The sequence below is a fragment of the Embleya sp. NPDC059237 genome, assembly GCF_042754105.1.
Classification (GTDB): Bacteria; Actinomycetota; Actinomycetes; order Streptomycetales; family Streptomycetaceae; genus Embleya.
In genome coordinates this window covers 298,505-354,933 of record NZ_JBHZAE010000005.1, presented here as the reverse complement: position 1 = coordinate 354,933, position 56,429 = coordinate 298,505, and the positions used below count along the sequence as shown (strand labels likewise).

At 72.4% G+C, this 56,429-nt stretch carries 50 protein-coding genes (1 of these 50 cut by a window edge); 26 read left to right on the top strand and 24 right to left on the bottom strand.

What is annotated here, in order from left to right; translation table 11 throughout:
- A protein-coding gene (locus ACFXKZ_RS18885) for a PHP domain-containing protein (protein ID WP_380001790.1) crosses the window boundary here: on the top strand, positions 1–383 show its final stretch. The gene continues 661 nt to the left of window position 1, outside the view; the window shows 383 of its 1,044 coding nt (coding positions 662–1,044); its start codon lies beyond the left edge, outside the window; it ends in the stop codon at positions 381–383.
- Between the two features lie 4 nt (positions 384–387).
- Here the strand turns inward: ACFXKZ_RS18885 and ACFXKZ_RS18880 are convergent, their stop codons facing one another.
- Positions 388–969, bottom strand: coding sequence for a DoxX family protein (locus ACFXKZ_RS18880; protein WP_380001788.1), 582 nt, complete (start codon positions 967–969; stop codon positions 388–390).
- Positions 970–1,062: 93 nt separating this feature from the next.
- On the bottom strand, positions 1,063–2,070 hold the full coding sequence (gene ligD / locus ACFXKZ_RS18875; protein WP_380001787.1) for a non-homologous end-joining DNA ligase: 1,008 nt from the start codon (positions 2,068–2,070) through the stop codon (positions 1,063–1,065).
- A gap of 122 nt (positions 2,071–2,192) precedes the next feature.
- Here ligD and ACFXKZ_RS18870 point away from each other — a divergent pair, with 122 nt between their 5' ends.
- Complete coding sequence (locus ACFXKZ_RS18870) at positions 2,193–3,257, top strand: ATP-dependent DNA ligase (RefSeq protein WP_380001785.1); 1,065 nt, start codon at positions 2,193–2,195, stop codon at positions 3,255–3,257.
- 24 nt (positions 3,258–3,281) lie between these two features.
- Here the strand turns inward: ACFXKZ_RS18870 and ACFXKZ_RS18865 are convergent, their stop codons facing one another.
- The gene (locus ACFXKZ_RS18865; RefSeq protein ID WP_380001783.1) at positions 3,282–6,002 is read right to left on the bottom strand and encodes an AAA family ATPase; all 2,721 of its coding nucleotides are present in this window, start codon (positions 6,000–6,002) and stop codon (positions 3,282–3,284) included.
- A 228-nt stretch (positions 6,003–6,230) separates the two neighbouring features.
- On the opposite strand from ACFXKZ_RS18865, the gene ACFXKZ_RS18860 reads away from it, so the two are divergent.
- Positions 6,231–6,827: a hypothetical protein gene (locus ACFXKZ_RS18860; protein WP_380001781.1), complete on the top strand. Its 597-nt coding sequence runs from the start codon at positions 6,231–6,233 to the stop codon at positions 6,825–6,827.
- A 12-nt stretch (positions 6,828–6,839) separates the two neighbouring features.
- Positions 6,840–7,493: a hypothetical protein gene (locus ACFXKZ_RS18855; protein WP_380001779.1), complete on the top strand. Its 654-nt coding sequence runs from the start codon at positions 6,840–6,842 to the stop codon at positions 7,491–7,493.
- A 60-nt stretch (positions 7,494–7,553) separates the two neighbouring features.
- On the opposite strand, the gene ACFXKZ_RS18850 is transcribed toward ACFXKZ_RS18855, so the two are convergent.
- From ACFXKZ_RS18850 to ACFXKZ_RS18810, 9 genes are all read right to left on the bottom strand, one after another.
- Complete coding sequence (locus tag ACFXKZ_RS18850; protein WP_380001777.1) at positions 7,554–9,167, bottom strand: amylo-alpha-1,6-glucosidase; 1,614 nt, start codon at positions 9,165–9,167, stop codon at positions 7,554–7,556.
- A 1-nt stretch (position 9,168) separates the two neighbouring features.
- Complete coding sequence (locus ACFXKZ_RS18845; RefSeq protein ID WP_380001775.1) at positions 9,169–10,008, bottom strand: carbohydrate ABC transporter permease; 840 nt, start codon at positions 10,006–10,008, stop codon at positions 9,169–9,171.
- Positions 10,009–10,023: 15 nt separating this feature from the next.
- Entirely contained in the window at positions 10,024–10,986 is a 963-nt protein-coding gene (locus ACFXKZ_RS18840) for a carbohydrate ABC transporter permease (RefSeq protein ID WP_078973998.1), read from the bottom strand.
- 12 nt (positions 10,987–10,998) lie between these two features.
- Entirely contained in the window at positions 10,999–12,285 is a 1,287-nt protein-coding gene (locus ACFXKZ_RS18835) for an ABC transporter substrate-binding protein (protein WP_380001772.1), read from the bottom strand.
- Between the two features lie 81 nt (positions 12,286–12,366).
- Positions 12,367–13,134, bottom strand: a complete 768-nt coding sequence (locus tag ACFXKZ_RS18830; protein WP_380001770.1) for an SDR family NAD(P)-dependent oxidoreductase — start codon at positions 13,132–13,134, stop codon at positions 12,367–12,369.
- Entirely contained in the window at positions 13,131–14,237 is a 1,107-nt protein-coding gene (locus ACFXKZ_RS18825) for an ATP-NAD kinase family protein (RefSeq protein ID WP_380001768.1), read from the bottom strand. Before ACFXKZ_RS18825 ends, ACFXKZ_RS18830 begins: the two co-directional genes overlap by 4 nt.
- Positions 14,234–15,790, bottom strand: coding sequence for an aminomethyl-transferring glycine dehydrogenase subunit GcvPB (gene gcvPB / locus ACFXKZ_RS18820; protein WP_078974001.1), 1,557 nt, complete (start codon positions 15,788–15,790; stop codon positions 14,234–14,236). Before gcvPB ends, ACFXKZ_RS18825 begins: the two co-directional genes overlap by 4 nt.
- Entirely contained in the window at positions 15,790–17,124 is a 1,335-nt protein-coding gene (gene gcvPA, locus ACFXKZ_RS18815; protein ID WP_380001766.1) for an aminomethyl-transferring glycine dehydrogenase subunit GcvPA, read from the bottom strand. The genes gcvPB and gcvPA overlap by 1 nt, the downstream gene beginning before the upstream one ends.
- On the bottom strand, positions 17,121–19,109 hold the full coding sequence (locus tag ACFXKZ_RS18810; protein ID WP_380001764.1) for a beta-galactosidase: 1,989 nt from the start codon (positions 19,107–19,109) through the stop codon (positions 17,121–17,123). The genes gcvPA and ACFXKZ_RS18810 overlap by 4 nt, the downstream gene beginning before the upstream one ends.
- A 105-nt stretch (positions 19,110–19,214) precedes the next feature.
- Here ACFXKZ_RS18810 and ACFXKZ_RS18805 point away from each other — a divergent pair, with 105 nt between their 5' ends.
- Positions 19,215–19,871 (top strand): GntR family transcriptional regulator, encoded by a 657-nt coding sequence (locus ACFXKZ_RS18805; RefSeq protein ID WP_126639895.1) that lies wholly within the window; start codon positions 19,215–19,217, stop codon positions 19,869–19,871.
- A 267-nt stretch (positions 19,872–20,138) separates the two neighbouring features.
- Here the strand turns inward: ACFXKZ_RS18805 and ACFXKZ_RS18800 are convergent, their stop codons facing one another.
- Positions 20,139–21,071, bottom strand: coding sequence for a hypothetical protein (locus ACFXKZ_RS18800; RefSeq protein WP_380001762.1), 933 nt, complete (start codon positions 21,069–21,071; stop codon positions 20,139–20,141).
- Between the two features lie 290 nt (positions 21,072–21,361).
- On the opposite strand from ACFXKZ_RS18800, the gene ACFXKZ_RS18795 reads away from it, so the two are divergent.
- A complete protein-coding gene (locus ACFXKZ_RS18795; RefSeq protein ID WP_380001760.1) occupies positions 21,362–21,664 on the top strand; it encodes a hypothetical protein in 303 nt (100 codons plus the stop codon).
- On the top strand, positions 21,661–23,613 hold the full coding sequence (locus ACFXKZ_RS18790; RefSeq protein ID WP_380001758.1) for a PQQ-binding-like beta-propeller repeat protein: 1,953 nt from the start codon (positions 21,661–21,663) through the stop codon (positions 23,611–23,613). Before ACFXKZ_RS18795 ends, ACFXKZ_RS18790 begins: the two co-directional genes overlap by 4 nt.
- 229 nt (positions 23,614–23,842) lie before the next feature.
- Here the strand turns inward: ACFXKZ_RS18790 and ACFXKZ_RS18785 are convergent, their stop codons facing one another.
- The 5 genes from ACFXKZ_RS18785 to ACFXKZ_RS18765 form a co-directional block, all read right to left on the bottom strand.
- Positions 23,843–24,760 (bottom strand): hypothetical protein, encoded by a 918-nt coding sequence (locus ACFXKZ_RS18785; protein WP_380001756.1) that lies wholly within the window; start codon positions 24,758–24,760, stop codon positions 23,843–23,845.
- 178 nt (positions 24,761–24,938) lie between these two features.
- Entirely contained in the window at positions 24,939–25,973 is a 1,035-nt protein-coding gene (locus ACFXKZ_RS18780) for an MsnO8 family LLM class oxidoreductase (RefSeq protein WP_380001754.1), read from the bottom strand.
- A gap of 307 nt (positions 25,974–26,280) precedes the next feature.
- Positions 26,281–27,300 (bottom strand): acetamidase/formamidase family protein, encoded by a 1,020-nt coding sequence (locus tag ACFXKZ_RS18775; RefSeq protein WP_380001752.1) that lies wholly within the window; start codon positions 27,298–27,300, stop codon positions 26,281–26,283.
- Entirely contained in the window at positions 27,297–28,751 is a 1,455-nt protein-coding gene (locus ACFXKZ_RS18770; RefSeq protein ID WP_380001750.1) for an APC family permease, read from the bottom strand. Before ACFXKZ_RS18770 ends, ACFXKZ_RS18775 begins: the two co-directional genes overlap by 4 nt.
- Positions 28,752–28,805: 54 nt before the next feature.
- Positions 28,806–29,945: a substrate-binding domain-containing protein gene (locus ACFXKZ_RS18765; RefSeq protein ID WP_380001748.1), complete on the bottom strand. Its 1,140-nt coding sequence runs from the start codon at positions 29,943–29,945 to the stop codon at positions 28,806–28,808.
- Between the two features lie 50 nt (positions 29,946–29,995).
- Between ACFXKZ_RS18765 and ACFXKZ_RS18760 the strand changes: the two genes are divergently transcribed.
- Positions 29,996–30,436, top strand: a complete 441-nt coding sequence (locus ACFXKZ_RS18760; RefSeq protein ID WP_380001746.1) for a MarR family winged helix-turn-helix transcriptional regulator — start codon at positions 29,996–29,998, stop codon at positions 30,434–30,436.
- An 8-nt stretch (positions 30,437–30,444) separates the two neighbouring features.
- On the opposite strand, the gene ACFXKZ_RS18755 is transcribed toward ACFXKZ_RS18760, so the two are convergent.
- Positions 30,445–32,859 carry an ABC transporter gene (locus ACFXKZ_RS18755; RefSeq protein ID WP_380001744.1) on the bottom strand — a complete coding sequence of 805 codons (2,415 nt, stop codon included), beginning with the start codon at positions 32,857–32,859 and terminating at the stop codon, positions 30,445–30,447.
- Positions 32,860–33,165: 306 nt separating this feature from the next.
- Here ACFXKZ_RS18755 and ACFXKZ_RS18750 point away from each other — a divergent pair, with 306 nt between their 5' ends.
- The 3 genes from ACFXKZ_RS18750 (at position 33,166) to ACFXKZ_RS18740 (ending at position 35,583) form a co-directional block, all read left to right on the top strand.
- Positions 33,166–34,620 (top strand): hypothetical protein, encoded by a 1,455-nt coding sequence (locus tag ACFXKZ_RS18750; RefSeq protein ID WP_380001742.1) that lies wholly within the window; start codon positions 33,166–33,168, stop codon positions 34,618–34,620.
- Positions 34,621–35,017: 397 nt separating this feature from the next.
- Complete coding sequence (locus ACFXKZ_RS18745) at positions 35,018–35,338, top strand: DUF6247 family protein (RefSeq protein WP_126639905.1); 321 nt, start codon at positions 35,018–35,020, stop codon at positions 35,336–35,338.
- Positions 35,335–35,583, top strand: coding sequence for a hypothetical protein (locus tag ACFXKZ_RS18740; protein WP_380001740.1), 249 nt, complete (start codon positions 35,335–35,337; stop codon positions 35,581–35,583). The genes ACFXKZ_RS18745 and ACFXKZ_RS18740 overlap by 4 nt, the downstream gene beginning before the upstream one ends.
- A gap of 47 nt (positions 35,584–35,630) precedes the next feature.
- Here the strand turns inward: ACFXKZ_RS18740 and ACFXKZ_RS18735 are convergent, their stop codons facing one another.
- Together ACFXKZ_RS18735 and ACFXKZ_RS18730 are read right to left on the bottom strand one after the other, a co-directional pair.
- Positions 35,631–36,845 (bottom strand): acyl-CoA dehydrogenase family protein, encoded by a 1,215-nt coding sequence (locus ACFXKZ_RS18735; RefSeq protein ID WP_380001738.1) that lies wholly within the window; start codon positions 36,843–36,845, stop codon positions 35,631–35,633.
- 166 nt (positions 36,846–37,011) lie between these two features.
- Positions 37,012–37,407, bottom strand: a complete 396-nt coding sequence (locus ACFXKZ_RS18730) for a VOC family protein (RefSeq protein ID WP_380001736.1) — start codon at positions 37,405–37,407, stop codon at positions 37,012–37,014.
- Between the two features lie 186 nt (positions 37,408–37,593).
- Here ACFXKZ_RS18730 and ACFXKZ_RS18725 point away from each other — a divergent pair, with 186 nt between their 5' ends.
- From ACFXKZ_RS18725 to ACFXKZ_RS18690, 8 genes are all read left to right on the top strand, one after another.
- The gene (locus tag ACFXKZ_RS18725) at positions 37,594–38,613 is read left to right on the top strand and encodes an ADP-ribosylglycohydrolase family protein (protein WP_380001734.1); all 1,020 of its coding nucleotides are present in this window, start codon (positions 37,594–37,596) and stop codon (positions 38,611–38,613) included.
- A 79-nt stretch (positions 38,614–38,692) separates the two neighbouring features.
- Positions 38,693–40,180: a phosphatase PAP2 family protein gene (locus tag ACFXKZ_RS18720; RefSeq protein WP_380001732.1), complete on the top strand. Its 1,488-nt coding sequence runs from the start codon at positions 38,693–38,695 to the stop codon at positions 40,178–40,180.
- Positions 40,181–40,476: 296 nt separating this feature from the next.
- On the top strand, positions 40,477–40,908 hold the full coding sequence (locus ACFXKZ_RS18715) for a hypothetical protein (RefSeq protein WP_380001730.1): 432 nt from the start codon (positions 40,477–40,479) through the stop codon (positions 40,906–40,908).
- 146 nt (positions 40,909–41,054) lie between these two features.
- Positions 41,055–41,429: a VOC family protein gene (locus tag ACFXKZ_RS18710; RefSeq protein ID WP_380001728.1), complete on the top strand. Its 375-nt coding sequence runs from the start codon at positions 41,055–41,057 to the stop codon at positions 41,427–41,429.
- Between the two features lie 124 nt (positions 41,430–41,553).
- Complete coding sequence (locus ACFXKZ_RS18705; RefSeq protein WP_380001726.1) at positions 41,554–42,561, top strand: ArsR/SmtB family transcription factor; 1,008 nt, start codon at positions 41,554–41,556, stop codon at positions 42,559–42,561.
- Between the two features lie 99 nt (positions 42,562–42,660).
- Positions 42,661–43,341, top strand: coding sequence for a uracil-DNA glycosylase (locus ACFXKZ_RS18700; RefSeq protein WP_380001724.1), 681 nt, complete (start codon positions 42,661–42,663; stop codon positions 43,339–43,341).
- A gap of 253 nt (positions 43,342–43,594) precedes the next feature.
- The gene (locus ACFXKZ_RS18695) at positions 43,595–44,884 is read left to right on the top strand and encodes a MurT ligase domain-containing protein (protein WP_380001722.1); all 1,290 of its coding nucleotides are present in this window, start codon (positions 43,595–43,597) and stop codon (positions 44,882–44,884) included.
- Positions 44,884–45,618, top strand: a complete 735-nt coding sequence (locus ACFXKZ_RS18690; RefSeq protein WP_380002067.1) for a type 1 glutamine amidotransferase — start codon at positions 44,884–44,886, stop codon at positions 45,616–45,618. Before ACFXKZ_RS18695 ends, ACFXKZ_RS18690 begins: the two co-directional genes overlap by 1 nt.
- Before the next feature lie 80 nt (positions 45,619–45,698).
- Here ACFXKZ_RS18690 and ACFXKZ_RS18685 read toward each other — a convergent pair whose 3' ends face one another.
- Positions 45,699–46,760 (bottom strand): cation diffusion facilitator family transporter, encoded by a 1,062-nt coding sequence (locus tag ACFXKZ_RS18685; RefSeq protein ID WP_380001720.1) that lies wholly within the window; start codon positions 46,758–46,760, stop codon positions 45,699–45,701.
- Positions 46,757–47,143, bottom strand: a complete 387-nt coding sequence (locus ACFXKZ_RS18680) for a helix-turn-helix transcriptional regulator (RefSeq protein WP_078974031.1) — start codon at positions 47,141–47,143, stop codon at positions 46,757–46,759. The genes ACFXKZ_RS18685 and ACFXKZ_RS18680 overlap by 4 nt, the downstream gene beginning before the upstream one ends.
- Positions 47,144–47,429: 286 nt before the next feature.
- Here ACFXKZ_RS18680 and ACFXKZ_RS18675 point away from each other — a divergent pair, with 286 nt between their 5' ends.
- The 3 genes from ACFXKZ_RS18675 (at position 47,430) to ACFXKZ_RS18665 (ending at position 50,849) form a co-directional block, all read left to right on the top strand.
- A complete protein-coding gene (locus ACFXKZ_RS18675; RefSeq protein ID WP_380001718.1) occupies positions 47,430–48,854 on the top strand; it encodes a S41 family peptidase in 1,425 nt (474 codons plus the stop codon).
- Between the two features lie 162 nt (positions 48,855–49,016).
- Complete coding sequence (locus ACFXKZ_RS18670; protein WP_380001716.1) at positions 49,017–49,745, top strand: VOC family protein; 729 nt, start codon at positions 49,017–49,019, stop codon at positions 49,743–49,745.
- 33 nt (positions 49,746–49,778) lie between these two features.
- The gene (locus ACFXKZ_RS18665; RefSeq protein ID WP_380001714.1) at positions 49,779–50,849 is read left to right on the top strand and encodes a hypothetical protein; all 1,071 of its coding nucleotides are present in this window, start codon (positions 49,779–49,781) and stop codon (positions 50,847–50,849) included.
- Between the two features lie 36 nt (positions 50,850–50,885).
- Here ACFXKZ_RS18665 and ACFXKZ_RS18660 read toward each other — a convergent pair whose 3' ends face one another.
- Complete coding sequence (locus tag ACFXKZ_RS18660) at positions 50,886–51,800, bottom strand: PaaX family transcriptional regulator C-terminal domain-containing protein (protein ID WP_380001712.1); 915 nt, start codon at positions 51,798–51,800, stop codon at positions 50,886–50,888.
- 64 nt (positions 51,801–51,864) lie between these two features.
- Between ACFXKZ_RS18660 and ACFXKZ_RS18655 the strand changes: the two genes are divergently transcribed.
- The 4 genes from ACFXKZ_RS18655 to ACFXKZ_RS18640 all read left to right on the top strand — a co-directional run bounded on the left by ACFXKZ_RS18655 (position 51,865) and on the right by ACFXKZ_RS18640 (position 55,935).
- Positions 51,865–53,031: an LLM class flavin-dependent oxidoreductase gene (locus tag ACFXKZ_RS18655; RefSeq protein ID WP_380001710.1), complete on the top strand. Its 1,167-nt coding sequence runs from the start codon at positions 51,865–51,867 to the stop codon at positions 53,029–53,031.
- Positions 53,032–53,080: 49 nt separating this feature from the next.
- Positions 53,081–54,145 carry a zinc-binding dehydrogenase gene (locus tag ACFXKZ_RS18650; protein WP_380001708.1) on the top strand — a complete coding sequence of 355 codons (1,065 nt, stop codon included), beginning with the start codon at positions 53,081–53,083 and terminating at the stop codon, positions 54,143–54,145.
- A gap of 365 nt (positions 54,146–54,510) precedes the next feature.
- On the top strand, positions 54,511–54,939 hold the full coding sequence (locus ACFXKZ_RS18645; protein ID WP_380001706.1) for an ATP-binding protein: 429 nt from the start codon (positions 54,511–54,513) through the stop codon (positions 54,937–54,939).
- A gap of 120 nt (positions 54,940–55,059) precedes the next feature.
- Entirely contained in the window at positions 55,060–55,935 is an 876-nt protein-coding gene (locus tag ACFXKZ_RS18640; RefSeq protein WP_380001704.1) for a sigma-70 family RNA polymerase sigma factor, read from the top strand.
- The last annotated feature ends 494 nt before the right edge of the window (positions 55,936–56,429 follow it).

Sequence of the window (56,429 nt, the reverse complement as noted above, 5' to 3'; positions counted from 1 at the left end):
TGACCCACCGCCTGCTGACCGCCGTGCGCAACCCCCGGGTGAACGTGCTCGGGCACTGTACGGGCCGACTCATCCAGGGCAAGGGCCGCCCGGAGTCCACCTTCGACGCCGAGGCGGTGTTCGCGGCCTGCGCCGAGTCGGACACCGCCGTGGAGATCAACTGCCGCCCCGAACGCCGGGACCCCCCGACCCGGCTGATCCGGCGCGCACTGGCCGCGGGTGTGTACTTCTCCATCGACACCGACGCACACGCCCCCGGCCAACTCGACTGGCAGGCGCACGGCTGCGCGCGGGCCGAGGAGTGCGAGGTACCGGCGGAACGGGTGATCACCACATGGCCGGTGGACGAACTGCTCGCCTGGACGCGCCCGGCGGGGGACTGACCCGCTACTCCCCCGCGTCGGAACCCGAATCCGCGTCGCCCCGCTCCCGCGCGGCCACCTGGCGCCGCCCGATCACCGCGGCCGCCGCCGCGGCGCTGCCGGTGAACGCGAGGCCCACCACCCACGGCCGGTCCAGCACGTGGCAGGTCGCGTGGTCGATCGAGAACCGCCCGGGCCCGGCGAGCCCGATCCCGGCCGCGACGAAGCCCAGGAAGGCCGGGTACTCGAAGCCGCCCGATTGGGCGAAGAACCCGGCGGGCGCATGCACCGAGACCGCGCCGGCCATCGCGCCGGCCGCCGCCGCCCCGGCCGCCGGGGTGGCCAGGCCGAGCGCAAGCAGTACACCGCCGCCGGCCTCGCCCAGCCCGGCCGCCAGTGCGCTCTGCCGACCCGGGCGAAAGCCCATGCTTTCCATCGCCGAGCTGGTGCCGCTCAGACCGTGACCGCCGAACCAGCCGAACAACTTCTGCGAGCCGTGCGCGAACAGGACACCGCCGGTGCCGACGCGCAGCGCCAGCAGACCTACGTCCTTGCGAACCGACAGCCGGGTACGCCTCACCAGCCGAATGGGGAGCGACAACAACATGGGAGGGGCCTTCCTGGGTGTGGGTCCCCTCAGTGTCGGCTCGCCGCCGGCACCCCCGCCTGCGGTGCTGCGCCGTCGGGGGGACGGGCGGCGTCAGTGTTCGCGGGCCCGGCTGGGCTGTACTCGGGGCGGTTCGCCCGGCATCTTGGGGTGGTCCGGCGGGTACGGCAGGTCGCCGACGCCGTGGTCACGGGACTGGCGGTCGGCCAACTCGAGGGCCGGGCGCAGGTCGAAGGCGTGCTCCGCCATGTCCGCGTGCACGTCGCCGAGCCGGGCGTAGCGCGCCGGCATGCTGCCCAGGTCGAAGTCGTCGGGGTGCGCGTCGTCCACCTCGTCCCAGGTCAGCGGCGCGGAGACGGTCGCGCGGACGGTGGGGCGGGGCGAGTAGGCGGCGGCGATGGTGCGGTCGCGGGCCATCTGGTTGTAGTCGACGAAGATGCGCTCGCCGCGCTCCTCCTTCCACCAGGCGGTGGTCACCCGGTCGGGCATCCGCGCCTCCAGCTCGCGGGCCAGCGCGATCACCGCGCGCCGTACCTCGGTGAACTCCCAGTCGGGGCGGATCGGCACGTACAGGTGCAGGCCACGACCGCCGGAGGTCTTCGGCCAGGCGGTGAATCCGTACTCGTCCAGCACCTCGCGCATCGCGTGCGCGGCATGGATCGCGTCGGCGAAGTCGGTGCCGGGTTGCGGGTCCAGGTCGATGCGCAGTTCGTCGGGGTGTTCGGTGTCGGTGCGGCGGACCGGCCAGGGGTGGAAGGTCAGGGTGCCGAGGTTGGCCGCCCAGACCAGCGCGGCCACGGTGTCCGGGGCCATCTCGTCGGCGAAGCGGCCGCTGGGGAAGGTGATCCGGGCGGTGGGGATCCATTCCGGCAGGTTCTTGGGCACCCGCTTTTGGAAGAACGACTCGCCGGTGACGCCGTGCACGAAGCGTTGCAGCGTGGTGGGCCGGTCGCGCAGGCCCCGGAGCATGCCGCCACCGACCGCGATCAGGTAGCGGACCAGGTCTCCCTTGGTGAATCCGCGCTCGGGGTAGTAGACCTTGTCGACACTGCTCACCCGGACGGATCTGCCGTCGATCTCGAATTCCTCGGCCTCGCTCATGCCTCAGGGTAGGCGGATTCATACAATTTCGTCCCATTTGATGCCGCCCCGTTCAGCCATGGTTTGTCTCTGCACGGCCGCTGCGGAGGCGACCGCTCCGGGCCCCGCGCAGACTGGGCCGCATGCGCCTTCCCGTGATGCCCCCGGTCAAGCCGATGCTCGCCAAGGCCGCCGCGCGGATTCCCCCCGGCCTGCACTACGAGGCCAAGTGGGACGGGTTTCGGGCGATCGTCTTCCGGGACGGCGACGAGGTGCTGATCGGCAGCCGCAACACCAAGCCGCTGGATCGTTACTTCCCCGACGTGGTCGAGGCGGCGCTGCGGCTGCTCCCGCCGCGCTGCGTACTGGACGGGGAGCTGGTCATCGCGTTGGACGGGCGGCTCGACTTCGATCGGCTCCAGGACCGGATCCATCCGGCCTCCTCGCGCGTTCGGCATCTGGCCGAGACCACGCCGGCCTCCTTCGTGGCGTTCGACCTGCTGGCGCTCGGCGACGAGTCGTATCTGGCCCGCCCGCTGACCGAACGGCGGGCCGCGTTGGAGGCGGCGCTGGCCGACGCGGTGCCGCCGATCCACGTCGCGCCGGCCACCACCGACCCGGCCGTGGCGCGGGACTGGTTCGACCGCTTCGAGGGCGCCGGGCTGGACGGGATCGTGGCCAAGGACCCGGCCGGTCCGTACCTGCCCGACGAGCGGGCGATGGTCAAGATCAAGCACGAGCGCACCGCGGACTGCGTGGTGGCCGGATACCGCGAGCACAAGTCGGGTCCGGTGGTCGGTTCGCTGCTGCTCGGGCTGTACGACGACCGGGGTCGGCTTCAGCACGTGGGGGTGAGCGCGGCGTTCACCGCGGCCCGACGGGCCGAGCTGGTCGAGGAGTTGGCGCCGTACCGGATGACCGACCCGACCGGGCACCCGTGGGCGCACTGGGCCGAGGCCGCGGCGCACGAGGGTGACCGGTTGCCGGGCGCGATCACCCGCTGGTCGGGCGGCCGACTCTCGGACTGGGTGCCGCTGCGGCCGGAGTCGGTCTGCGAGGTGGCCTACGACCACGTCCAGGGCGACCGCTTCCGGCACACCACCCGCTTCCGCCGGTGGCGTACCGACAAGGACCCGACCGAGTGCACGTACGAACAACTCGCCGAGCCGACCCGCTACGACCTGGCCGACGTACTCGGCACCCGATAGCGCGCGTCCGGATCCCGAAGCGGCCTACCCCGCCGCCCGTTCGTCGCGGTCCTCCCGCGTGGTCGCCAGGATCGAGCGCAGGCCGTGGCGGTCCCGGACGCCCGTCTTGCGGTAGGCCCGGCCCAGCGTGTTGTCGACGGTTCGGATGGACAGGCCGCAGTGCCGGGCGATCTCCCTGCTGGTGTGCCCGTCGGCGGCCATCAGCGCGATCTGGTGTTCCCGCGCGCTGAGCGCTCCGGCGGCGGACAGGGACACCAGGCCGGGTGTCGCGGCGCCCTCACACCGGGTCGCCAGGAGCAGGGCTCGCGCATGGGCGCGCCGCGCCGCCGCCTCCCGGTTCGGCCCGTGCGCGGCGCGCCGCAGTCGGGCGGCCTCGGCCAGGCATTCGGCGGCGAGCAGTGTCGCGCCGAGCGCGGCCCAGGCGTCGGAGGCCGCGTCCAGCGCGGCGGGGTCGGCGTCGGCGATCGCGCGGGCGTGCGCGGTGCGGGCGGCCGCGTGGGCGCCCTGGGCCTCGTCGGTCATCGCGGCCAGGCGGCGCGCGGCGGCCCGGTCGCCCCAGCGGATCAGGTCGTGTTCGAGCACGCGGGCGCCGGTCGAGTCACCGCGAAGGCGGGCGGTCCCGGCGGCGTCGCGCAGGAGCGCGTGGGCCTCGTCCGCGTGCCCCCGGCAGCGCTGTGCCCAGGCATGCGCACGCAGGGTGTCCCATCCGCACAGCGCGGGGTCGGCGGTGGCGACCGCGTCCGCGAGCTGCGCCGCCTCGGGCCCGACGTGGCCGGCGTACGCGTGGGCCAGCACCAGGCCCGCGAGGGCACGGTGTTCGGCGAAGCCGTGACCCTGTACATGGGCCTGGGCCCGGGCCTCGGCGAACAGCGAGGCGGCCTGCCGTACCCGGCCGCGTTCCAGCGCGATCCGGCCGTGTACCCACCCGAACCAGACGACCAGCGCCGGGACCGGTGCCCGCAGCAGCTCGTCCAGGTTCTCCGCGAGCACCCGCTCGGCGTCGTCGAGCGGGCCCGCTTCGAGCAGCGCCCAGGCGAGCGGGTAGGCGCTGCGGGCCGGATAGAACACCTCGGTGCGGTCGGTCAGTTGGCGGTGCGCGGCGTGTGCGGTGCGGGCCGTGCGGATCGCGTCCAGGGGCCGTGAGCCGGCGAGTTCGACGCGCAGCCGGGCCTGGAGGTACAGCACGAGTTCCGGCGTCGCCCGGTCCTCGGCGAGGGCGACGGCGTCGAGCGCCGCGCAGGCCTGCTCGACCCGGCCGGTGGCGCCCAGGATGATCGAGGTCCACGCGGACAGCGCGGGCGAGGGGCCGGCCCGGCGCGCGGCCTCGCGCAGCACGGCCAACGCCCGGGGCAGGTCGCCGGGGCCGTAGAAGTGCTGGACGGCGAGGGTCAGCGCGACCGAGTGCACCTCGGGCCGCCCGGCCGCGGCGAACGCCTCCTCCAGGACGGTGATGCCCTCGGCGAACGCGCCCCGCTGCCCGAGCGCTTCGCCGAGCAGCACCCCGGCCCGCGCGTTCGGCCCGTGTCGCAGGGCGGCGCGGGCCAGCCGGCACATGGTGTCCACGTCGCCCGTGCCCAGGGCCTCCTCTGCGCCGCGCAGCAGAAGTTCGGGATCGGCCGTGCCGGTGGCGGCCAACTCCCAGCGGGCCAGGTCGAGATGGTCGCCGACCCGGTGGGCCCCGTGCGCGCGGACCCGCGCGACCTGGCCCAACAGCAGTGCGCGGGCCCGCAGTCGGCCCACGCCGGCACGCAGCACGGGGCCGTGGGCGGGCTGCGCGAGGGCCAGGCGCTCGCGGCGGTCGTGCCGGCGCAGATCGAGCAGTCGCCGCTCCTCCAGGTCGGCCAACACCTCCGTCGTCGTCTCCGCCGGCACGTCGCGCAGCCCGATCGGGCCGCACAGCGCGAGCAGTTCGAGCAGGGCACGCCGATCGGGCGGCAGCCGGTCGATCCGTGCGTCGAAGGAGACTCCGTCGAGGGTGTCGGCCAGGGGCCGCTTCAGACACCAGACCCCGTATGCCGGGCCGATGCGGTCGTCGGCGATTGCGGCGCGCAATGCCTCGCGCATGTGCAACGGGTTGCCGTGGCCCGCGGTCCACAGGGCCCGGGCGGCGAGGCCGGCGATCGGGGCGTCCAGCGCGGCGCCGAGCAGGGCCCGGGCCCGCTCCGGATCCAGCGCGAGCAGCGGCAGGTGGCGCACCGCGCCGCGCCGCCACCACGCGCGCAGCGGGTCGGGCCTGTCCACGCCGTCGGGCAGCGTGGCGAGCACGAAGACCACCTCCTCCGCCAACAACAGCGCGAGCAGGGCCGAGGAGGTCGCGTCCAGCAGGTGCACGTCGTCCACGGCGACCACGGTGCGGCGTTCGCCGGCCGCTCGACGCGCGGCCAGGTGCTCGCGGACCAGCGCGAAGAAGGCGCCGGGCGTCTCCGGGCGGGCCCCGCCGGGCAGCAGCGGGGTCAGCGCCGACAGGGCCACGGAGGTCGACGCACGAGTGGCCCGCACCCGTACGACGTGTCGGGCCCGGTCGGCGCGAGCCGCTCTCGCGGACCCACCGAGCGTCCTCTCCCCGGTCAGGCCGGCCAGGAATTCCTCCACGAGCCGACTCCTGCCGATCCCGCCCGCGCCGGTGACCACGACGCCGACACAGGTCGACGCGCGTAGCGCCCGGTCGAGTTCGACCAGTTCCGCGTCCCGACCCACGAACGGCGGACGTGCGTGCGCCCGCGCGATCCCCGGTGCCTTCCCCATCGTGCCCCCCTGCGACGTTCCCGGCAGCATGCCAGTCCCACGCCGCTGCCACGCGGGTTCGCCGGGTCCGGGTCCGAAGCGGAGGCGCACGCACACGCGGCCCGATGGAGTACCCGAGGCCGCGGAATGGAGTAGTGGGCCACTCTGTGCCGCCCCGCCGGGCCGGGGAAGAGTGGGCCGCGCAACGGGCGGGCCGAGGGGACGGTCCGCCCCCGGAGGGGGGACACGATGGTGAACACGAGGCGGTTGCGCCGCCGCCTGGCGCCGCTGGCACTGATCACCGTGCTCGCGGCAGGCACGGTCACGGTGGGCACGGCGTCGGCGGAGCGTTGCCAGGACTGCGAGCCGGGCGGTGGCGGTGGTGGGGGCGGCACCGGCGGTGGCACCGGCGGCGGAGGTACCGGAGGCGGCACCGGCTCGAACGTACCCACGCGGCACGTCAAGCTGACCGGCTCCGTCGCGATGAAGGACGCCGAGGGCATGTTCAACGACGACAAGTTCTGCTCCGACGCCTTCACCTACGAACTGGCCGCCCCGATCGGGCAGTGGACGGTGAGCCGGCGGGACAGCTTCTGCGGCGGCGAGGTGCGGGTGGAGACCTACATGGACGTCTTCCCGGCGACCGACGGCACGATGCAGGCCGTGCTGCGGGTCAAGTTGTTCGAGGGGACGGACTACCAGACCCGGGATCTCGACGGCGAGGGCAGCGCGATCCTGCCGACCCTCGCCGCGGGCGCTTCCGCCGCCACGCAGGTCTCGGTACTCAGCGACGAGGCGGGGGCGAGCGACTACGGCAGCTCCTCCGTCACCTTCACCAACGCATAGGGGGTCGAACACATGCGGAACACGCTGTGGCGCCGCACGCGCAGGGCGGCGACACTCGCCGCGAGCACCACGCTGGTCCTCGGCGCACTCACCGTCGGCTCCGCGTCGGCGCAGCGGTGCGAGGACTGTGAGCCCGGCGGCGGAGGCGGCGGCACGGGCGGCGGTCCGACCACTCCGGTGGTCTATCGGCACGTCGCCCTGGAGGGCTGGTTGAACCTGTACGACCACGAGGGAGGCAACAGTTACACCCGTTGCGAGGGCAGCGGCGGCGACTACTTTTGGTACGACCTCCAGGCTCCCGTCGGGCAGTGGACCACGAGTCGGCGGGACAGTTTCTGCGGCGGCGAGGTGCGGCTGGAGACCAGGATCGCGGTCCGGCCGAACGCGGACGGCACCCTGGACTATCGCGGCGAGCAGTTGTTGTACGAGGGCACCACCACGCACAGCAACGACCTCGACGGCAAGGCGACCATCACGGAGAACACGGTGGCACCGGGAGCCACCACGGGGTTGGACGTCTCGGCGCTCAACGGCGACGAGCAGGGCCACCTGGTCTTCAACTTCGGCCAGGTCGACGACACGTTCCAGCTTTCGCTCGCCTGGGTGCACGACACGAGCGACCCCACCGACTACACGATCTCCCGCTTCCGCATCCACAACGCCTGACCGACCGGTCCCGGCCCGCCGACGGCTTCCCGCGCACGCGTGCGCGGGAAGCCGTCGGGCTCACGTGCGGGCCAGGTCCACGAACAGGGCGCTGGACCAGCCGAAGCCGGAGGTGGCCCGGCCGGCTCGGGCACCGGTGAGTGGGTTCCAGTACTCGTACAGGCCGCCGCCCTCGGCCACCATCCGCACCGTGCGTTCGGTCAACTCGTCGGCCACGTCCGGGTATCCGGATCGGCGCAGGCCCTCGATCAGCAGGTAGTTGACGTTGAGCCAGACCGGCCCGCGCCACATCGCGTCGGGGTCGAAGTCCGGGTCGTCGAACGCGACGGTGGGCACCGGGCGTTCGCCCCAAAAGCTCGCCGAGCGCAGGTCGGCGACCAGTCGGTCGGCGATGGCGCGCGGCAGTCGGCCGGTGAGCAGCGGCAGCAGTTCCAGCGGGGTGCGGGTGGCCACCGCGCGGCCCGCCGAGACGGTACCGAAGCGCTCGCCGTCCCAGCGGCGGGCGATCAGCAACTCGGTGTGCGCGGCCGCGCGTTCGCGCCAGCCGGCGGCCTCGTCCACCCGGCCGAGCGCCTCGGCGATGTCGCCGAGGACGTCGAACTGGAGCGCCAGGTAGGAGTTCAGATCCGGCGGTTCGGCGCGCGGGCCGTAGTCCCAGACGGGGCTGTCGTCCAGGCCGCTGGAGTACGGGTGCAGGTATTCGGCCAGGCCGTCCCCGTCGGGGTCGGAGTGGGTGAGCCACCACTGCTGGGAGCGCACGAGCGGCTCGTAGACCTCGGCCAGGAAGTCGAGGTCGGGGGCGGCCCGGTGGATCTTCCAGACCGCCCACGCGGTCAGCGGCGGCTTGGTCACCGGGACCACCTCGCCGGTCGACGCGGCGGCGGCCTCCTCCGCCCCCAGAGCACTGCCGACGTGCTCGGCCAGCCGGGCCCGGTCGGAGCGGGGCAGGTCGGTGGTCTCGGCCAGCACCCCCTCGTCGTGCACGACGTCGGGGATCAGGCCGTCGGGGCGCTGGTGGGCGAGCAGGATCCGGATCTGGTCCCGGGCCAGTTCGGCATCGCCGTGGCGCAGCGCGATGGCGTGGAAGTACGCGTCCCAGTTCCACACCCCGACGTAGCCGAAGCGGGACGGGACCAGACCCTCGCGACCGCCCGCCTGCCCGATCGGCAGCAGGTTGATCCCGAGCGTCCACCAGGCAAGCGCCGCCCGCTCGCGCAGGTCGGCGCGCACGGCCGGCATACGCTCGAACCAGGTCGTCCACCGTGCGCGGGCCGCGCCCAGGACGGTCGGCGCGTCGGGCGCGTCCTTGCCGACCAGTACCAGCCGGCCGTCGATCGCGGCGCCGTGCGCGATGCCGTCCGCGTCGAGCCATTCGGCCCGCGCGCCGGTGCCGGTGAGCACGAGGGTGTCCGCGTCGGCGAAGGCCAGGTGTACCCCGCCCGCGAAGGTGATCCGGTCCGGGCGCGCGGCCCGGATCGGCAGCGCCGCGCCGTCCGCCGCGCGGATCCGCAGCGCGGTGAGCACGATCGTGTCGCTCAGCCGCGTCTCGTACTCGGATCGGGCCACCCACAGGTCGCCGTCGTCCGCGGCGAGCACGAGCAGTCGCGATCCCCGGTCGGTGAAGGGGCGTTCGCGCAGGTCCAGCGCCACCAGGTCGAGTAGGGGCGTGGGCATGTCAGCGTCCTCCCATGCCGGATGCCGCCATGCTGTTGATGATCTTCCGCTGGCCGATCACGAAGGCGATCAGCATCGGCACCACGGAGATCGTCGACGCGGCGAGCAGCAGGCCGTAGTCCAGTCCGCCGTGCTGGCCCTTGAACGAGGCGAGCAACATCGGAACGGTGAATTTCTCCTCCGAGTTCAGGAAGATCAGCGGGTAGATGAAGCTGTTCCAGCTGCCCAGGAAGACGATGATGCCCAGGGCCGCCATGCCCGGCTTGATGTTGGGCAGCACGATCCGGGTGAAGATCGTCCACCGGTTCGCGCCGTCGAGGCGGGCGGCCTCCTCCAGTTCGATGGGCACCGCGCGGATGAACTGGCGCATCATGAACACCGCGAACGGGTTGGCGATGGCGGGCAGGATCAGCGCCATGTGGGTGTCGATCCAACCGAAGTGCGACAACATCACGTACAGCGGCACCAGGGTGACCTGGGTGGGCACCATCTGGGTGAGCAGGAAGACCACGAACAGCGAACGCGAGAACGGGAAGTCGATCCGGCTGAACGCGTAGGCCGCCATCGAGGCGGTGAGCAGGGTGGCCACGACGGTGATCGCGGCGATGTAGAAGCTGTTCCAGTAGGCGCGCCCGAACGGCATCGCGTCCAGGGCGTCGGGGAAGTTGCTCGCCCGCCAGGGATCCGGGATCCAGGACAGCGGATCCTGGATCATCTGCCCCTCGCCCTTGAACGCGGTGAGCAACATCCAGATGAACGGGAACACCATCAGCAGCCCGCCCACGATGAGCAGGGTGTGCAATGCGACGGTGCCGATACGACGGCGGATGGCCGTGACCATCACGACCCTCCTCTCCTACGACTCGTAGTGGACGAAGCGCTTTTGCGCGCGGAACTGGACGAGGGTCACCACGATCGTCATCAGCGTCAGGAGCAGGGCGGCGGCGCTGCTGGCGCCGAACTCGAACTTCTTGAAGCCCAGGTCGTAGACCTGGTACACGATCGTGCGCGCGCCCTCGTTGTGGTCGGGGTCGACGAGCACGTAGATCTGGTCGAACGCCTGGAACGAGCTGATCACCGCGACCACGAAGGAGAAGAAGATGGTCGGCGACAGCAGTGGCAGCGTCACGTGTCGGAAGATGCGCAGCGGGCCCGCGCCGTCGATCCGGGCCACCTCGGTCAGGTGTGCCGGGATGGACTGGAGACCGGCCAGGAAGATCACCACGTTCAGCCCGAGCGAGGACCAGATGGTCACCGCCGCGATCGCGACCATCACCCAGTCGGGGTCGTTGAGCCAGTCGGGCAGGGTGATCCCGAACCAGTCGTGCACGGTGTTGTTGAGCATGCCCAGGTCGCCGCTGGCGAGGAGCATCTGCCAGATCACCGCGACCGCCACCGAGCTGGTGACCACGGGCAGGAAGTAGACCACCCGGTAGAAGGTCTTGCCGCGCACGTTGTTCAGCGCCATGGCGATCAACAACGCCAGGGCCAGGCCCACGGGCACCGTGATCAGTCCCAGGGTCAGCGTGTTCAGGACCGCGTCGCGGAAGGTGGGGTCGGACAGCTGGGTCTGGAAGTTGTCGAAGCCGACCCAGGACTTCTCACCCAGGCCGTCCCACTTCATGAACGCCAGCACGACCGCGAAGCCGAGCGGGATCAGGGTGAACAGCAGCAGGAAGGCCAGTTGCGGCCCGAGGAAGAGGGCGGCCCACCACCGTTCCCGGCGCCGCCGGCCCCGAAGGGACCGGCGGCGCTCGGAGGTTTCCTCGGTGGTCGGGCGCCGTGTGTCGGTCGTGCGGCTGAGCGTGGACGTGGTCACGGCGGCCCCCGGTCAGTGCAGTTTGGCGGAGACGAGCGAGCCGAGTTCGTTCATCGCCTGGTCGAAGCCGATCTTGCCGGTCCACAACTTCAGCAGGTGCTCGTTGATGTCGGCGGTCAGCGCGGGCACGCCGGCCTCCTCCGGGTAGTTGGCGAAACCGCCGTCGCGGGCGTCGATGAAGGTCTGCGCGTGCGCCGGGTAGCCCTCCATCACCACGCTGTCCGCGCCCTTGACCGAGGGCACCGCGTTGCCGCCGCCCTTCAGGCGCAGCAGTTGGCCGTCCTTGGAGACGAACTCGGACATGAACGTCCAGGCGGCCTGCGCCTTCTTGGTGTCCTTGTTCATCGCGAGGAAGGACGTGCCCACCGTCTGCGGCATCAGCACGCCGGTCTGCGACGGGAACGGCACGATGTCGTAGTTGTCCTGCTGGCCCTTCTTGACCGTGTCGATCATCCACCGGCCGCCCGCGGCGAAGCCGACCTTGTGCTTGATGAACTGCACGTCGGAGCCGTTGCCCTCGGGCAGGAGGTCGGCGACCAGGAACGTCTTGTCCTGGTAGCCGTCGGCCAGCGTCTTCAATGCCTCACGCGACTTGGGGTCGGTGTTGCCGACGAACTTGCCGCCGTCGTACACCTTGCCGCCGAAGCCGTTGATCATGCTGTAGGTCGAGCCGTACCAGTTGTAGAAGACCGAGCCGGCCTTGTCGGCGGCCTTCAACTTGCGGTTCATGTCCAGGAACGTGGCCATCGTCCACTTGCCCTGGGCGTTCAGCGCGGCCGGGTCGTCGGTGATCCCGGCGTCCTTGAGCGTCTGCTTGTCGTACCAGAGCACCTCGGGGTTGGCGTCGTTGGGAATGCCGTAGATCTGGCCGTCCTTCTTGGCGCCGCCGTACAGGCCGTCGAAGAACTCCTCGGGCTTGGCCTTGCTGTCGGGGGCGGCCATCTTGTCGTTGAGCGGGGCGAGCACCCCGGCGGAGACGAATTTCCCGGCGAAGTCGTCGCCTATGTAGAAGACGTCGGGCGCGGTCTTGGAGGAGAGCTGGGTGAGCAGCTTGGCGTGGTAGTCGCTGTAGGACGGCACCGCCTGGAGCTTCAGGTTGATGTCGGGGTGCCGCTTGCCGAAGTCCTTCTCGAATGCCTTGAACCGGGCGAGCTCTTCCGGGTTGCCCCAGGTCGACCAGGTGATGGTGGTCTTGGAGCCGGAACCGGAACCGCTGCTGCCGCCACAACCGCTGGTGGCGACGAGCGCGGCGCCGGCGGCCAGCACGGCCACGGTCTTCGCGGCGCGGGAGATTGACACGATGTGCCTCCGGGGGGATGAGTGCGGGACGTGCACGTGCGGGGAAGGGGCCCGCCGCCCTCGGGAGCGGCGGGGCCCGGACTAGGCGAGGCCGCCGCCGTCCACGACCAGGGCGGTACCGGTGATGTAGCTCGCCGCGTCGGAGGCGAGGAACAGGACCGCGCGGGCGATCTCGTCGGGCCGGCCGGCGCGGCCCATCGGGCGGTCGGCCGCGTCGGCCTCGAACGCCGCCCAGTCCTCGGACAGCTGCCGGGCCTCCTCGCGGAGCATCGGGGTGTCGGTGTCCCCGGGGTTGACCGAGTTGACCCGGATGCCCGCCGCGGCGTGGTCGATCGCCAGAGCGCGGGTCATGTTGACCACCGCGGCCTTGGACGCGCAGTAGGAGATCGCGTTGCCGCCGCCCTTGAGGCCCCAGCCGGAGCCGGTGTTGACGATCGAGCCGCCGTCGGTCATCGCGGGCACGGCGTGCTTGCACATCAGGAACACCGAGCGCACGTTGACCGCCATCACGCGGTCCCATTCGTCCACGGAGGTGCCGATCGCGTCGGCGCGCCGGATGATGCCCGCGTTGTTGAACAGCACGTGCAGCCCGCCGAAGGTCTCCACCGCCGCGGCGACCACGCCCACGCAGTCCGCCTCGGCCGAGACGTCGGCCTTGACCGCCACCGCCCGGCCGCCCTGCGCCGAGATCTCCTCGGCGACGCGGGTCGCGGCCGCGGCGTCGATGTCGGCGATCACCACGTCGGCGCCCTCCGCGCCGAACATCAGCGCGGTGGCGCGGCCGATGCCCGAGCCGCCGCCGGTGACGATGGCGACCTTGCCGTGCAGGGATCCAGTCATCCCGTTCATCCGACGCTCTCCTCACTAGCAGGAACAATTCGATAGGGCACACTCTCGCGGTAGCCCGTGACCACCCGGACATAGCCCCCGAGTCGGGCGTCGGTGGCCGGGTCCCCGGTGTCGGCCAAAAGCGGCCGGCCGCCGAGCGCGGCGAGCTTCTCCCGCGTTGCCAGCACGGTCAGTTCGTGCACCCGGGCCAGGACCCGGGGGCTGATCTGCTGGTTGCCCCGGCCGAGCACGAAGCCCTGGCCGCCGATCACCGACACCACCGCGGCCACCTCGTGCCCGTCCACCAGGTCGAGCAGGGCCCGCTCGCTCACGTCGATCCCGATCGGCACGCCGTCGGCGATCACGTCCACCCCGAGCAGGGTGCCCTCGCTGCCCAGGGCCCGGCCCACCGCGCGCGTGGTGCTGCCGGGGCCCAGGATGTAGCGCACGCCGGGCCGCATCCGGGCGACCACCTCGCGGGCGATGCCCTCGACCGTGGCCGGCGCCGCGGTGGTGGAGCCGGTCTTGCGGCCGGAGAGCCGGACCCGGGCGGTCGGCACGGTGAGTGTGCCGTACAGCCGGGGGCTGACCCGGCCCTCGCGGTAGGCCTGCTCGTCCAGGTCCACCACCTCGGCCTCGGTGGTGTTCCCGGCGAACTCGGCGGCGGCCAGGCCCGCCGCCGCCGGACCGACCGCGAAGCAGCCGGAGTAGACCTTGACCCCGGCCGGGATGCCGAGCACGGGCCCGCCCGGCTCGGCGTCGAGCACGTCCCGGGCGGTGCCGTCGCCGCCCGCGAACAGCAGTACGTCCACCGCCGCGAGCGCGCGGACCGCCGCCCGGGTGTCGCCGGCCGAGGACGGCTCACCCGGGGCAAAGGCGGCGAGTTCGGGCTCGGCGCCGCCCGCCCGCGCGGCCGCCTCCCCCATCGCGCCCGGCACGGTGACCACCGTGGCGTCCGGGCGGGCGGCGAGCAGCGCGCGCACCGCCGCCGCCGCGCGCTCGCCCGCCCGGGCGGTGGCGCCGCGGGCCAGCGCCTCGCGCTGTACCTCGGTGCCGTCGCTGCCCTTGAGCCCGGCCGCGCCGCCGAGGCCGGCGACCGGGTTCACGATCAGGCCGATTCTCACGACAGGTGCTTACGGACGTACGCCCGCCAGGTCGGCGCCCACTGCTCCGGGTCGTCCAGGCACGTCGGGTCGATCTTGTGCACGGTCTGGTTGTAGGGCGCGCCCTTGACGAACTCCGGGTCGGTACGCGCCTCCTCGGCGACGTGCGCGAGGATCGCGGCGTACTCGTCCAGGTCCTCCTTGGAATACGACTCGGTGGGCTCCAGGGTGAACGGCTCGGGCACCAGGTACGGGTGGTGGCTGGTCCAGTAGTGCACGCCGAAGTCGGCCGCGCGCACCCCGATGTCCTCCGAGTGCACGCCGGTCTCCTCGTAGAGCTCCTCCCACGAGTAGCGCACCTGCTCCAGCCGGCGCCTGCCCCACGGCGCGGAGGCGCCGCGGATCTGCAGGATCTTGTGCTGGAGGTAGTTGTTGTTCAGCACCGCCGTCTCGGCGACCTGCCGCAGACCCTCGGCGCCCAGCGCCATGATCCACGCGTAGGCGCGCACCACGTTCTGGGTGACCCCCAGGTAGGGCCGGACCTTGCCGATCGACTGCGGCCGGTCGGCGTCGAGGAAGTAGCGCTCGCCGTCGAACTCGACGGTGGGGCCGGGCAGGAACGGCACCAGCTTCTCCGCCACACCGCTGGCGCCGGCGGCCGGGCCGCCGCACATGTGCGGGGTGGAGAAGGTCTTGTGCAGGTTGAAGTGGCACAGGTCGAACCCGGCCTCGGCGGCCCGGGTGATGCCCAGGATGCCGTTCGCGTTGGCCTGGTCGTAGCAGGCCAACCCGCCCACGCCGTGCACGAGTTCGACGAACTCGGCGATCCGCGGGTTGTAGATCCCGGTGTCCTCCGGGTTGGTGATCATCAGCGCTGCGGTGCGCGGACCGACCGCCGCACGCAGTGCCTCGATGTCCGGGTGGCCGTCGGCGTCCGGCATCAGGGTGATCACCTCGTACCCGGCGAGCTTGGCGCAGGCCGCGTTCGAGGGGTGCGAGAACATCGTGGTGATCACCTGGTCGCGCTGCTCGCCCTCGCCCCGGGAGGCGTGGTAGGCGCGGATCATCGCGATGTTGGTGTAGATGGCCGCCGAGCCGGAGTTGGGCTGGAGGCTGACCCGGTGCAGCCCGGAGATCTCCGCGAGCATGCGCTCCATGCGCCAGTAGATCTCCAGCACGCCCTGCACGCTGTCCTCGGGCTGGGCCGGGTGCAGTTCGGCGATCCGGGTGTCGCTGACGAAGCGGTCGTTGACCTTGGGGCTGTACTTCATCGTGCAGGTGCCCTGGCCGACGGCGATGTTGACATCGACGCCCAGCGTCTCCTGGGACAGCCGTACGTAGTGGCGCAGCACGTGCAGCTGGGACATCTCCGGCAGCGCGGGCGGTGCCTGGCGGCGCACCGCGGCCGGCAGCTCGACGGCGGGCACGCCCGCCTCGGGCACCCCGATGCCGCGCCGGCCGGGGCTGGACAGCTCGAAGATGATCGGCTCGTCCCAGCGCGCCTGGTGGAACCGGCGCAGCGGCGGCTTGGCCTCGATCGGCAACTTCGCGAAGGATTCTCCGACGGCACCCATCAGCCCTGCACCTCTCGTACCGCTCGCACCAGCGTGTCGATGTCGTCCTTGGAGTGCCGCTCGGTCACGCAGACCAGCAGCGTGCCGGCGTCCAGCCGCACACCGGCGAAGATGTCGTGCGCGCGCAGCGCGGTGAGCAGCGCGTCGGCGTCGGCCACCTCGACGGCGAACTCGCGGAAGTGCACACCCTCGGGGTGCAGCACCCGCACGCCGGGTACGGCGCCGAGTTCGTCCATCGCGTAGCGGGTCCGGGCCAGGACCGTCTCGCCCAGCTCGCGCATGCCCTCCGGGCCCATCAGGGCCAGGTAGACGCCGGCGGTGATGCCCCACAGGGAGGCGGCGGTGCCGACCCATTCCTTGCCCTCCTCGCGCAGCGCGAAGGAGGTGCGGTCGTAGAAGACGTCGCCGAAGCCGTATTCGCCGGGCACCGCGGTGGGCGCGATGCCGAACAGACGGGAGGGGAACTCGGCGACCAGGCGCGGTTCGTCCCGGGTGGCGATGTAGCCGGCGTGGCCGCCGCCGTAGCTCTGGTGCATGCCGAGCGACTGGATGTCGCCGCAGACGATGTCCGCGCCGAGCGTGGCGGGCGGGGCGAGTACGCCGAGCGCGATCGGGTCGGCGCTCACCACGAGCAACGCGCCCTGGGCGTGCGCGAGTTCGGCGATCTCGGCCATCCGGGTCTCGACCACGCCGTACGCGTTGGGGTATTCCAGGTAGACCGCGGCGACGGTGTCGTCGACGGTGAACGCCGCGGCCTCGCCGGTCTCGGTGACCGGGATCATGGCGATCTCGATGTCGGGCGCGAGGAAGTCGTGCAGCTTGCTCAGCTTGTCCGCGCCGATCGCGGCGGTGACCAGGACGGTGGAGCGGCCGGTGTAGCGGGCGGCCATCCGCAGTGCGGTGCCGGACGCCTGGAAGCCGTCGTAGGTGGGGACGTTGACGACGTCCATTTCCAGGAGTTCGGCCATCATGCTGACGTACTCGAAGATCGCCTGGAAGCGGCCGTGGTCCTCGTACGGCTCGCCCGCGTAGGCGGTGAGGAATTCGCCGCGCGTGTTGACCTCGTCGCACACGGCGGGCACGTGGTGCGGGTAGCAGCCGCCGCCCAGGAAGCTCAGCGCCTCGGTGGTGTCGGTGTTGCGTTCCAGCAATGCGCCCATGTGCCGGACCAGTTCGTGTTCCGACGTGATCGGCGCGGGCAGGTCGAGCGGGCGGTTCAGGCGCAGCGCGGCGGGGATGTCGGCGTAGAAGTCCTCGACGGACTCGACCCCGATGGCGGCCAGCATCTCGGCCCGTACGGCCGGCTCGGCATTGGGTATATAGGGGTGGGTCACTTCTCTCCCTCGTGAGCGGTGCGCAGCACCACGGCGTCCCTGGGTCCGATCTCGATCGAGCCGTGCAGGTCGCGCCCGGTCAGCAGGTCCGTGCCGGGGGCGCGCAGGGTCAGTGCCGCGGTGGTCGTGCCGTGGTTGAGCAGGAACAGGTAGTCGGCGTCGGGGCCGGTACGCAGCCCGGCCTCGACGCCGGGGGGCAGGTCGGCGACCGGGCGTACGCCGGCGCGGGTCAGCGCGTCGGTGAGTACGGGGGTGACGTCCTCCAGGGCGCAGCCGACGTAGGTGGCGCGGCCCAGGCGGGTGATCGCGGGTTGTCCGGCGAGGTCGCCGTCGGCGTATTCGGCGATGCCGGCGGCGCCTTCGGTACGGATCCATTCGGCCCAGCGGGTCGCGGTGCCCGTGGTGCCGTCGGCGTATCGCACGCTCTGCTCGACTCCGTCGGCCAGCGGCCAGAACTCGTCGACGCTCAGTCCGAGCAGCTCACGCAGCGGGCCGGGGGCGCCGCCGGGGTGGATCCGGTCGGCCGCGTCGACCACGCCGCTGAACGAGCCGACGACCAGTTCGCCGGGGTAGGCGCTCAGGTTGGCCGCGCTCTCCTCGGTGCACAGGTACAGGTTGGGCGCGATCACCAGGCGGTAGTCGGACAGGTCGCGATCGGGCGGGGTCAGGTCGACGGTGATGCCGAGTGCGTGCAGCGGTTCGTACCAGGTGCGCATCAGCCGCAGCAGGGCGAGCCGCTTGGTGGGCATCGACTCGGGGGCCTCCAGGCCCCACCACGAGTCCCAGTCCAGGACCAGCGCGACGTCGGCGCGGCCGTGGGTGCCGGCGATCTCGGCGAGCTTGCCCAGATCGCCGCCCAGGCGCAGCGTGTCCTGCCATCCTCGGGTTTGGACACCGCCGTGCGGCAGGAGTGCGGAGTGGAACTTCTCGGGGCCGTAGTGGGCCTGGCGCCATTGGAAGAACATCACGCCGTCGGCGCCGTGGGCGAGCGCCTGGAGGCTGTCCAGGCGCATCTTGCCGGGCGGCTTGGGCACGTTGACCTCGCGCCAGCTCACCGCGCTCGGCGCCTGTTCGAGCAGCAGCCACGGGCGGCGCTTGAGCGAGCGCATCAGGTCGTAGCTGAGCGCGATGCCGGTGTGCGAGGTCGGGTCGGCGGGGTCGGGGTAGGCGTCGTCGCTGACGAAGTCCTCGGCGGCGGCCCACTTCCAGTAGTCCAGGCCGTGCAGGATGCTCATGAAGTTGGTGGTCACCGGGATGTCGGGGGTGACCTCGCGCAGTACGACCTTCTCCGCCTCGAAGCACTCCAGGAGCGCGTCGGAGCAGAACCGCCGCCAGTCGAGCACCTGGGCCGGGTTGATCGGTCCCGGTGCCACGCGCGGCGGGTTGATCTGGCCGAAGTCGGTGTAGTGCTGACCCCAGCACGAGGTGCCCCACGCGGCGTTGAGGCCGTCGATGTCGGCGTAGCGGTCGGTCAGCCAGCGGCGGAAGTGCCGGGCCGACTCGTCGCAGAAGCACTCCAGCGTGTGGTCCGCGTACTCGTTGCCGATGTGCCACATCGCCAGCGCGGGGTGGTTCCCGTAACGCTCCGCCATCGCCCGGGCAAGCCGGACGGTGGCGGCGCGGAAGATCGGCGAGCTGGGACAGTAGCCCTGTCGCGAGCCGAATTCGAGCCGGGTGCCGTGTGCGTCGACCGGCATCGTCTCGGGGTGCTCGCGCACCAGCCAGGGCGGCGGGGTCGCGGTCGCGGTGGCCAGGTCGGCGGCGATGCCGTGCTCGTGCAGCAGGTCGAGCACCCGGTCCAACCAGCCGAAGTCGTACTCCCCCGGCCTGGGTTCCAGACGTGACCAGGAGAAGACCGCGACAGTCGCCATGTTCACGCCGGCCTCGACCATCAGCTTGGCGTCCTCGGCCCAGACCTCCTCCGGCCACTGCTCGGGGTTGTAGTCACCTCCGAACAGCAATCCCGGCACTCGCGTCAACCGCACGTTGATCTCCGTTCATGTATTCTGTATTCATAATTCAAGGTGGCTACGGTGTGACATGTCAAGCACCAGATATCGGCGACGATCGACACGAGGAGTAACCGACACATGGGTATCCAGCGGCGACCTCTGCGGGAGCAGATCCGCGAGGAGTTGCTTCTGCGCCTCGACAGGGGCGACTTCGCGGCGGGCAAGGACATCAACGAGGTGGTGCTCGCCGCCGAGTTGGGCGTGAGCCGCACCCCCCTGCGCGAAGCCCTGATCACCCTCGCCGGCGAAGGTGTCCTGGAGAGCAATCAGGGACGCGGCTTCCGGTTCGCGCCGGTCAGCAGCAAGGAGTTCCGCGAGCTGTGCGAGATCGTCGCGGGCCTGGAGTCACTCGCTCTGGAGCTCTCCGACCCCGATGAACTCCGGGAGATGGCACCGGAGTTGCTGCGGCTGGCCCGGGGCTTCCCGGATCCGGTGGCGGAGCAGTCGGAGATCGAGTGGCACGACGACGAGTGGCACGACCTGCTGCTCGGCCGGTGCCCGAACGAGCGGCTGCTCGATCTGGTGACCAGCGTGAAGGCGGGCATGCGCCGCTACACGCACCTGATCGCCGGCGAGGACACCCTCCTGGAGCGCGAGGCCGAGGAGCACTGCCGGATCGCCGAGCACCTGCGCGCCGGCGACGTCCCGGCGGCCACGGCGGCGCTGCGCGACAACTGGATCAGCGGGATGGAGCGCATGACGAGTCGGATCCCGGCGGCTCCGGGGACGGCCTGACCGACCCGGGTCCGACCCGGCGGGCCGCCTGCGGCCCGGTCGGGGCCGGGCTCCCGGGGGCGAGTCCGCGAAGGCCGGCCCCTCTGCACCGACGACGCCCGTCGCCGTCGGTCGCGTCGGCGTGTCCGGATGCGGCGGGAGTGCGCGGGCGTACGACGACGCCCCGGCGACGGCGGGCGTCGTCGGGGCGTACGGCGTGTTCGCAGCTCCCGGCGGATCGGACCCGTGGGCCCGGTCGGGAGATCGAGGTTGCGTGCTACCCCTGGATCACTTCTCCAGGTCGGGGCGCAGCCGCAGAGTCTGCGCCGCGGTCTCGTCCAACGTCTTGTCGTTCATCCCGTACACGACGCCCACGGTGTCCGCGTCGGCCCATACGCAGGTCGGCAGCGCCTTGCCGCCGGACTTGATGGTGGTGCAGCGCAACACGCCGCCCATCGAACCGGCGCCCATCTCGCGCACGGTCCCCAGGTCCGCCGACTTCTCGTCGGCGCCCTCCCGCATGCCGGCGATGATCTGATCCATCGTCGTCATCGGCGACTGGCGCGGCGCCGGGTTCGCCATCACCATGACCACCGCGCTCGGCGAACTCGCGCCCGACGCACCGTACGCGGCGACCTTGGAACCGGGCCTGGCCCCGTCCCGGAGCGACTTCTGCGCCGGATACGTGTCGTCGTCCATCCTGTTCAGCCCACCCGCCCTGTCGGGGGTGTCCACGGTGCGCTTGGGCGCCGAGGTCGTGCTCGGCGGGCGGGTGGTGGGCAGGTCCGGCGGCGCGGGCGCGGGCGAGGTGGGCCGCGTGGTCGGCGGGCCCGAGGTCCGGGACGACGAGGTGGGCTTCGCCACCGGGTCCTTGTCGTCGTCGGACGAGAACGCGCCGGTGGCGCCCAGCACCGCGACGGTACCCACGGCGAGCACGCCCACCACGGCTCCGACGATGATCGCGACCTTGCGCTTGGGCTGCCCGGGCGGCGGCGGGCCGCCGTATCCGGGCCCGTAGCCCCACTGGCCCGGGGGCGGCGGGGCGCCGTAGGGATGGGCGCCGGGCTGCCCGCCCGCGTACGGCGGGCCGGGCGGGCCGTAGGGGCCGCCGTACGGTTGACCGGGAGGCGGCGGTGCCCCGTACGGACCGGGCGGCGGACCATAGGGCCCGCCGGGGGGCTGCTGCGGCTGCTCGCCGCCCGGCGATTGCTGAAACGACACGGATCCACTTCCCCGTTACGACTTACGATGCGACGCCTACGGACGACGCCGGAACCACATCCTCTCCCACCGAGGCGTCGCCGCGACGGTGGGTCCGACGCCGGTCCGACGCCCGACCGACCCGGGCGGTTCCCTCGGTCGGGGCGGGTCCACCCTCGAACCGGCCCGGATTGTCGGCGGCGGGCGGCCGGGATCGGTACGGTAATCGACGCGATGTCGTGTCGGGGACGGATCGGCGCCGGCCGCGGCACGAGGTGAACAGGGAACGGGACACGGGGGGCACGATCGTCATGACGCAGTCATCGCCACCGCGGCGACAGGCCGCCGGACCGACGCCGACGCCGTGGGGCGCGCCGCCGGAACCCGCTCCGGCTCGCGGGCCGGCCGCGCCGCGCAAGGTCCTGGTGATCGTGGTGGGCGTACTCATCACCGCCGCCTCCGCCGCGGTGATCACCTTCCTCGTGTTGTGGCTGCACAACGTCGGCCAGTCGGTCGGACACGTGGACCGCCGCGACCTCAAGGACCTGCCGGGACCGCACGAGGTCGGCCTCGGCGCCCCGGTGATACCCGGCACTTCGGGAGCCGCCGCGTGAGCACCCCGCAGAACCCGAACGATCCGCAGGACCCGTGGGACGAGCACCGCCGTGCCCGAGCGGCCTCGTCCGAACAACCGCCGTTCGCCCCGCCGCAGCCGACCCCGGCCGAACAGCCGCCGTTCGCGCCCCCGCAGCCGACACCATCCGACCCACCGCCGTTCGGGCCGCCCGGATCGCACACGTCGGGCCGCCCCGGCTTCGCGCCGCCCCCGGCCCAGGGCCCGCCGCAGCCGCACGTCCCACACCAGGGACAGGCGCAGCCGTACACCCCCGCCCAGGGACACGCGCAACCGCACGCCCCGGCCCAGGGGCAACCGCAGCCGCACGTCCCGCACCAGGCGCAGCCGCAACCGCACGCCCGCCCGGCGCCGTATCCCCATTCCTCCGGCGGCGGCGGCTTCGTCGCGAACCCCAACCTGCCGCTGTACGACACGCATCCCCCGGCCGGCCCGCACACCTACCCGCCGCCGCACGGCGGTCCCGGCGGCCCGGTCGGCCCGGGTGCACTGCCGCCCTACGGCCCCGGCGGCTCGACACCGACACCCCCGTCCTCCCCGATGCCGCTGCAACCGGCGCCCTCGGACCACCACTTCGTCTTCGGCCCGCCGCTCGACCCCAACCGGGTCCGGGCGCGGCGTGATCGCCCGGTCCTGCTCCGCAGCGCGCTCCTGGCCCTCGCCGTGTTGGCGGTGGCCGGCGTCGGCGCGGTCCGGCAGGCGGTCAAGGACGGCAACGACTACGCCAACTCCGGCGAACACGTCGCGGTCTCCTGGGCGTTGAAGGAGGGCCGGGACGGCCCCAAGCCCCCGACGAGCGCGGCCAAGGACGCCCGTACCCTCGAAGGCACCTGGTTCCAGGGCGACACCGTGGTCCGTTCGGAGCGCGCCCGCGTGGTGGCGTACCGCGTCGACAGCGGGGCCACCGCCTGGGAGAAGCCGCTCCCGGGCGGCGCCTCGATGTGCGCCGCCGGCGCCGACACCGACGGGACGATCGCGGTGATCGTCTACGGCGTCGGCACCGCCTGCGACCGCGTCGCGGGCATCGACGTCACCTCCGGCACCGAGGTCTGGAGCAAACCGCGCACCGCCAAGGACACCCCGGCCCAGGAGCGGGTGGCCGTCTCACACGGCGTGGCGGTCAGCGGCGACACCGCGTTCCGGATCAGGGACGGCGCCCAGCTCTGGACCGCGAACACCGTGGCGGCCGGCTGCCGGGTCACCGGATTCCGCGGCGGCGCGGCCCTGGTCGCCAACGGACAGTGCGCCGGCGCCGACACGGTCTGGGCCCTGGACCCCACGACCGGCAAGCCGGCCTGGACACACACCCTGCCCAAGGGCGGCCCGCCCGGCGCCTCCCCGGTCGTGGCCACCTCGCCGGTGATCGTCAACGAGCCGACCGGCACCGGCGGCGCGATCCGGCCCACGGTGCTGACCGATCGCGGCGAACCGGCGTACCCGATCGAAACCGGCAATCCCCTGGTCGGCGACGCCCGCGGCACCGCCCCGCGCCTGCTCGCCGACGAGCGCACCATCTACGTCCCGGGCAACAACGGCCGGTCCGTGCACGCCTCGTCCTCCCCCGGCGCCAACCAGATCATCGCGATCGACCGGGCGAGCGGCCGGGTGCGCTGGATCTCCGAACTGCCCGCCGCGGTCAAGGTGGTCGGCCTGAGCGTGGACAGCAAGGCCGCCCCGATCGCGGTCGAGCCGGACGGCGCCCTGCGCGTATGGGTCAACGCCCGGGGCAGCAAACCGCCGCGCCTGGTCCGCTTCGACCCGAACGACGGCCACATCACCGTCCTCGACGAATACCCGCTGCGCCTGGGCGTCTCGCTCGCGGAGGCGATGCCCAAGCCCTTCGAGCACGACGGCCGCCTGTTCCTGGTCGACGAAACCACCACCGGCCTGGGCTACCGCCTGATCACCGGCGCCCGCAGGTCGTCCTGAAGCCGCCCGCGGTCGCGCCGGTCGACGGCCGACGCAACCGCGGGGGGCGTGTCTTCAATCTCCCGCCGAGCTCCACGACGCCCGGCACCGCACCTCGCCGCCCCGGAGAAACAGGCGAATAGAAACCACCATGCACCTGCTTCTCCGGCACGCCGATGCACGGCATCCGCCCTTCGGGCTCCTCGCCGCGCTCACGCCGCGGAGCCCGACGGGAGATTGAAGACACGCCCTAGCGGGACGCTCCCTGGGTGAGGCTTCGGGTCTGCGGCGAGCGTGACCCCCACGGGCCGCTGCGCCAGGTGATGCCGTTCCAGCGGCCGAGACGGCGGATCTCCCACACGCTCAGCGCGGTGATGATCAGCGATCCGCCCACGCCCACCGGGAGTTTGATGTTGTCCGGCACGATGTCCGAGCCGGCGAACAGCGGGTTGTCCGTCTTGATCAGCAGGTCGGTCAGGGTGAAGGTCCAGGCCAGCCACATCGCCATCAGCGCGGGCAACATCGGGTGGCCGTCGGCCGCCGAGAACAGGTGCTGGGCCACCTGCCAGATGGCCACCACGGCGAAGCCGAACACCCAGATGCCGACGACCATGGACACCCACGACAGGACCAGCTGCACCATCGTGCCGTCGGTGCGCAGCGTGTTGGTGTTGCTTCCGAGGCCCGCGCCCCTGCGGCAGCCCCAGGCCACCGCGACGCCGATCACCGGGACCACCAGGAACAGCCCGACCGAGCGGACCGGGTGGATCAACTGACGCATGGTCAGCGAACGCAGGTGCGGCCGGGCGAAGAGCACCAGGAGGCAGCCGATCAGCACGATGCCGATCATCCCGTACACCGGCAGCAGGACCATCCGGCGCACCATCGCCGACGCCACCTCGGCCACCACCTGCGCGCCCTGGATCCGGGTCGTGGTGGCCGACTCGCCGGAGCCCTGCTTGCGCTCCTGGTAGAGGCCGCGCAGGAACACCGCCAGCACGATCATCAGCCCGAGCCACGCGCGCACCCGGTTGAGGTTGCCCATCAGCCCGTCGGGCTTGCCGATCCGGTGCGCCGGCCGCAACATCCGGTGCGCGAGCACGCCCGGGACCACCACGGAGGCGATGTTGGCGATCCAGCGCCGCTCGATCTGCGCGGCGGTCTCCACCGGCGCGTGACCGGGCCCAGTCCCGGGTGTGTTCGGGTGTGGACGTATGTCCGGCTGCCGGCCGACATGGGCCATCGCTCGAAACCTCCCCGCAGAACGACCACTGGAGCCGCACCACGGTAGCAACGCCCGCCGGCTGCCGCCGGGGGTCCGGTACGAGCGGGGCCGATCCCCCGATTCAGCGCGTCGCGCCGGCGCCGATCCGGGGTGCGATGCCCGCGAGTTCGGCCAGGCGCCGGGCCGAGTCGGCGCGGCCGGCCCGGTCGTGGCTGCTCGTGGTGACCAGGAACTCGTCCGCGTCGGTGCGGGCGAACAGGGCCGCCAGATCCGCCGCGACGGTCTCCGCCGTACCGGCGATCCGGTCGCGCTGCGCGGCGTCCAGGTGTTCGCGCTCGCGTGCGGTGAGCGTCGCGGCGCGGATCTCCTCGGCCGGGATCAGCGGCGGGAAGGTGCCGCGGGTGCGCGAATAGGCCGCCGCCCACGCCTCGGGCAGCAGCAGATCGTCGGCCGCCTCGGCGCTGTCCGCGACTGCGACCGTGCCGGCGAGCACCACGTAGGGTCGCGCGGACCAGGTGGACGGCCGGAACGTGGTCCGGTAACGGTCGATCGCGCGCAGCATGCGCTCCTCGCCGATCGCCGCGGCCACCACCAGCGGTACGCCCGCCGCTGCCGCGTGATCCGCGCCCGCCCCGGTGGCCAGCACGAACGGCGCCGGACGCAGCCCTTCGGCGGGGCGCGCGTGTACGCCCGGGTGTGCGTCCTGGGTGCCCAGGAAGTAGCCGAGCAGTTCGGCCAGCCGCTCCGGGAAGTCCTCCGCCGCGTCCTTGCCCCGCCCCAGCGCCGCGCGGATCCCGTCGGTGAAGCCCACGGAGCGCCCCAAACCCATGTCGATCCGCCCCGGGTACAGCGCCTCCAGCACCCCGAACTGCTCGGCGACCACGAGCGGTTGGTGGTTGGGCAACATCACCCCACCGGTGCCGACCCGGATCCGCTCGGTCGCCGCCGCCACTGCGGCGGCCAGCACGGTCGGCGCCGACCCGGCGACCCCCGGCACGCTGTGATGCTCCGCGACCCAGAAGCGGTGATACCCCAACCGCTCCACCTCCCGAGCGAACGCCACCGCGTGCCGCAGCGCCGAGGCGGGGTGCTCGCCGCGGAGCGTCAACGATCGATCGAGGACGGAGAACCGGACCTGCGGCGAAAACACGTTCACACGAGTGGCAACACATGGACACCCGAGGAATTCCCGACCGGCGGGCGGACATGCCCGATCAGCGATTCGGCGTGCGAATCCTCGTCGTTCCAGCCGGAACCCGGAAGCCGGGGGCTCCCGGCCCCTGGGACATCCCCGGGCCCCGGGGGGACGTGCGTCGGCGGACGCGATTCGCCCGGGGATGTCCCCTTCCACCCGGCGCGGGGGCGGCACGCCGCCGGGTGCCGGGACCGATGGCCTCTCCGGTCCCGGAGTCGATGTCGCGGCACGCTCCCGCAGGTGTGGGAGCCGCGCCCCGACCGCGCCCTCAGCGCTCCCGTAGGTACGCCCCCGCCACCGCGCGCAGGTGGTCGTGCCGCCCCTCGTAGGCGCGCTGCCGGCCCAGCGTCGCCTTCGGGAGCTTGGCCACCATCGTGTAGTTCGTGTCGCACACGTTGGCGGCCGGGGCCAGGCCGGCCTGGCTGACCAGCTGGTAGGCGTCGAGCAGGTCCAGGTCCAGCAGGGCGGCCGTCCAATCGACCAGGTCACGCTGGCTGATCCGGTAGGCGTCCTCCAGCGGGCGGGCCGAGCCCGTGGTCATCAGGTAGTGGTCGTTCTCCAGGCGCGGCGACACGGGTGCGCCGCCCTTGATCAGGTCGACCACGATCACCGTGCGCATCGCGGCCTCCACCGCCGTACCGCACACCTCCCCCTCGCCCTGCCGGGCGTGGCCGTCGCCGATCGAGAGCATGCCGCCCGCGACGTTGACGCCGAAGTACGCGGTGGTGCCGGCGCGCATCTCGGGGGTGTCCATGTTGCCGCCGTGCGCCCCCGGGGTGATCGACATCAGCGTCTCGCCGCCGGCCGGCGCCACCCCGACGGTGCCGTGCATCGGGTCCAGGGGCAGCTCGACCGAGAAGTCGCTCTTGCGGGCCCGGAAGCGGCAGACGCCCGCCTCGACGTCCAGGTCGTAGACCCAGACCCGTTCCTCCAGCGGCGCGTGCAGCATCGCGGTGGTCGGCGTCGCGGTCAGCGCGCCGAAGTGCGGGAAGGTGCTGGAGATGCCCCAGTCCCGGGCGGGCGAGATGTCCACGAAGTGCACCGCGAGGGTGTCCCCGACCTCCGCGCCCTCGACCGCGATCGGGCCGGTGACGGGATTGAGGTAGGGGAACTCGCAGACCGCGCTGGGCAGATCGTCGAAGCCCTTGACGTTGCCGCCGAAGCAGTCCTCGGTGGACAACTCGACGATGGTGCCGGGGCGCACCGTCACCAGCGGTCGGCGACCGCCGAAGGTGTACGCGTACTGGTGGTAGGTCGGCCGTAGCGAGACGACTTCGAGCAGGGTCATACGGGTTCCTCGAGCGGATCGATGGCGGAGATCTTGGGCCGGCGGCCCGCCAGGACCAGACCGGAGAGCAGGGCGAGGCCGATCGCGAACCAGATCGTGCCCAGGCGCTGCGCGTCGTCGTCGGCCTTGTAGACGACGTACGCCAGAATCGCGAAGCCGATCGAGGGCGCGATCAGGTGTCGCCAGTAGTCGCGGCTCTTGTGCCGGACGAGGTAGTGCACAACCACCGAGACGTGCAGGACGAGGAAGGTGGTCAGCGCGCCGATGTTGACCAGGCTGCTCAGCTTGGTGATGCCGTCGTCGCGGGTGCTGGTGTACAGCCCGAGTGCGAGCGAGACGGCGGCGGTGAGCAGCGTGGCGTTGACCGGCACCCGGTGCTTGGGGTGCACCTTGGCCAGGATGGACGGCAGTTGCCGGTCGCGGGCCATCGCGTAGAGCAGGCGTGAGGTGGCCGCTTGGGCGACCAGCGAGTTGGCGAAGCCCCAGGCGACGGCGGTGGCCACGGCGGTGAGCTTGGCCAGCCAGCCGCCGGCCGCGACCCGGGCCGCGTCGTAGAACGCGGTGCCGTCCGGGTCGCCGTTGGCGATCAGCGCCTTGGGGTCCTCCACGAGGAGCGAGGCCACCCAGGTCTGCACGATGAACAGGGTGCCGGCGAGCAGCAGCGCGGCAACCATCGAGCGGCCGATGGCCTTGGCCGAGTCCTTGTTCTCCTCGGACAGCATGGAGATGCCGTCGAAGCCGAGGAAGCTCAGCGCCGCGATCGAGACGGCGCCGAAGGCCAGGCTCCAGGAGAAGGTGTCGCCGTTGTACAGCGGGGTGAAGTCGAAGCCCCGGCCCTTGCCGTCCATCAGCGCGACCACGCCGACGACCACGAACAGCAGCAGGACGATCAGCTCGCCGATCAGCATGATCTTGTTGACCTTGGCGGTCATCTCCACGCCCAGGTAGTTCACCGCCGTGTTCAGCAGTACGAAGCCGACCACCCACATCCACACCGGGATCGAGCCGACCAGCGAGTTCATCGCCACGGCGGCGATCAGGTAGAGCAGGCCGGGGACGAGGATGTAGTCGAGCAGGATCATCCAGCCGGCCAGGAAGCCCACGGGGGCGGCGATGCCGCGACCGGCGTAGGAGTACACGGATCCGGCCATCGGGAAGGCCTGGGACATCTGCGCGTAGGACAGCGCGGTGAACATCATCGCGACCATGCCGATGATGTACGTGAGCGCGACCATGCCGCCGGAGCCCTGGAACACGCCGCCGAAGATGCCGAACGGCGCGATCGGGACCATGAAGACCAGGCCGTAGACGAGCAGGTCGCGAAAACTCAGCGAGCGGCGGAGCTCTTGCTTGTAGCCGTACTTCTCGATCGACTCGGGTCCACCGGTCGGGTCGGGTCTGCCGGTGGACCCGGGTCTCGCGGCGGATTCGGGCGCGGGGACTTCGCTCATGGTGATCTCTCCTCGGGACGACCCCGAGGGGTCTCGGAGAGACCCTAGATCCAGTTATTTCCAAATGGAAGTACTTTCGCGGCGCGGAAGCACGGCGAAATCCAGCCCCTCCGCCCGCGCGAGGAACACCTGCCGGCGCGGCGGGCCCAGCGGCGACCGCGCCCAGGCCGCCCGGGTGCCCTCCGGGTCCCCGTCGAGCAGGCGATGCACCGCCGCCGCCAACCCGTTGGGGCCCAGCGCGTTCCACGACGCGAGCGCCGCGACCAGGTGCAGCCCGTCGTACAGCCCCTCTGCGTAGGCGTCCAGAACCGGTGCGTCCGGCCCGAACAGCGCCCGGTGCCGCTCGGCCAGCCCCAGCCGGCGATCGTCGGTCTGCGACGCGAACGACTGCATCACCGCGTACATCCCGCCGGTGTCGTCGCCGCCGTAGGCCAGCAGGCCGTTCTCCTCCAGGGATCCGGAAAGCCGCACCAGGATCCGGTCCAGACCGGCGTGCCGCAGCGCCCGATTGAAGTCGACCAGGTCCCGCCCGATCAGGCTGAGCAGCAGCGCATCGGCCCCGGTCGTGCGCAGCCCCTGGAACAATTCGTCCAGCCCCTCGCGCACCGCGCCGAAGGCGACCCGCCGCTCGTACACCACACTGCTGCGCGCCTCGGCGATCAGCCGGGCCGCCGCACGGTGCGTGGCCTGCGGCCAGATGTAGTCGTTGCCGATCAACGCCCAGCGGCGCAGCCGATGTTGCCGGGTCAACCAGCCGATCGACTCGCGCAGCTGCCGCATCGGGTCGACTCCGGTGCACACCACGCCGGGCAGCCGGCGACCGCCCTCGTGCGGCGGGGTGAAGATGTACGGCACACGTCCCGTCACCACCGCCTCGATCGCGCGGTGCACGTCGCTGGTGTGGAAGCCGACCAGCACCTCCACCGCTCCGGCGTCGGCGAGTTGTCGCACCTGTGCGGCGACCTCGGCGGGTGGGACACCGGCGTCCACCAGCACCAGTTCGAGCCGGCGGTCGCGCACCCCGCAGGCGGAGTTGATCTCGTGCGCCGCGAGCAGCGCGGCATCCACGGCGGAGGGGCCGATGATGCCGAGCGCACCGGACTGGGGCACCACGAGGCCCACTCGAAGCACCTGGGGATTCCGGTCGGAATACAGCGCGTCGAGCGGCTCGATCAGGACTGTCTCGACGCTCATCAGGCGAGTAAGTATGCTCCTGAGAACGGTCCGGTGAAGGGGTGATCAGCATGTCCGCCGGCGAACTTGCCGAACGCGCCGTCGCACCGCCGCTTCTGGTCGAGGCGCTGACCGTCGCGCAGCGCCGACTCACCCGCACGCTGACCGTCGCCCTGACCGAGGAGGACTGCACCCTCGACCAGTGGCTGGTGTTGCGCACCCTGGGCGACGGCACGGGGCGATCGATGGGCGAACTGGCCCGGGCCCTGGTGATCCCGCAGGCCACGCTGACCCGGATCGTGGACGCGCTGGTGGACGGCGGCCACATCTACCGCCGCCAGTCCGGGGCCGACCGCCGCCGGATCACGGTCCACCTGTCCCGGCGCGGTACGGACCGACTCGCCCGGCTGAACGCGCTGGCCGAGGCACACGAGGCGGCCGTACGCGCGGCGTGCGCGAGCGAGGACCCGGCGGCCCTGCTGGCGTTCCTGGCCGGGCCCGACGCCGCCTGACCGGCCCGTCACCGCCCGCCGAGAAACCGCGCCGTCACCCCCACCCCCCGCGCCGCCACCTCCCCCGGCACCCCGCTCGCCACGATCCGCCCGCCGTGCACACCGCCGCCCGGCCCCAGGTCGATCAGCCAGTCGGCGCCGGCGATCACGTCCAGGTCGTGTTCGACCACCACCACCGTGTTGCCCGCGTCGACCAGACCGTGCAACTGCCGCATCAGCAACTCCACATCCGCCGGATGCAGACCCGCCGTCGGCTCGTCCAGGACATAGAGCGTGTGCCCGCGTCGGGCCCGCTGCAACTCGCTCGCCAGCTTGATCCGCTGCGCCTCGCCGCCGGACAGTTCGGTCGCGGGTTGGCCCAGACGCAAATAGCCCAGGCCCACCTCGCGCAGCGTGGTCAAACTGCGCGCGGCGGCGGGCACGTCGGCCAGGAAGTCGGCCGCGTCGTCCACGGTCAGCCCGAGCACGTCCGCCACGTTCAGCCCGCGATAGGCGACCTCCAGGGTGGCCGGGTCGTACCGGGCGCCGTGGCAGGTCGGACACGGCGCGTACGTGCCCGGCAGGAACAACAACTCGACCGCGACGAAGCCCTCCCCCGCACAGGTCTCGCAGCGCCCCTCGGCCACGTTGAACGAGAACCGGCTCGCGGTCCACCCGCGCTCCCGCGACGCGTCGGTCTCCGCGAACAACCGGCGTACGGTGTCGAACAGCCCGGTGTAGGTGGCCAGGTTCGAGCGCGGCGTGCGCCCGATCGGCTTCTGGTCCACCCGCACCAGTCGGTCGATCGCCCCCAGTCCCTCGACCGCGCGTACCTCGCCCGATACCGGCCCGTCGTCCTCGTCCGGCTCCGCCCCGGTGCCCAGGTGCGCCGCCGTCACCTCGGCCAGCACCCCACCGACCAGGCTCGACTTGCCCGACCCCGACACCCCGGTGACCACGGTGAACACGCCCAGCGGGAACGCCACGTCCAGATCGCGCAGATTGTGCAGGGTGACCCCGGTCAACGTCAGCCACGCGCCGGCCGACCGCGGCTCGCGCACCGGCGGCGGGCCGGCCGGGAACAGGAAGCGGCGCGTCGCCGAGTCGGCCACCTCGCGCAACCCCGCCGGCAGGCCGCTGTACAGGATCCGGCCGCCGCCCTCGCCCGCACCCGGCCCCACGTCCACCAGCCATCCGGCCCGGCGGGCGACGGCCATCCGATGCTCCACCACGAACAGCGAGTTCCCGGCCGCCCGCAGCCGGTCGAGCACCACGAGCAGCGCCTCGGTGTCCGCCGCGTGCAACCCGGCCGACGGCTCGTCGAGCACGTACACCACCCCGAACAACCCGGACCGCAACTGGGTGGCCAGGCGCAACCGCTGCAACTCGCCCGAGGACAACGTCGGCGTCTCGCGCGCCATGCCCAGATAGCCCAGCCCCAGCTCGACCAGCACCGCGATCCGCGCCACCAGGTCCGCGCAGATCGTCGCGGCGGCCTCCCCGTCCGGCTTCGCCTCGGCCAGCACCCGGGCCGCCTCGGTCAGCGGCAGCGCGACGAGCGCGGCGATGTCGTACCCGGCGAACGTCACCGCCAGCGAGGCCGGCCGCAACCGCCGACCGTGGCAGACCGGACACGGCCCGCTGCGCAGGAAACGCTCCACCCGCTTGCGCTGCGTCGCGCTCTTCGAGGTCGCGAACGTCTTCAGCACGATCCGCCGGGCACTGCTGTACGTGCCCTGGTAGTCGCGCTGGATCCGGCTCGCGTCGCGCACCGGATGCACGGTGACCACCGGTTGGTCGTCGGTGAACAGGATCCACTCCCGCTCGGCCTTCGGCAGCTCACGCCACGGCCGGTCCACGTCGTAGCCGAGCGTGGCCAGGATGTCCCGCAGATTCTTCCCGTACCACGCGCCCGGCCAGGCGGCGATCGCCCCGTCCCGGATCGACAGGTCCGGATCCGGGACCAGCGACGCCTCGTCGACGTCGTGCACCCGCCCGAGCCCGTGACAGTTCGGACAGGCCCCGGCGGCGGTGTTCGGGGAGAACGCGTCCGAGTCCAACCTCGGCGCGCCCGGCGGATACTTCCCCGCGCGGGAGAACAACATCCGCAGCGAGTTCGACAACGTGGTCAGCGTGCCCACCGTCGACCGCGACGTCGGCGCGGACCGCTGCTGCCGCAGCGCGATCGCCGGCGGCAATCCGTCGATTTCGTCCACGTGCGGCGCGCCGACCTGCTGGATCAACCGGCGCGCGTAGGGCGCGATCGACTCGAAGTAGCGCCGCTGCGCCTCCGCGTACAGCGTGCCGAACGCGAGCGAGGACTTGCCCGACCCGGACACCCCGGTGAACACCACGAACGTGTCGCGTGGGATGTCCACGTCCACGTCCCGCAAATTGTGCTCCCGCGCGCCGCGCACTCGCACATACGGATCGTGCTCGCTCATCCACCCGCTCCTCGCCACACCGCTCTCGGCCACACCACCGGAAGGTTGTCGTATGCCCGCGCCGGCGAACAGCCGAACCACAGGCCCACCGCACGACGGCCTCGAAACCGCCCGGTTCCTCGCCCGCCTCCCGCCGACACGCTTCGAGGGGTGACTCCCCCGGCTCGGCCGCCCCCGCCCGGGATCTCCCACCCCGGCCGCGGACCGGGTTCGGTCCTCCGCCCGCTCCCCGTGCCGCTGGTGATCGTCGGGCATCGGCGCTAGCTTCGGCGCGCGCCGGGTGGCGGCGCGTGTGAGGGGGCGTCGATGGGGTTGGACAGGATCGATCCGCGCACGCCGGTCCTGGTCGGGGTCGGGGTGGCGGATCAGCGCCTGGCCGAGGCCGGGGCCGGGGTGGGCGAGTTGGAGTTGATGGCGCGGGCCGTCGAGGACGCGGCCGAGGGGCTCGGCGGGCTGCTCGGGGCGGTGCGGCGGGTTTTGGTGCCGCGCGGGACCTGGCGGCACGGCGATCCGGGGCGGTGGCTGGCCGAGCGCTTCAAGCTCGTCGACGCGCACAGCACGTTGGCCGAACTGGGCGTCCTGCAACAGTCGTTGCTCACCCGCGCGAGCACCGACATCGCGTCCGGCCGGGTGGACGCGGTCCTGGTGGTGGGCGGCGAGGCGGCGCATCGGCGGCTGCGCGCCCGGATCGCCGGGGTCGAGTTGGTCGATCCGGTCGCGGACGGGGTGCCGGACACGGTGTGGGCGCCGGGCGCGGACATCCTGGCCCGGGTCGAGATCGATCGCCATCTGGCGGTGCCGGCCCGGCAGTACGCGGTCCTGGAGTCGGCGATCGGCGCCGCGCGCGGCGTGTCGCCGGCGCAGGACGCCCGGGAGATCGCGGCGCTGTGCGCGCAGTTCGCCGCCGTCGCCGCCGAGGGCGGGCGATCGATCCGCGGCCGCACGGTGTCCGAGGACGAGTTGTTGGCCCCGGTCGGGCGCAACGCATGGTTGGCGAGCCCCTATACCAAGTGGCACTGCTCGCAGATGAACGTCGACCAGGCCGCCGCGCTGGTGTTGTGCTCGGTGGAGACGGCGCGCCGGTTCGGCGTCGCGCGCGAGCGGTGGGTGTTCCCGACGGTGGCGGCCGAGTCGAACACGATGGTGCCGCTGGTGGCCCGGCCGGACCCGGCCCGCTCGCCGGGCTTCGCGGCGGTCGGCGCGGCGCTGGGCCCCGGGGCGGCCGACGCCGCGCATGTGGACCTGTACAGCTGTTTCCCGGCGGCGGTCCGGATCCAGCGGCACGAACTGGGTCTGACCGGGCGCGCCGATCGGGAGCTGACCACGACCGGCGGGATGGCGTTCGCGGGCGGTCCGCTCAACACGTACGCGCTGCACGCCACCGTCGAGGTGACGAGGCGGGTGCGCGAGGGCGGGGACGGGCTGGTCACCAGCGTGTCGGGCATGGTGACCAAGCAGGCCGGGGCGCTGTGGTCGGCGCGCCCCGCTCCCGGCGGCTTTCGCGCGGTGGACGTAAGCGCCGAGTTGCCCGCCCGCCCGGTGGACCCGGACCATACGGGCCCGGCACGGGTGGTGGGCTGCACGGTGGCCTTCGACGGGGGCGAACCGGCGGTGGCGATCGTGGTGGTCGAGGGCGAGGGCGGCGGCGGGGTGCGGTCGGTGGCCTCCTCGACCGACGCGGACGTGCTGGCGTCAATGCGTACGGACGCGTGGGTCGGCCGGGCGGTGCGGGTGAGCGGGGCTGCGTTCGAGCCGGCGTAGGGCCCGGCGGGTGGTGGGCGGTTGTCGGCCGTGCCGTCGGGGCGGCGGCGCCCGGGTGTCCGCCGTGCCCGGGAGATGGGATCGGTTCGTGGCGGGTATCCGGGTGGCGACGTCGCGACCGCGACGCGCTACCTGCTTGGAGGTCGCAGTGACCGACCCGTGGCCCGACCCGCTGCCCCCGGTGCCGCCGATGCCCCTCCCCCACCCGCTGCCCGAACCCGGCCCGGAGCCCCTGCCACCCGACCCGGGCACACCTCCGCCCCCCGACAAGCCGGAGCCGGCCCCCGAACCGGGCCCGGTGTCCTGAAAGGGTGCACGGGCTGCGCTTCGCCGGGCGTACGGCCGATCGTCACGCGCCGGCTGTCGGTCGACCCGGCGGGGCCGGCACGCTGAGGACATGGACACGACGATCCCCGAACCACGCACGCCCGACCTGGTGATCCGGGTCGGGGGTGCCCGCTGGCCGTCGCCGGCCGAGATCCGAGCCGAGTTGCCCGAGGACGTCCGCGCCGAGTTCGAGCGGGAGTTCGCCGCCGCCCTCGCCCACGCCCACGACACCGGGCAATTGGCCCTGCTCGCCGATCTGCTCGCCGGATGGCAGCGGCACCTGATCCTGCGCCGCACCGGCGACTACGAACGTGTCCTCGAACGGGCCGCCCGGCTGCACGCGGGCGAGGAACTGGAAACGGTGCCCGCCGCCGAGACCAGGCGCACATGAGCTACCTCGTGGTGTACGACGCCCCCGCCGCCCGGCAGAAGGCGGGCCTGCCGCAGCCCGCGGTCGCCGCGCTCAACAACCTGGAGAGCGCGCTGGAACGTGACCCGTGGAGCGTCGGCGGCCGGATGCACAGCGGTCTCAAGACCATGCGCGAAGCCGCGTTCGGAGCCTTCGGTTTCATCACCTTCGTGATCGAGGACAACCGCGTCCGAGTCACCGTGATGAACGTGGTCTGGACCGGCTGAGCCCGCGGGGCGCCGCCCCGACGCCCCGCCCGACGACGCGGCGCGGGTCAGCGAATCGGCACCCCCGCCAACGTGCGGGCGATGACCAGGCGTTGGATCTCGCTGGTGCCCTCGAAGATGGTGTAGATCGCGCTGTCACGGTGCATACGCTCGACCGGGTACTCGCGGGTGTAGCCGTTGCCGCCGAGGATCTGCATCGCCGCCGAGGTCACCCACTTGGCGGTCTCGCCCGCGTACAGCTTCGACATCGAGCCCTCGGCCGCGGTGAACGGCTGTTTCGTCGCGGCCATCCACGAGGCGCGCCAGGTGAGCAGGCGGGCCGCGTCGATCCGGGTGCGCATGTCGGCGATGGTGAACGCGACGCCCTGGTTGTCGATGATGGGCCGGCCGAACTGCTCGCGGACCTGGGCGTATTCCAGCGCCACCTCGTAGGCGGCGCGCGCGATGCCCACGGCCTGGGCCGCGACCGCCGGGCGCGACGACTCGAAGGTGGCCATCGCCGCGTTCGAACGCGCGGAGGTGCCGGACCTGGCCCGCGCGATCCGCTCGTCCAGCTTGTCCTTGCCGCCGAGCAGGCAGTCGCCGGGCACCCGGACGTTGTCCAGGATCACCTCGGCGGTGTGCGACGCGCGGATCCCGTGCTTCTTGAACTTCTGCCCCTGGGACAGCCCCGGCGTGTTCGGCGGGATCACGAAACTGGCCTGGCCCCGCGAGCCGAGCGTGGCGTCGGTGGTGGCGACCACGACGTGCACGTGTGCGATACCGCCGTTGGTGGCCCAGGTCTTGACCCCGTTGAGGATCCAGTCGCCGGTCGCCTCGTCGTAGTCGGCCCGGGTGCGCATCGAGGAGACATCGGAGCCGGCGTTCGGCTCGGACGAGCAGAACGCGGCGACGCGGACGTTGTCGGGCGTACCGAACAATTCGGGTGCCCAGGTGATGATCTGCTCCTGGGTGCCGTTGGCCACCAGGCCCGCCGCGGCGAGCGCGGTGCCGGACAGCGCGAGGCCCAACCCGGCGTCGCCCCAGAACAGTTCCTCCATGATCAGCGGAATGCTCAGGCCGGTGGGGTCGAATGCCTGGGTGCTGAAGAAGTCCAGCGAATAGAGTCCGATCTTGGCGGCTTCCTGGATGATCGGCCAGGGGGTCTCCTCGCGCTCGTCCCACTCGGCGGCGGCCGGCCGCATGGTCTCCGCTGCAAAGGTGTGCACCCAGTCGCGGATGGTGGTCTGGTCCTCGTTCAGGGCGAGGCTGAAGGCGGTCATGGGTGGCGGGCCCCCGGGACATCGTCGAATTGTTACCGGCTGGTAGCTTGAGTGTGTCGCCGTCCCCTTGGGGCCGTCAAGGGGCGTCGAGAGGTGCCGACGAATCCGCCCGGCCTCACCGACCCGAGCACGGCGCACACGGCACGGAACGCGGCGCGCCCGACGGTCAGATGCCGGGCCGATAGCGGATCGGATGCTCGTCCGGGACCTGCACCACACAGATGCGCACACCGTCGGGGTCGGCAATCCACATCTCGTCGAGCCCCCACTCCTCGCGGCGCGGTGCGCGCAGCACGGTGGCGCCCCGGTCCACGAGTTCGCGGTGGGTGGCCGGCAGGTCCCGCACCTGGAGCCACAACCGCAGATCCTCGCCCCCGGGCCCGCCGCCGGTCGCGGTGCCGGAGACCTCGAGGAAGCCGCCGCCGAGAAAGAACACCGTCCCGCGATGGATCCCGGTACCGAACTCGCGGGCGATCGCGAGGCCGAGCACGTCGCGATAGAAGATCAGCGAACGCTCGGGATCGACGGGGCGCAGCAGGATACGACCGGAAAGTACGTCCATCCTCCGAGTTTCGCCCCGATTCGGCCGTTTCCAACCCTCCCCGAGCCGAACCCGGGAGAGCGAGCCGCCGGTCGGACGGACGTGCAGGCGGGCGAGGGGACCGGCGCAGGCGCGAGTGGGCGGAAAGTGGCCGCCTGCCGGCACACCGGGCCGGCAGGGTGGGCGGTCGACGAAGGGTGGTATCGCATGGTGGGGAACGCGGAGCGGGTGCGCGGGAGCATGTTCGGGTTGGCGTATGGGGACGCGTTGGGCGCGCCGACGGAGTTCCTGTCGTACGCGCAGATCGTGCGCCGGTACGACCTGCCCGGACCGATGGATCTGGAGGGCACGCCGGCCCAGGTCACCGACGACACCCAGATGGGCCTGGCGGTGGCCCGGGCGGTGATCGACGCGCGCGCCGACGGCGGGGCGTTCACCGCCGAGCGGCTGACCCCGCTCCTGGTGGACCGGTTCCTGGCCTGGTGGGACTCCCCCGACAACACCCGCGCGCCGGGCCACACATGCATGTCCGCATGCGCGGAGCTGGCCGCCGGACGGGCCTGGCCCGACGCCACCCGGCGCGGCTCCAAGGGCTGCGGCGCCAACATGCGGGTCACCCCGCTGGGCCTGCTCGACGGCGTCGACGAGGCCGACCGGTGCGGCGCCGCCCAACTCCAGTCCGCGATCACCCACGGACACCCCACCGCGCTGACCGCCTCGGACCTGACCGCGACCGCCGTACACGCGCTGCGCACCGGCGCGCCGATCACCGAACTCCCCGCCCTGCTGCGCGCGCACGCCGAGGCGCAGCGCGAGGTGTACCGGGGCGACTGGCTCGGCGACGACCTGTGGCGCGGCCCGTTCGCCGACACCCCGGAGGGCTTCGTCGCGCGCGGCTGGGACGAGTGCCTGGCCGTGCTCGATCGGTTGGACCAGGCCGTGGCGGAGGGCGACCGCCGCGCGGACCCGTGTCGGATCACCGGTGCCGGGTGGATCGCCGAGGAGGCGCTGGCCACGGCGGTGTTGTGCGTCCTGCTGTATCCGGACGACCCGCGCTCGGCCGTCGCCCGGGCGGCCGGCTCCTCCGGCGACTCGGACTCGATCGCCGCGTTGGCCGGCGCCATGATCGGCGCCGCACACGGCATCGACGCCTGGCCCGCCGCGTGGTCCGAGCGCATCGAGTACCGCGCCGAACTCGCCGAGACGTCGGCGGCCCTGGCCGGGTAGACCGCGCCGCCGACAGGTTCGAACGTCGGATCGACGCCCGCCTTGCGTATGCGTCGGGATTCTTTGCGAAGATTCACGGATGGGAAAGATCCATGCCGCCGACCGGGCGGCCTTCGCGTGGGTGGCCTCGCATCATGTGCCGTGGGCGAACAAGGCGTTGCCGGCCTTGTCGCGGGCGGCCAACCATTCGCGCCTGTGGGCGGTGACCGGTGCGGGGATGGCGCTTTCCGGCGGGCGCAGCGGGCGCCGGGCGGCGTTGCGCGGCCTGGGTTCGGTGGCGCTGGCCTCGACCGTGAGCAATGTGCTGCTCAAGAGCTGGGTGCGCCGGCCGCGTCCGGTGATCGACGCGGTGCCCATGGCGCGTCGGCTGAGCCGGCAGCCGTGGACCACCTCGTTCCCGTCCGGGCACGCCGCGTCGGCGGCGGCGTTCGCCACCGGCGTCGCGCTGGAGTCGCGCCCGCTGGGCGTGGCGGCCGGTGCGCTGGCCGGCTCGGTGGCCTTCTCCCGGGTGTACACGGGTGTGCACTACCCGGGTGACGTGCTCGCGGGCGCGGCGCTCGGCGCGGGCCTGGCGGCGGTGACGCTGCGCTGGTGGCCGACCCGCCCGGTGGAGGCCGCGACCGCACCGCAACCGCGCGGCAAGGTGCCGTCGCTGGTCGACGGCGACGGCCTGGTGGTCGTGGTGAACGCCTCGGCCGGCCCCGAGGGCGACACCGCACAGCGGCTGCGCGAACTGCTGCCCGCCGCGAAGGTGGTCGAGCGCGGCCAGGACGGCGACCTGGTCGCGCTGCTGTGCGAGGCGGCCCGGGAGGCGCAGGTGCTCGGCGTCGCGGGCGGCGACGGCAGTGTGAACTGCGCGGCGCGGATCGCGCTGGACCGGGGCATGCCGCTCGCCGTGTTCCCGGCGGGCACGCTCAACCACTTCGCGGGCGACCTGGGGCTGATCCGGCTCGACGACACCGCGCAGGCGCTCGCCGCGGGCGAGGCGGTCCTGGTGGACGTCGCCGAACTCCAGCGCGACCACTCGCACCCGTTCTCCGACGACGGCGAGGAGCTGGGCCCGGAGTTGTTCCTGAACACGTTCTCGCTCGGCGTGTATCCCGATCTGGTGCGCTTCCGCGAGGAGTTGGAGCGCAAGATCGGCAAGTGGCCGGCCATGCTGGTCGGCCTGGTCCGGGTGCTGCGGGACGCGGGCCCGGTGAAGATGCGGGTCAACGGTCGGCCGAGGTCGTTGTGGCTGATCTTCCTCGGCAACGGGGAGTACGCCCCGGAGGGCTTCGCGCCCACCTATCGCCCCGACCTCACCGACGGCCTCCTCGACGTACGCATCGTCGACGCCTCCCGCCCGCTGGCCCGCACCCGACTGGTCGCGGCCGTTCTGTCCGGCACACTCGGCACCTCGCGGGTCTACGAGGCGTCCACGGCGCGCACGATGCACCTGTCCGAGATCCAGGAGGGCGCCGAACTCGCGGTGGACGGCGAGGTCCGCCCCGGCGCCTCCCAGCTCCGCATCGCCAAGGGCCGCCGCCTGATGGTCTACCGCCCGGAGGGTGCCCTCCGCGACTGAGCACGTTGCGGCGGGACCCGCCTGGGACGACCCGGTCGCCGGTGGGCCGCAAGCCGGGCCGGTTCGACCTGCCGTCGTGGCCGGCCGAAGTGAGGGCCTTCCCGATAGCGGAGGCGGGAGTCCGTGGGGGCTAATGGTGCGGGCGGTGACGCCTGTGCGGGTCCCGTGGACCCCGGTGGAAACCGGTGGGCGGGTTCCGTGCGTGGTGGGGGTGCGGGGCCCGAATCGGGGCACCGCTACGGTGTGGGCCGCCGGTCGATGGGCCGGGGGGTACAGGCAGGTTTCGATCGGGGGCAGTGGTGGCGGTTTCGGGCGCGATATCCGGGTCGGCCGGACGCGTGGCGACGGTGTTGGCGGCGGGCCGGGTGGCCGCCGGGGTGGTGTCGTTGGTGGCGCCGCGCGGCGGGGTGTGGTTGCGGCCCGCGGCGGCCCGGGAGGCGTCGCTGCTCGGCCGCGGTCTGGGCGCGCGCGACGTGTTGTTGGGCGCGGGTGTATTGCGGGCGCTGGCCTCCGGGCGCGGCACCGCCGAGTGGGGCTGGTTCGCGGCGGCGTCGGATCTGGTCGACGGGGCGGGCGGGGCGCTCGAATGGCGGCGCCTGACCCCGGCGGAACGCGCGTGGGTGGGCGCGGTGTTCGCGCTGGCCGCGTGCGAGGCGGCGGTGGCGCTGTCCCTGGCCGGCGGGGACACCGAGGCCTTGGAGGGCGTCCTTCCCGTCGTCCCCGACTAGGGCCCGGCACCCACAACCGCCTCCGTCGCGTCGGCGTCCTCCGTACCGCATCCGCCACGCCGGGTCCCGTCCCGATCGACCGCCGTCCACAATGCGGTCGGTCGCCCATCGCACGGATCCCGGCTCGACCCCGAGGAGACCCCACCGTGGCCGTCAGCCTCAACCACACCATCGTCCCTGCGATCGACCACCGCGCCGCGGCCCGGTTCTTCGCCACCGTGATGGGCCTGGAGGAACTGCCCCCGGCGGGCGCCGACGGCCACTTCGCCCCCGTGCGGGTCAACGAACAACTCACGCTCGACTTCATGACCGTGCCCGGCGCCGAGGGGCACCATCTCGCCTTCGACGTCGACCCCGACACGTTCGACGCGATCCTGGCCCGGATCCGCGCGGCCGGGATCCCGTACGGCAGCAGCCCTCGCGACCGGACCAACGGCCGCATCGACCATCCCCTGTGCCCGCGCGGCCTGTTCTTCGCCGACGACTCGGGCAACCTGTACGAGGTCATGTCCCCGGCCTGAGCGACCGGACCGGCCCGACCCGCCTCGGCCCCGGCCCTTGCACCCCGATGCAAACCTTTCGACCGGGGCGTTGGGGTCGCTACCGTGGCGTGGGGGCCGTTGAAAGGATTGTCGCGGGGGTAGCATGCTCCGGTTCCACCTGACCGGCGAGGATCTGCACCGGTTGCGGTTGGCCGATCGGCTCGACCCGATGTGGGAGATCGCGTTCACCCTGCATCTCCTGCAAAGCCGGGAGCCGGACCTCGTGTTCGCCGCGTGGCGACAGGAGGTGTGCGCCGCGTTGGAATCGGCCGAGCTGACCCGGGCGGTCCGCGAACTCGCCCGGCTCTATCCCCGCTCCGAGCCCTTCCCCGACTTCCTGGTGCCCCCCGGTACGGCCGGCGACCTGGACATCGGCATCGACCGGGTACTGGCCACCCCGGCCGCCACGATCGCCGCCGAACTGGCCCAACTGGCGGCCGGCACACGGCCGTTGCCGAGTTGGGCAACGGCGCTGGCCGCCGGCGACGCGGCCGGTCTGCGGCGTTTCGGCCGACTGCTGCGCGCCTATCACACGATCGCGGTCGCCCCGTACGCCTCCCGGGCCGCGACCGCGTTCGAGGCGGATCGGGCGCAGCGCGCGGAGGCGGTGCTCTCCGGCGGAGTACGCGGTCTGCTCGGCAGCTTCCCGCCGCAACTGATGTCCTGGCACGACGACATCCTGAGCACACCCTGTCCGGTCGACGCCGACATCCGCGCCGACGGCCGGTCCATCGTGATGGTGCCCTCGTTCTTCTGCGGCCCGAACCTGTTCGCCGTGGTGCAGCCCGAACTCCCCATCATGTTGACGTATCCCGTGGCCCGCCCGGCGGACTGGCTCACCCGGGGCCGCGACGCCCTCGACACGTCCGCCGTCCCGCTCTCCCGACTCGTCGGCTCCGCCCGGGCCGCCGCGCTGAACGCGATCGGCAGCGGGGTCAACACCTCCCGCCTGGCCGCGATCATCGGCGTGTCCATGGCCACCGCGAGCCGCCACGCGAGCGTGCTGCGCGAGGCGGGCCTGGTCTCCTCCGAACGCCGCGGCCAGTCGATGGTGCACGTGCGTACCCGTCTTGGCACCGCGCTGCTCAACGGCCGAGTCCCCCGCATCTGACCGGCCCCGACCGCCGGCGGCGGCGCCCGTCGCGGGCGGTCGCCGACCGGAACGTCGGCGTGCGGGTCGTGTCACCCGTTTGCCCTATGCTCAACTCCCATGGTGGCGCGGCCGTTGGGCGAAATTGTCGAGGCAGGATGGGCCAAGGCCCTGGAACCGGTGGCGGGTCGCATCGCCGCCATGGGCGACTTCCTGCGAGGAGAGATCGCCGCGGGGCGACGCTACGTGCCCGCGGGCGCGAACGTACTGCGGGCGTTCATGCAGCCGTTCGCGGATGTGCGCGTGTTGATCGTCGGCCAGGACCCCTACCCGGGCCCCGGGCACGCGGTGGGCCTGAGCTTCGCCGTCGCCCCGGAGGTGTGGCCGCTGCCACCGTCGCTGATCAACATCTTCACCGAGATGAACCGCGACCTGGACGTGCCGCTGCCGACCAACGGCGACCTGACTCCGTGGACCAAGCAGGGCGTACTGCTGCTCAACCGATCCCTGACCACCGCTCCCGGTCGCTCCAACGCCCATCGGGGCAAGGGCTGGGAGGAGGTCACCGAGCAGGCGATCCGAGCGCTCGGCGAGCGCGGCACGCCGCTGGTGAGCATCCTGTGGGGCCGCGAGGCACGCAACGCCCGGCCGCTGCTCGGTCCGGGCGCGGCGGTGGTGGAGTCGACCCACCCGTCCCCGAAGTCGGCCGACTACGGCTTCTTCGGCTCGCGTCCGTTCTCCCGCACCAACGACCTCCTGGTCGCCCAGGGCGCACAACCCATCGACTGGCGCCTGCCGTAGGGACGCGGGCCGGGCGCGGGGCGACCAAGGCGAAACTCGCCGCGCACCGGCCGACCGACCGTGGCGGAACACACGCCCCGCCGACCGGCTCGACCGCAACCGCGACGACCGGCCCGGGCGTCCCCTCTCATACACATCCCGTACACACCGTCGCCGGCGACGGAAGGGCGGATGATCTCGATAGGGTGGCGGCCGGTACACCCGGTCATGGGCCACCGCCGGTCGGGGCCGTCGCTTGGAGGAACCTTCTTCGATGTCAGGCAATAGCGTTCCCGGCCAGGGGGCCGCGCCGCGGCGCTCCCCCGAGGCGTTGCCGCCGCGTTCCAAATTGGCGATCACCGCGAGTCGGGTGACCGCGGCCATCTCGCGGCGCGCCGGCAAGGGCAGCGGCTCGGTCATCGGCGGCAAGCTCGCGCTGCGGCTCGCCCCGGACCTGCTCGCGCAGTTGTCGGTGGGGTTGCAGGTGGTGCTGATCTCCGGCACCAACGGCAAGACCACCACCACGCGTCTGGTCGCCGAGGCGATGCGCGCCGCGGGTCCCGTGGTGTCCAACGCGCTGGGCGCGAACATGCCTGCGGGAATCACCTCCGCGCTGGCCGGCGCGGGCGACGAGGCGCGCTACGGCGTGATCGAGGTCGACGAGAAGTACCTGGCCGGTGTCGCCCGCGACTCCGACCCGGTGGCCATCGCGCTGCTCAACCTCTCCCGCGACCAGCTCGACCGGGCCGCCGAGACCCGCATGCTCGCCGAGAAGTGGCGCGAGGGCCTGCGCGGGCGCGACGCGATCGTGGTCGCCAACGCCGACGACCCGCTGATCGTGTGGGCGGCCTCGTCCAGCAAGGACGTGCTCTGGGTCGCCGCCGGGCAGACCTGGCAGGAGGACTCCTGGTCCTGCCCGCAGTGCGGTGGCGTGATGCAGCGTCCGGGCGACGACTGGTTCTGCTCGCAGTGCGACTTCCGCCGCCCCTCCCCCACGTGGTCGCTCGCCGGGGATCGGATGGTCGACCCGGACGGGCGGATCTGGCCGCTGCACCTGCAGCTGCCCGGCCGGGCCAACCGGGCCAACGCGGTCACCGCGGCGGCCATAGCGTCGTTGTTCGGCGTGCCCGTCGAGGCGGCCCTGGAGCGGATGAAGCACGTCACGGCCGTCGCCGGTCGCTACGACGTGGTCGACTACATGGGCCGCAAGCTGCGGCTGCTGCTGGCGAAGAACCCGGCCGGCTGGGTCGAGACGTTCTCGCTGATCAACCCGCCGCCGACGCCGGTCATCCTGTCCGTCAACGCGCTGGACGCGGACGGCAAGGACACCTCGTGGATCTGGGACGTCGACTTCACCCAGCTCGCCGGCCGTCCGCTGTTCGTCCTCGGCCAGCGCCGCCTCGACCTGGCGGTCCGCCTGGAGGTCGCGGGCCTGCAGTTCCAGGTCTTCGAGACGGCCGCCCAGGCGGTGGCGGCCTGCCCGCCCGGCCAGATCGAGGTCATCGCCAACTACACGGCGTTCCAACAGCTGCGCAAGACGATCAAGGAAGCGGCACAGGCATGATCGGTGAGAGCAGGCTGCGCCTGGTCTGGATCTACCCGGACCTGCTCAGCACATATGGCGACCAGGGCAACGCGCTGATCGTGGAGCGGCGCGCGCTGATGCGCGGCATCGAGGTCGAGCGTGTCGACGTACGCTCCGACCAGCCCGTGCCCACCTCCGGCGACATCTACCTGATCGGCGGTGGCGAGGACCGGCCGCAGCGCCTGGCCGCGGAGCGGTTGCGCCGCGACCCGGGCCTGGCCACGGCGGTGGGCGCGGGCGCCGCGCTGCTCGCGGTCTGCGCGGGCTACCAGATCATCGGTACCGAGTTCATCGACGACCTGGACCAGCCCGAGGCGGGCCTGGGTCTGCTCGACGTGCGCTCCGGGCGCGGCGCGCCGGGCAAGCGCTGCGTCGGCGAGGTGCTGGCCGAGGTCGACCCGGCGCTCGGGCTGCCGGTGTTGTCCGGCTTCGAGAACCACCAGGGCGTCACGTACGTGGGCCCCGGCGCCAAGCCGCTGGCCAGGGTCACCCACGGCAACGGCAACGGCACGGGCGACGGCACCGAGGGCGCGTACGCGGGTCGGGTGATCGGCACGTACATGCACGGTCCGGTGATGTCCCGCAACCCGGCGCTGGCCGACCTGCTGCTCACCTGGGCCACCGGCGTGCCGCTGACCCCGCTGGGCGACCACTGGCACGAGCAGCTGCGCTCGGAGCGCCTGCGCACCGTGCGCGCCGCCGCCTCGAACTGACCCACCCCGCACCTGCGTCGGGCCCGCATACCGTCGAGGTATGCGGGCCCGATCGTGTGTCGCTCTCGACGGGCGCCCGTTCAGGGCGTGTGTACCGCCCCGTGCGGGTCCTCGCAGTGGCCGCGCGTGGCGCCGATGGACAGCACCGTCGGGTCGGCGTGGTCGACTTGGAGCGTGGTGTGGGTGATCGAGTACCGCTCGCGCAACCGTTCCTGCAGCCGGTCGCGGACCCGGTGGCAGTCGTCGCCGGGCTCGACCAGAACGTGCGCGGACAGCGCCGGGAAGCCCGACGTGATGGTCCAGATGTGCAGGTCGTGGATCTCGGTGACGCCCTCGACCGAGGCCAGGTCGGCGCCGACCGCGTCCGGGTCGACACCCGTGGGGGCGGCCTCCAGGAAGATCCGCCACGACTCGCCGACCAGCGTGATGCCGGACTTGAGCATCAGCGCCGCCACGACCAGCGACGCGATCGCGTCCGCGCGGGCGAAGCCGGTGGTGAGCACCACGATGCCGGAGAGCAGGGTGGCGATGAACGCCCACAGGTCGTTGAGGATGTGCTGGTAGGCGCCCTCGACGTTCAGGCTGGAGCGGTTGGCCTTGGAGATCAGCCAGGCCGCGATCACGTTGATCACGATGCCGACCGCGGCGGTGACGATGACCAGGCCGCCCTCGACGTCGGGCGGCGTGATCAGCCGGCGCACCGCCTCGTAGGTGAACCACACCGCGAGCACCAGGAACGTGATGCCGTTGACCTGGGCGGACAGGATCTCCGCCCGCTTGAAGCCGTACGTCCACCGCCCCCGCGCGGGTCGGGCCGCGAGGCGCATCGCCACCAGCGCCAGGCCGATCGCGAACGCGTCGGTGACCATGTGGCCGGCGTCGGTGATCAGGGCCAGCGAACTCGCCAGGATGCCGACCGTGACCTCGACGACGATGAACGCGCCGATCAGGACGAGCGCGGCGGTCAGGTAGCGCCGGTCGGCGTCGGCGGCGACGCCGTGCGAGTGCCCGGCGTGGCTGCCCCCGCCGTGGTCGTGCCCGGCGTGCGCCGCGTGGTCGTGGTCGCCGGCGCCCGGGCCGCGGACCGGCTCGGTGGTCCCGGGCCCGCCCGGCGCGCCGTGGTCGTGGTCGCGGGTGCTCATCGGGCCCCTCCGGGGATCTCGGTCGCGCAGCCGATGTGATCGGTGGCCGGGGCGTGGCCGATGTGCGCCAACGCCACGTCCAGAAGCAGGCGCACGTGGGCGTCCGCGAGGCGGTAGTACGCCAGCCGCCCCTCCCGGCGCACCGTCACCACCTGGTGTGCGCGCAACAGTCGCAACTGGTGGGAGACGGCCGATTCGCCCTGCCCGCACGCGGCCGCGAGGTCGCGTACGCACAGTTCGCCCTCCAGGAGCGCGACCAGCAGGGTCAACCGCCCCGGGTCGCCGAGCAGTGCGAACACGTCGGCCGTCTCGGCCAAGTGCGCACCGTCGGGCAGCCGCGACCGCACCGAGTCCACCAGATCGGCGTTCACCGGCTGCGCCATCGGGCCACCTCCGTCGTCATTCCCATATGCCACCTCGGGTCGGCTACGACATCGTAACGTCTGAATAGATCTTCATACGAACGTCTGAAACAGAACATAGGGGCCGGGGGTATGCGTACGCAAGCGGGACGGGGCCGATCGGGGGTTACCCCCACCCGAGACAGACCGGCTCGCGCGATGTCGCGCCACCCCGGAGCCGGCCGATTCTGGTGCACGCAAGGAAGCACCGATTCGATCGCTCGACCCAGGCTCGTACCGCTCGTACCGCATCGGAACAGGAACCACGATGACCAAGCTGCTCGGCACCTGTGCCACGGTGGCCGCCGCCACCCTGCTCGCCACCACCGCCGGCATCGCGTCGGCCACGGCCGACACCGCGCCTCGCGAGCGCCCGTCACCCCACCAGGACGGCGTCTGGCAGGTGGACGGCTACGGCACCGTGCTGACCATCGAGAACGGCACGTTGCAGCAGTACGACACCACCGCGATCAGCTGCCTCAAGGGTTCGACCGCGACCCGCGCGACGGTGGACGGCGACACGATCGGCTACCAGGCCGACAACAGCCGCGTCCTCGCCGTACGGGTGAACCCGAACCGCAGGCAGGCCACGCTGCACTTCACCGACGCACCGGACCACCGCAACCTGCGCCGCGTCGCGGCCCTGCCGGCGGCCTGCTCCCGCCCCCTGCCCGGGGACCCGCGCACCACATTCGACGTCTTTTGGCGGACCTTCGCCGAGAACTACCCGTTCTTCGCCGCCAAGGGCGTCGACTGGCAGGCCGTCGGCGATCGATACCGACCCCGGGTCGGCCCGAACACCACCGACGACGAACTCTTCGCGATCTTCCGGGAGATGCTGGACCCGCTCGACGACGCGCACCTGTACCTGAGCGGCGGCCCGAACCGCTTCTTCGCCGAGGCCCGCCCGGGCACGACCGCCCCGACGCCCGAACTCGACACGAGGATCAAGGCGTACATCCAAGAGCGCGACCTGGGCGCCGACCACCCGCTGACCGAGTACGGCCAGGGTCGGATCAGCTACACGGACCTGCCCGACGGCCAGGGCTACCTGCGCGTCTCCGGCTTCCTCGGCTACGTCGAGGACCCCAAGGGCGGCTATACCGTCAACGCCGCCGAACTCGACCGGGCGCTGAACGCCATCCTGACCACCGAACGAGTGGGGCGACTGCGCGGGTTGATCGTCGACCTGCGCGTCAACGGCGGCGGCGCGGACAACCTCGGCCTGAACCTGGCCGCCCGCCTGACCGACCGCCCCTACTTCGCCTACGCCAAGCAGGCCCGCAACGACCCGCTCGACCCCACCCGCTTCACCCGCGCCCAGCCCATCCAGGTCCGCCCCACCCCGGGCGTGCCGCACTACACCGGCCCGCTCGCGGTCCTGACCGGCGGCTCCACCGTCAGCGCCGGCGAAACCTTCACCCAGTCCCTGATGAACCGCCCCGGCCACACCGTCCGCATCGGCGAGGCGACCCAGGGCGTCTTCTCCGACGTCCTCGACCGGGCCCTCCCCAACGGCTGGCAATTCGGCCTCCCCAACGAGGTCTTCCGCACCCGCGACGGCCGCACCTTCGACGGCACGGGAATCCCCCCGCACATCACCGAACCGGTCTTCACCGACGAGGAGTTCACCCACCACAAGGACTCCGCCTTCGACCGCGCGACAGCCGAACTCCGCACCCGAACGAACTGACCCCGCCCTCCCCTTCGGGACCTGCGCCACGTGGCACACCGCGCAGGTCCCGAGGACCGTCCGGAAACTCGGATGCGAGGGTCGTGTGTCGCGCCTAGGCTGCACGTTTTGGACTCGGACGGGCGTCGAAACGACCGTCGGTGGATCGGGGATGCACGAAACATGACCAGTCGACTGTTCGCCGTCAACTTCCGCGCGACCGACCCGACGGGCCTGGCGCGATTCTGGTCGCAGATCCTGGGGTGGGAGGCCGGCACCGACAGTGCGGACGACGTCGCGATCCTGCCGCCCGATCCCGCCGGGTTTCGGGTGCGTTTCCGGCCGAGTCGGGAGCCGAGGATCGGCCGGAATCGTATGCACTTCGACCTGACGAGTGCCTCCCCGGAGGTTCAGTCGCAGACCGTGGCGCGGGCGCTGGAGCTGGGCGGCCGGCACCTCGACGTGGGCCAACTCCCAGAGGAGACCCACGTGGTGCTCGCCGATCCGGACGGCAACGAGTTCTGCGTCATCGCGGCGGGCAACAGGTTCCTGTCCGACACCGGCCCCGGTCGCATCGGCGCGCTCTCCTGCGACGGTACGCGGGAGGTCGGCCACTTCTGGAGCAAGGCGCTGGGGTGGCCGCTGGTCTGGGACCAGGACGAGGAGACCGCGATCCAATCCCCGGACGGCGGCCCGAAGATCACGTGGGGCGGCCCCCCTGTGGCGCCCAAGGCGGGCCCGAACCGGCTCTACCTCGACCTGGCGCTGCCCGCCGACGCCGACCGGGAAGCGGAGATCGCCCGGCTGATCTCGCTCGGCGCGACGCGCCCGGACGCCGCCGCGGACGCCGCCGGCCGGGTGTTGCTGATCGACCCCGACGGCAACGAATTCACCCTGCGCCGGACCCGATAGCCGCCTGTCGTCGGCGTTCGCTAACTTTCGGGCATGTCGATCACTGCACACCCGCGCGACTCGGCCCGACTGCCGGGGGATGCCCCGGTCGACCGCCATGCCGTGGACAAGCGTGCGAACGGATCACGCCTCCTGGTTCGGCGCGGGCACCGGCTGGACGTCCACGACGTGGACGAGTTCTTCGCGGGCGCGCTCGCCCCGATGGCCACGTTCCCCGTGCCGTGGCCCGGGTGGGACAACGGCGTCGATGCGCTGAGCCCCGACGCGTCGTTCGTGGCGTTCTCCGGTCAGCGTGCGGTAACGGCCGTGGGCGCCGACGGCGAGCGGTTGTGGGAGTACCGGCACAGCTGTTGGGGACCGGTGGTCGGTCACACCCACTCGGGCGACGAACAGCAGGTGTGCCGCGGCTTCGAAAGCGGCTCCTGCCACGTCTCCGACGACGGCCGACACGTCTGGGCCCACGTCGTGCTCGGCGGACACGACGTGGACTGGGACGACTGGCACGAGTGCTGGGTGGTCCTGGACGCCCGGGACGGACGGGAACTCGCCCGCATGCGGCTGGACAGCGCGGCCGGCGGCTCACACCAACGCTCACACCCGGACGGGATCCACGTCGGCCTCTGCATCGGCATGGGCCAGGACGGCATCCTGCTGCACTGGGCCCGCCTGGACGGCGACACGCTGACCGGGTGGGACCTGAACCACGACATGGACCGCATCCTGGCGGACGTGCACCCGGGCCACGACGGTTTCCTGACCGTCGAACACGACGGGGCCGACGTGCGACTCCACACCCTGGACGGCACGGTGCTCGCCGAGGCCGACCCGGAGCCGAACGACGACGAGTCCCCGTCCTGGTGGGACCACACCTGCGGCTTCGTGGACGCCGACACGGTCGTCGCCACCACGATCGATGCCGACGAAGACGCGGATCGCCCGGTCCGACACTGGCTGTTGGACGCGCGAACCCTCACCGTCCGCGGCCCGGTCACATACCCCACCGGCCCCATCACCGCCTACCCATGCCCTCTCGGTGACGGGACCTGGCTGACCTACGACAGCGCGAGCAGGACGTTCGACCGCTGGAGCGAAACACCGTCCTGATCGCGGCGGACGGAGCCTCGGCCGGGCCGGTCGGGGTCAGGGCAGTCTCGGGTCGCGGTCCAGCGCGGCCCACCAGCGGGCGGCCGGGGTGTGGATCTGCCGCCAGGTGGTGATGAACAGGTCGTTCGCGGTGCCGCCGGGCCAGTCGAGCGGGAGCAGCGCGGCCGGCAGTCGTGGGTCGCGTTCGAAGGTCCGGCGCCACGCGTGCACCATGCGCGTGCGCAGGACGAAGGCCGCTTCGTCGGAGTCGGCGCGCGCGTCGGCGAAGCGGGCGACGAAGTCGTCCAGGGTCGTGCGCACCGCGGCCAGGTCCCACGCCTGTTCGACCAGCGCCCGTTCCCGCGCGGCGTCGCACACGGTCGACGTCATCCACGTCGCGTGTGCCGACAGGCCCTGCTCGGCGATCAGCGCGCGCAGTGCGTCCACCCCGCCCGGGTCGGCCGCGATCCACACCCCCCGACCCAGGTCACCGAAGCCCTCGAAGGCGAGTTGCTCCTCGACCACCGCCCGCGCCTCGCGCAGCGCCGCCGGTGGGCGGAACAGGAGTTGTTGCCACTGCCCCGACCAGGGCGTCTCCCGGGTCGCCCGGGCCAGCCGCTCGGTCCAGCCGGTCAGCAGGCGGTACAGCGACGGGGCGAGGGTCAGCCGGGTGTAGCGCCCCTCGGACCGGGCAAGCAGCCACCCCTCCCGGGTCAGCCGGGTGATCGCCCGCCGGGTCGCCGCCTCCGGCACCCCGAGCGGGTCGAGCGCGGCCACCACCGTGGGCGACCACACCCCGTCGTGCCCCGGCCAACGCACGTACTCCCCCAGCACGGTCAGCAGCAGCGTGCGCGCGCTCGGCCCGCCGTCGGCGGTGCGCCGGGTGCGCGGGCCGGTCGAGGTGCCCGCGGCCGATCCGGCCGACGTCCCGCTCGCGGCCCTTGTTTCCTCGCCATCCTCCATGTAGGACATAACTCATCCAAGCACGTTCTTGTGTCCTATGAAAGCCGCCACGCGTCCGACGAAAGGCCCGCCCGTGTCAGAGGCCGCCACACCGACCCGCTTCGGCGCGTTCATCGCGCCCTACCACGGCATCGACGGCAACCCCGCGCTGCAACTGCGCCGCGATCTCGACCTGGTCGGGCACCTGGACGCCCTCGGCTTCGAGGAGGCGTGGATCGGCGAGCACCACTCGGCCGGCTACGAAACGATCGCCTCCCCCGAGGTGTTCATCGCCGCCGCCGCCGAACGCACCACCCGGATCCGGCTCGGTACCGGCGTCAACTCGCTGCCGTACCACCACCCGCTGGTCCTGGCCGACCGCATCGTGCAACTCGACCAACAGTCGCGCGGGCGGGTGATGTTCGGCTCCGGGCCCGGCCAACTGGCCTCGGACGCCTTCATGATGGGCATCGACCCGATGCGCCAGCGGAGCATGATGGCCGAGGCACTGGCCGCGATCGTCCCGCTCCTGCGCGGCGAGACGGTGACCATGAGGACCGACTGGTTCACCCTGGACCAGGCCCGACTGCACCTGGGCCCGTACACCCGCGCGGGCATCGAGACCGTGTGCGCCTCGACCGTCTCGCCGTCCGGGTCGGTCCAGGCCGGCACCCACGGCATGGGCCTGCTCTCGCTTGCCGCCGCCGACCCGTCCGGCTTCGCCGCGCTGGCGACCAACTGGGACGTGTACGCCAAGACCTGCGCCGAGCACGGCCATGTCGCCGACCGCGAACGCTGGCGCCTGGTCGTCCCGATGCATCTTGCCGAGACCGTCGAGGCGGCGCGCGCGCAGGCCGAGTACGGGGTGCACCACCTCGTCGACTACATCCAGGGCCTGTCCGGGATGACCATGCCGTGGGGGGCGACGCCCGAGGCGGCGATCGCGCAGTGGACCGGCGAGGGTTTCCCCACCTTCGGCGTCGCGATGATCGGTACTCCCGCGCAGGCGATCGAGCGGATCACCGCGATGACGGAGCGATCCGGCGGCTTCGGCACGCTGCTGCTGCTCGATCTGCCGATCGCCCGGCCCGCCGACAAGTGGCGCAGCTACGAGTTGTTCGCCGAGTACGTAGTGCCGCACTTCACCGGCGCCAACCGCCCCCGACAGGCCTCGATGGCCTGGGCGAACGAGAACAGCGAACGTTTCATCGGCGCGCTGCGCCAGGCGGTCGTGGCGGCGATGACCCCGCCGGCGTCCTGACCGACCCCACCCGAGCCCCATCCACCCGAAGCCCAGGGAGACGCCCATCATGCGAGCAGCGGTACTGCGCGGCGGCACGTTCACCGTCGAGGACATCGCGGCCCCCGAACCCGGCGAGGGTCAGGTCCTCGTGGAGACGGTGGCCTGCGGGATCTGCGGCTCGGACCTGTCCGCGTACAAGCACACCGCGGATTTCCTTCGGGCCTCGATCGACTCGGACACCCCCTCGTTCGTCTTCGACCCGGACGCCGACCTGGTCATGGGCCACGAACTGGCCGCGCGGGTGGTGCGCCCGGGCCCGGGGGTGACCGGGTTCGAGCCGGGCGAGGTGGTGGTCGGGCTGCCGTGGGCGCTCGACGGCGGCGGTGTACTGCGCACCATCGGCTTCTCCGACACCTTCCCCGGCGGCTTCGGCGAGCGCATGGTGATGCAGGCCGCGGCACTGGTCAAGGTGCCCGGACACGTGCCGCCGCACGTCGCGGCGCTGACCGAGCCGCTGGCCGTCGGCTTCGGCAACGTGGCCCGCTCCGGCGCCGAACGCGGCGGCGCGGCGATCGTGATCGGCGCCGGACCGATCGGCCTGGGCGCGATCGCCGGGCTGATCGAACGCGGCGTCGCGCCCGTCGTGGTCTCCGAACCCTCGCCGCGCCGGCGCGCACTCGCCCGCGCGTTCGGCGCCCACGTGGTGGTCGACCCGGCCGAGCGTGATCCCTTCGACGCGTGGCGCGAGGGCGCCGAGCCGGGGCAACCGCTGACCGTCTTCGAGTGTTCCGGCAAGGCCGGCATGTTCGACCGGATCACCTACGCCGCGCCCCGCGGCGCCACGGTGTTGCTGATCGGGGTGTGCATGACCGAGGACACCTTCCGGCCGGTGGTGGGGATCTACAAGGACCTCACGGTGAAGATGTGCCTGACCTATCCGCCCGAGGAGTATCCGAAGACCCTCGCCCGGATCGCCGTCGGCAGCGTGGACGCGGCATCGCTGATCACCGGTCAGGTCGGCTTCGAGGGGGTGGCCGCGGCGATCGACACCCTCGGCCGCCCCGACGAACACGTCAAGGTCCTGGTGCGCCCCCACCTGACCGGCACGGAGGTACATCCGCCCGAGGCGTGACGAACGCCGGCCGGCGGGCGCCAGGCCCGTCCGCGCCCGTCCGCGCCCGTCCGCGGAGCGGTAGGGCGCGCGGGACACGCATCACGCGTACGGGTGGACCCGGGAGGGCTGCCCCTGGCGCGCGCTGTGCGCGGGCGGCGCGCTCGCCAGGGCGTTTCGCCGACGCGCGCCCCCGAACGCCCCGCCGACGGAGGTGGGGAAGTGTCGCAAACTGGACGCGGCGGGCGTCGGAATCGGTACGCTCCGAGGGAATTCCCTCGGAAGATCCGTACACCCGCCATCGGGGTCATCATGAGCCACACCAGGCGCCGCAACGGCGCCGTGTCCGTCCGTCACGTGACCGCCACCGGCTCGGGAGGCGCGGCATGACCGTCCTCAACGATGCCCATCCGGTGTGTCGATTCGACCTGCCGCCGCACGAGGCGGAGGTGTCCGCGGCCCGTCGCAAGGTGGTCGCGATCGCCGTCGAGTGGGGCATGCCCGCCCACGGCGATCTGGTGGACACCCTGCGTCTGGTGGTCTCCGAACTGGTGACCAACGCGATCCGACACGCGGGCGTACTGACCCCCGCCATCGTGGTGACCGTGCGCGGCACGGCCGAGGGGGCGCTCCAGGTCGGCGTGCACGACCGACATCCGTTCTGCCCCAAGGCCCTGGTGGAGACCGTCGACGACGACAGCGGCCGCGGCCTGCTGATCGTGAAGACCCTGGTCACGGAGGTTGGCGGATACGCGGGGATCCAGCCGGACGCGACCGGCGGCAAGACCGTGTGGGTGTGCCTGCCGCTGCGCTGAGCCCCCGCACGGGGCCGGCCGGGTCGGGGCCGCGCCGGCCGGCTCGATCGTCGGTTCCGTCACATCGCCTCGCTCCCATCGGTCATGTCCGTGACACGACACCACGGAAATGTGAGACCGATGGACGAGAACGACTTCCTTGCGGGCCGCTTCGAGGAACACCGGACCCACCTGCGCGCGGTGGCGTACCGCATGCTCGGTTCGTTCAGCGAGGCCGACGACGCGATCCAGGACACGTGGATCCGGCTCAGCGGTACGGACGTGCGCGAGATCGACAACCTGGGCGGCTGGCTGACCACGGTGGTCGCCCGGGTGTCGCTGAACATGCTGCGTTCGCGCCGGACCCGCCGCGAGGACCCGTTGGAGGCGTTCGTCGCGGACCCCACGGTCTGCACGGCCGAGGGAAACGATCCCGAACACCAGGCGATGCTGGCCGACTCGGTCGGCATGGCGCTGCTCGTCGTCCTGGAGACCCTCGCCCCGGCCGAACGACTCGCCTTCGTGCTGCATGACATGTTCGCGCTGCCGTTCGACGAGATCGCGCCCATCGTGGACCGCACGCCCACCGCGACCCGGCAGTTGGCCAGTAGGGCGCGCCGCCGGGTCCAGGGCTCGCCGGGCGACCTCGAGGTGGACCCCACCCGGCAGCGCGAGGTGGTCGGCGCCTTCCTGGCGGCGTCGCGCGGCGGCGACTTCCAGGCACTGCTCGCCCTGCTCGACCCCGACGTGGTGCTGCGCGCGGACTCGGCGGCGATCGCGGTCGGCGCCATGGTCGAGGTACGCGGCGCGGCGGCGGTGGCGGAGACCTTCTCCGGCCGGGCCCAGGCCGCACGGCCCGCCCTGCTCGACGGCATCGCCGGCCTGGTCTGGGCGCCGGGCGGCGAACCCAGAGTCGTCTTCGGATTCATGATCGCGAACGGCCGCATCGTCGGCATCGACCTGCTGTCCGACCCGGCCTACCTGCGCGATACGGATGTGCGGTTGCTGGACGGGTGAAGCCGTCGCTCCGACCCCCTCCGCTCACCACTTCAGATCGAACCGCGGGTCGAGCACTTCCGACGCACGTTGCGCCTTGGGTCGCGGATGGCCGGTGCGGGGCCGGTCTGAGTCGGTGGTGGAACGCGGCCGGCGTGCGGTGCTCCGAGACGGAGGATTCCCGACGAGACGGGCGCGTTGGTCGGCGAAAAAGCGGCCGGCAGCGGCGGACAGGGGGGTGCTCGGGTCGGGTCCGCCGGGCGTGCGTTCCGGAGTGGGTCGGGTGCTTCCGGCGCGCGTTGTGCTTTTGGTCGCGGGTGGCTGGTGCGGGGTTGGTCTGAGTCGGTGGTGGGCCGCCGCCGGCGTGCGGTGCTCCGAGACGGAGGGTTCCCGGCGAGACTGGCGTGTTGCTCGGCGAAAAAGCGGCCGGCAGCGGCGGACAGGGTGGGTGCTCGGGTCGGGCCCGCCGGGCGTGCGTTCCCGAATGGGCCGGGTTCTTCCGGCGCGCGTCGCGC

Coding starts and splice junctions, on each gene's coding strand:
- ACFXKZ_RS18880 (WP_380001788.1), bottom strand. CDS start 969: ATGTTGTTGTCGCTCCCCATTCGGCTGGTGAGGCGTACCCGGCTGTCG.
- ligD (WP_380001787.1), bottom strand. CDS start 2,070: ATGAGCGAGGCCGAGGAATTCGAGATCGACGGCAGATCCGTCCGGGTG.
- ACFXKZ_RS18870 (WP_380001785.1), top strand. CDS start 2,193: ATGCGCCTTCCCGTGATGCCCCCGGTCAAGCCGATGCTCGCCAAGGCC.
- ACFXKZ_RS18865 (WP_380001783.1), bottom strand. CDS start 6,002: ATGGGGAAGGCACCGGGGATCGCGCGGGCGCACGCACGTCCGCCGTTC.
- ACFXKZ_RS18860 (WP_380001781.1), top strand. CDS start 6,231: ATGGTGAACACGAGGCGGTTGCGCCGCCGCCTGGCGCCGCTGGCACTG.
- ACFXKZ_RS18855 (WP_380001779.1), top strand. CDS start 6,840: ATGCGGAACACGCTGTGGCGCCGCACGCGCAGGGCGGCGACACTCGCC.
- ACFXKZ_RS18850 (WP_380001777.1), bottom strand. CDS start 9,167: ATGCCCACGCCCCTACTCGACCTGGTGGCGCTGGACCTGCGCGAACGC.
- ACFXKZ_RS18845 (WP_380001775.1), bottom strand. CDS start 10,008: ATGGTCACGGCCATCCGCCGTCGTATCGGCACCGTCGCATTGCACACC.
- ACFXKZ_RS18830 (WP_380001770.1), bottom strand. CDS start 13,134: ATGAACGGGATGACTGGATCCCTGCACGGCAAGGTCGCCATCGTCACC.
- gcvPB (WP_078974001.1), bottom strand. CDS start 15,790: ATGGGTGCCGTCGGAGAATCCTTCGCGAAGTTGCCGATCGAGGCCAAG.
- ACFXKZ_RS18805 (WP_126639895.1), top strand. CDS start 19,215: ATGGGTATCCAGCGGCGACCTCTGCGGGAGCAGATCCGCGAGGAGTTG.
- ACFXKZ_RS18795 (WP_380001760.1), top strand. CDS start 21,362: ATGACGCAGTCATCGCCACCGCGGCGACAGGCCGCCGGACCGACGCCG.
- ACFXKZ_RS18775 (WP_380001752.1), bottom strand. CDS start 27,300: ATGACCCTGCTCGAAGTCGTCTCGCTACGGCCGACCTACCACCAGTAC.
- ACFXKZ_RS18770 (WP_380001750.1), bottom strand. CDS start 28,751: ATGAGCGAAGTCCCCGCGCCCGAATCCGCCGCGAGACCCGGGTCCACC.
- ACFXKZ_RS18765 (WP_380001748.1), bottom strand. CDS start 29,945: ATGAGCGTCGAGACAGTCCTGATCGAGCCGCTCGACGCGCTGTATTCC.
- ACFXKZ_RS18760 (WP_380001746.1), top strand. CDS start 29,996: ATGTCCGCCGGCGAACTTGCCGAACGCGCCGTCGCACCGCCGCTTCTG.
- ACFXKZ_RS18755 (WP_380001744.1), bottom strand. CDS start 32,859: ATGAGCGAGCACGATCCGTATGTGCGAGTGCGCGGCGCGCGGGAGCAC.
- ACFXKZ_RS18750 (WP_380001742.1), top strand. CDS start 33,166: ATGGGGTTGGACAGGATCGATCCGCGCACGCCGGTCCTGGTCGGGGTC.
- ACFXKZ_RS18745 (WP_126639905.1), top strand. CDS start 35,018: ATGGACACGACGATCCCCGAACCACGCACGCCCGACCTGGTGATCCGG.
- ACFXKZ_RS18740 (WP_380001740.1), top strand. CDS start 35,335: ATGAGCTACCTCGTGGTGTACGACGCCCCCGCCGCCCGGCAGAAGGCG.
- ACFXKZ_RS18735 (WP_380001738.1), bottom strand. CDS start 36,845: ATGACCGCCTTCAGCCTCGCCCTGAACGAGGACCAGACCACCATCCGC.
- ACFXKZ_RS18730 (WP_380001736.1), bottom strand. CDS start 37,407: ATGGACGTACTTTCCGGTCGTATCCTGCTGCGCCCCGTCGATCCCGAG.
- ACFXKZ_RS18725 (WP_380001734.1), top strand. CDS start 37,594: ATGGTGGGGAACGCGGAGCGGGTGCGCGGGAGCATGTTCGGGTTGGCG.
- ACFXKZ_RS18720 (WP_380001732.1), top strand. CDS start 38,693: ATGGGAAAGATCCATGCCGCCGACCGGGCGGCCTTCGCGTGGGTGGCC.
- ACFXKZ_RS18705 (WP_380001726.1), top strand. CDS start 41,554: ATGCTCCGGTTCCACCTGACCGGCGAGGATCTGCACCGGTTGCGGTTG.
- ACFXKZ_RS18700 (WP_380001724.1), top strand. CDS start 42,661: ATGGTGGCGCGGCCGTTGGGCGAAATTGTCGAGGCAGGATGGGCCAAG.
- ACFXKZ_RS18695 (WP_380001722.1), top strand. CDS start 43,595: ATGTCAGGCAATAGCGTTCCCGGCCAGGGGGCCGCGCCGCGGCGCTCC.
- ACFXKZ_RS18685 (WP_380001720.1), bottom strand. CDS start 46,760: ATGAGCACCCGCGACCACGACCACGGCGCGCCGGGCGGGCCCGGGACC.
- ACFXKZ_RS18680 (WP_078974031.1), bottom strand. CDS start 47,143: ATGGCGCAGCCGGTGAACGCCGATCTGGTGGACTCGGTGCGGTCGCGG.
- ACFXKZ_RS18675 (WP_380001718.1), top strand. CDS start 47,430: ATGACCAAGCTGCTCGGCACCTGTGCCACGGTGGCCGCCGCCACCCTG.
- ACFXKZ_RS18670 (WP_380001716.1), top strand. CDS start 49,017: ATGACCAGTCGACTGTTCGCCGTCAACTTCCGCGCGACCGACCCGACG.
- ACFXKZ_RS18665 (WP_380001714.1), top strand. CDS start 49,779: ATGTCGATCACTGCACACCCGCGCGACTCGGCCCGACTGCCGGGGGAT.
- ACFXKZ_RS18660 (WP_380001712.1), bottom strand. CDS start 51,800: ATGTCCTACATGGAGGATGGCGAGGAAACAAGGGCCGCGAGCGGGACG.
- ACFXKZ_RS18650 (WP_380001708.1), top strand. CDS start 53,081: ATGCGAGCAGCGGTACTGCGCGGCGGCACGTTCACCGTCGAGGACATC.
- ACFXKZ_RS18645 (WP_380001706.1), top strand. CDS start 54,511: ATGACCGTCCTCAACGATGCCCATCCGGTGTGTCGATTCGACCTGCCG.
- ACFXKZ_RS18640 (WP_380001704.1), top strand. CDS start 55,060: ATGGACGAGAACGACTTCCTTGCGGGCCGCTTCGAGGAACACCGGACC.